Origin of the sequence: Flavobacterium sp. (assembly GCF_004295795.1) — a bacterium.
Classification (GTDB): domain Bacteria; phylum Bacteroidota; class Bacteroidia; order Flavobacteriales; family Flavobacteriaceae; genus Flavobacterium.
This window is the reverse complement of record NZ_SEBR01000025.1, coordinates 1-48,035: the sequence shown is the minus strand read 5'-3', so window position 1 is coordinate 48,035 and position 48,035 is coordinate 1. Positions and strand designations below refer to the sequence as shown.

The following is a 48,035-nucleotide window of genomic DNA, read 5'->3' as shown; positions in this document are numbered from 1 at the left end:
GCGGTTGTCTCTATTTAAAACCTACAAGGTTGTAAAAACCTTGCAGGTTACCTCGAACCGAAAAATTCGTGAATTCGGTGGCTTAAAAAAATCAGGACACGACCCGAGCAACGCGAACTGGCCAAAGGCAATCTGTGGGAAAAACAAGAGCGACACGAAATGAAATCCTATCGCTACAAATGATTAAACCGCGAATTCGCGAATTCAAAATTCGGCCGCTGGATGAATTCGCGAATTCGCGGTTGTCTTAACTTAAACCTACAAGGTTGTAAAAACCTTGCAGGTTACCTCGAAACGAAAAATTCGTGAATTCGTGGCTTAAAAAAATCAGGACACGACCCGAGCAACGCGAACTAGCCAAGGGCAATCTGTGGCAAAAAAAAGAGCGACACGAAATGAAATCCTATCGCTACAAATGATTTGCGGTTGTCTCTATTTAAAACCTACAAGGTTGTAAAAACCTTGCAGGTTACCTCGAACCGAAAAATTCGTGAATTCGGTGGCTTAAAAAAATCAGGACACGACCCGAGCAACGCGAACTAGCCAAGGGCAATCTGTGGCAAAAACAAAAGCGACACGAAATGAAATTTTATCGCTACAAATGATTAAACCGCGAATTCGCGAATTTAAAATCCGGCCGCTGGGTAAATTCGCGAATTCGCGGTTTTTACCAATTTTGTAAAATTAAAAGGTTGCAAAAACCTGCAAGTTAGCGGCGACGGAAAAAACGAAACAAAAATTCAGGCAATACTCTTCTAAAAGCGGCCTAAAAAAATCGGAGGCAAAAAACACCCAAATTGACAATAAAAAACCCAGCAATTGTCAAATCCCGAAAAATTTAACCTCATCCCGAAAAATTCCAAAATACAACGTTATAGTATATCATTTTTGCAACCAAAAGCGACCCGTTTCCCTATATTTGTAGCCGTGCCTTTTCTGGCCGTATTACAAACCAACAAAACCTAAAATGTCACATAACGCAAAAATCCTCTACACCATCACGGACGAGGCTCCGATGCTCGCCACCCATTCCCTTCTTCCCATTATCCAGGCCTTCACGGCACCCGCAGGAATTTCGGTCGAAACGCGCGACATCTCACTCGCCGGACGAATCATCGCCAACCTCGCAGACTATCTCAAGCCGGAACAGCGAATCAGCGACGATTTGCAGGAATTAGGGCAGTTGGCCACGACACCCGAAGCCAACATCATCAAATTGCCAAATATCTCGGCTTCCGTTCCGCAACTCAAGGAAGTCATCAAGGAACTTCAAAAACTAGGATACGCACTACCTGATTATCCCGAAGATCCAAAAACCGACGAAGAAAAAACCATCAAGTCCAAATATGCCAAAGTGCTTGGATCGGCAGTAAATCCGGTGCTTCGCGAAGGAAATTCCGATCGCCGCGCTCCAAAGGCCGTCAAGAATTATGCAAAAAGCCATCCGCATTCCATGGGCGCTTGGTCATCTGACTCCAAAACGCATGTCGCCAGCATGAGCCAGGGTGATTTCTATGCCAGCGAGAAATCGGTTACGGTAAAAGCAGATGACACTTTCACGATCAAATTCTTCGGAAACGACCAATCTGAAAAAGAACTGAAAGCCGCTTCGAAAGTTCAGGCTGGCGAGATCATCGATTCTTCGGTGTTGAGCCTTTCCGCCTTGAAGGAATTCGTGTCCAAGGAAATTGAGGACGCGAAAGCCAAAGGCGTGTTGTTCTCGGTTCACCTCAAAGCGACGATGATGAAGGTTTCCGACCCGATCATTTTTGGAGCGATCGTCGATGTTTTCTTTGCGGATGTTTTCGCCAAATACAAAGACCTTTTCACCAAACTCGGAGTCGATACGAAAAACGGTCTTGGCGACGTGTACGCCAAAATCGCGGGTCAGCCCGAACAAGCCGAAGTCGAAGCAGCTTTGACAGCAGCGTTCGAAAACGGACCGGCGATCGCCATGGTGAATTCCGACAAGGGAATCACGAACCTGCACGTGCCGTCTGACGTGATCGTCGACGCTTCAATGCCGGCGATGATCAGGACTTCGGGACAAATGTGGAACAAGGACAACAAGCAACAAGATACCAAAGCGATCATTCCGGACCGTTGTTACGCAGGCGTTTACGTGGCCACGATCGACGACTGCAAAAAACACGGCGCTTTCGATCCAAAGACAATGGGATCGGTGCCAAACGTAGGATTGATGGCGCAAAAAGCCGAAGAATACGGATCGCACGACAAAACGTTCCAGGCCGATGCCGACGGAACGGTAAAAGTGCTCGATTCCAAAGGCGAAGTCTATTTCGAGCAAAAAGTCGAAAAAGGCGACATCTTCAGAATGTGCCAAACCAAGGATGCGCCAATCAAGGATTGGGTAAAATTGGCGGTGAACCGCGCGAGATTGTCAGAGACGCCGGCCATTTTCTGGCTCGATGAAAACCGTGCGCACGACCGCGAAATCATCAAAAAAGTAAACGAATATCTCAAAGATTTCGACACGAATGGTTTGGACATCCAGATTCTCGATCCGGTCGCCGCCACGAAATTCTCTCTTGACAGAATCCGCAAAGGCGAAGACACGATTTCGGTTACAGGAAACGTGTTGCGCGATTATCTGACAGATTTGTTCCCGATTCTCGAACTCGGCACATCGGCCAAAATGCTTTCGATCGTCCCACTTATGAACGGCGGCGGATTGTTCGAAACTGGAGCAGGCGGATCGGCACCGAAACACGTCGAGCAATTCGTGGAAGAAGGCTACCTGCGTTGGGATTCACTGGGCGAATTCCTCGCGCTTGGCGTTTCTCTTGAGCATTTGGGTCAGACGCAAAACAACTCGAAAGCTCTTGTGCTATCGGAAGCTTTGGACAACGCGAACGAGAAATTCCTTGAAAACGACAAATCTCCGGCAAGAAAAGTAGGCCAGATCGACAACCGCGGTTCGCATTTCTACCTCGCGCTTTATTGGGCACAAGCATTGGCCGCCCAAAACAAAGACGCCGATTTGAAGAAAATTTTCGAACCGATCGCAAAAGCGTTGACCGAGAACGAATCGAAAATCGACGCGGAGTTGATCGCATCACAAGGCCAACCGCAAAAAATCGGTGGTTATTACAAACCGGATTACGATTTGACCGACAAGGCGATGCGTCCGAGTGAGACTTTTAACACGATTTTGGCGCAAGTCAGGTAAGCGTTCAAAAACGGATATCAAAAGGCTGTCTTCGGATGGCCTTTTTTGTTAATGTCCAGGCCTTGAAATTCCAGAAATGCTATGAAAATTGCTTTTATTCCAACAATAACTTTAACAATTTTTACAGATTTTCTGTACCGGATCCAAATTTTAATTTGTTGGGATGTACCAGCCCCTCCCCGTAAAAGCAAAGTTCGGATTCTGCAGAATACCCCAATTACAGAAATTCTGTAATTTTTGTTAAAAGGCGTGAATAGTTGCCCGCGTCATACGATTTTGCAAAATCGAAAGTTTAAGAATAACCAACTGAACAACCAAATGGATTTCAATCTTCTGATCTCGACCCTAATTGGCGGCGGCCTCGCGCTTTTGGCGTTCCTAAAGATGAGCAACGTGTTGCAGGTAAACCGCAAAGCCAATTTTTTCTTCGGATTGTTCTGCCTTTTGTGGTCGAGTTTCTGGTTGGACAATATGGTAGACCGAAGTTTTCTCGATCGGAATTATGGCTTTTCGTTCGCTTTGAAAGTCGCCCAATTCCTTACGGGCGTCGTTTTCCTGATGAGCATTCGGTTTTACGCCAATCCGCGACTGAAATTGTCTTTACGCGATTTGTTGATGTTGCTTGTTCCGATTGTCTTCGTCGGATTTTTGATGTTTCGCAAGACTTCGGACGACTGCGACCTTTTCTACACCATTTTTTCGCAGAGCCACTCGTTCGTTTATATCGTCCTGTCTTATCTCACCATAAAGCGCCACGGGAAAAACATCGAGCAATTCGCTTCTGAAGTCGAGTCTATCGATTTGCGCTGGATCAAATACATCATCTATTCGCTGGCGATTTCGCTGATCGTCGTACTGACTTACAAAATCCTCAAGATGCGACAGCCGTTGAATGTGTACATCAATCTGCACATGCTGACAGTCGTGTATTTCGTGGCTTTCTACGGCGTGCGCCAAAAGGAGATTTTCCCGCGTGGCTTGCCGATTTCCGATGCGTTGGCTACCTCATCCGGAAACGAACTTTCGCGCAAGACCAAATTGATGGAAGACGACGAATTGCTCTCGGTCAAAAAACAGCTTATCCGAAAAGTCGAATCCGAATCGCTTTACCTCGACTGCGAACTCAATCTGGTGAAACTGGCCGAAATCATGCAACTTTCCACGCATCAGCTATCGTACGTGATCAACAACGGAACAGGCGAGAACTTCTTCAATTTCATCAACAGATTCCGGGTCAAAAAGGCTGAAACTTTGCTGACCGACGCGAATTTCGACCAACTTACGATCGTGACCATCGGTTTTGAATCGGGCTTCAATTCCAAGACTGCTTTCAACACGGCTTTCAAGAAAATAACGGGCTTCACGCCGACCGAGTTTCGAAAATCGAACGAATTCGCAAAGCAAAATACTGTACTAAACTGACCAACAACAACTTAAAACCAAATCCAAATAGGTTCGGCTTTATAATCCAAGCCGATTTTGTGCAAACACCGCACTATTTTTGTCATCAATCAATCTAATTCGCTATGAAGAACTGCTTTTTATGGATCGTTTGCCTGCTCGCCACGCATGCTGTCCAGGCACAAAATTTTACGCTTTCGGGAACCGTCGCTGACCAAAACACGAATGAAACCCTTATCGGCGCAAGCGTTTACGTGGTCGAGACCAAGACCGGCGCTGTTACGAACGAGTACGGTTTTTACTCGATTTCGCTTCCGGCCGGCACTTACACGCTAAAGATCAGCTACTACGGTTTCGCCGATTTCACCCAAACCGTCACGCTCGACAAGAACATGCGACAGAACGTGTCGATGTCGGCTTCGACCCAGGAACTCAAAGAAGTTGTCGTTGACGGAAACGTTCCTCGTGCCAACATCCGAAAACCCGAAATGAGCGTCAACAAACTCACCGTGGGCGAAATCAAGAAAATGCCAGTCGTTTTGGGTGAAGTCGATGTGCTCAAGTCGATTTTGCAACTTCCCGGAGTGACCAACGCGGGCGAAGGCGCTTCCGGATTCAACGTGCGAGGCGGCGCGGCAGACCAAAACCTGATCCTTTTGGACGAAGCCACTGTCTACAATTCGTCTCACCTTTTCGGATTTTTCTCGGTTTTCAATTCCGATGTGATCAAAGACCTCAAATTGTACAAGGGCGGAATTCCGGCGCGCTACGGCGGACGCGTTTCCTCTGTTCTCGACATCTACCAGAAAGAAGGAAACAATCGCGAATTCCACGCCAGCGGCGGAATCGGGCTTATTTCGAGCCGACTTCTGGCCGAAGGTCCGATCAAAAAGGAGAAAGGTTCGTTCCTCGTGGCCGGACGCGCCTCTTACGCCCATTTGTTCCTGAAACTTGCCGACAACGACAACTCGGCTAACTTTTACGATCTGAATACCAAACTGAGTTACTCGATCGACGACAACAACAAGCTTTTCCTTTCGGGTTATTTTGGACGCGACAACTTCCGCATCAGCGACAATTTCAAGAATTCTTACGGAAATTCGGTCCTGAACCTGCGTTGGAATCATCTGTTTTCCGAAAAGCTGTTCACGAACCTTTCGATGATCTATTCGGATTATTACTACGGCTTGCAACTCGATTACATCGGATTCAAATGGGATTCCGGAATCAAGAACTTCAATCTCAAGTATGATTTCAAGCACTATCTCTCGAGCGATTTCCGACTTTTCTACGGACTCAACGCGATTTATTACGATTTCAATCCCGGGGAAATCACGCCTTCGGGCCGCGATTCGGCAATCAACGCAAGACAATTGGAACAGAAATATGCTGTCGAGCCCGCGCTTTACATCGAAGCCGAACAATCTTTGGGCAAGCGAGTCACTATAAATTATGGGCTTCGCTACAGTTTGTTCTACCGAATGGGCGCGCAGACAATGAATTTGTATGCAAACAACCAACCTGTCGTTTTCGACCAAGCCTTGCAGATTTACGAAAAGGCCGACGCCATCGGAACAAGATCGTACGGACGTGGTGAAACCATCGCCGATTTCAACAACCTCGAACCTCGCGCCTCGATCGCTTTCCAGATCAACGACGATCAGTCGGTCAAGGCGAGTTACAACCGCATGGCGCAGTACCTGCACCTGATCTCGAACACTTCCTCGCCTACTCCGCTTGACGTTTGGGCGCCCGCCGACGATTATCTGAAACCGCAATTGCTCGACCAATTCGCTGTGGGTTATTTCCGGAATTTCAAGGACGACGCCTATTCGCTTGAAGCCGAAATGTTTTACAAAACCCTCAAAAACCGCGTCGATTACATTGACGGAGCCGACCTGATCGCCAACGAGGCCATCGAACAGATCGTGCTTCCCGGAAAAGCCAGAGCTTACGGATTCGAATTGCTCGTGCGCAAGAACAAGGGCAAGTTGAACGGCTGGATTTCCTACACATTGTCGCGTTCCGAACAGCAAACGCCGGGCAGAAATGCCTCCGAACCCGGAATCAACAACGGCCAATGGTACAAAACCGGCTACGACAAATTGCACAATCTGGCCGTCACGGCTTCTTACGATCTGGCCAAGAAATGGACATTAGGCGCGAATTTCGCTTTGCAGTCGGGCCAGCCTGTGACGTATCCGAACGGTTATTACGAATACCAAGGCATCCAGATCCCGAGTTACGGACTCAGAAACGAAAACCGACTTCCGGCCTATCACCACTTGGATGTTTCGGCGACTTACACGCCAAGACCCGAGAAGAAAAAAGGCTGGCAAAGCGAGTGGGTTTTCAGCGTCTACAATTTGTATAACCGCATGAATTCGGCGTCAATCTCTTTTCGACAAAATGAGGATACCGGACAAAATGAAGCCGTGAGACTGTCAATTTTCGGGATAATCCCAAGTGTTACCTACAACTTTAAATTCTAAGCCATGCGATATATAACCGCACTTTTATTGCTGCTTTCATTTTTGTTTTACGGATGCGAGGAAGTCGTCGACGTCGACCTTGACACCCAAACGCCAAAATTGGTCGTCGACGCTTCTATCGACTGGATCAAAGGAACTTCCGGAGCGGAACAGACCATAAGACTAACCACGACCGCAGCCTATTACGATCAAAACGTCCCGAACGTCTCGGGCGCGATCGTTTTCATCACCGATTCGAATTCGCAGGTTTTCGATTTCGTGGAAAATCCGGGCACGGGAAATTATGTGTGTACGAATTTCGTGGCGCAAATCGGGATGAGTTACGTTTTGACTATCGTTCACGAAGGACAAACTTACACCGCTTCCGAGACGATGATCGCGACTTCCGAGATCGAAAACATCCAACAGGACAACGAAGGCGGCTTTCTGGGCGACGAGATCGAGGTCAAGTTTTTCTATCAGGACAGTCCGGTTCCGGGCGAACACTACCTCGTGCGTTTCGACGCTCCGGCCATTCCGTATCCTGATTTTGAGGTGATTTCGGACGAATTCATAAATGGCAATATGGCTTTCGAAAGTTTCAGCGAAGATCGCAACGCAGCCGGTGACAACGTGCGGATCCGCCTTTACGGAATCTCGGAGCGCTATTACGATTATATGTCGAAATTGCTGCTTATGACCGGCGGAAGCGGCGGCCCATTCGGAACGGCTCCGGCAACGGTTCGCGGCAATCTCGTAAACCAAACCGACGAAGGCAATTTTGCGTTGGGCTTCTTCCGATTGTCTGAAGTAGACCAAACCGACTACGTGATCCAATGACGAAAAGCTGTCTCTGGACAGCTTTTTTTTGCCACATTTCCAACCTTTCGCGCCAAATTCGCCTCTATCAAAGCACTAACTTTGCACCATGAGGAAATTCTTGCTTTTCCCGATTTTGCTCCTTTTCGGATTTATGGCTTTCGGACAAGCCGCGCCCGACCTAAAAAAGGCGCATCTGAAAAAGGTAAAATCGTTCGCTGTCGATTCCTGTGAAAAATTGCCAAACGGATTTTCGAAAGTCGCTTTTCGCACCGGATTGCTTGCATCCGAAGGCATTTTCGATCGGAAAACCAAAAAATATCTCGTCGACGCGATTTGCGATTCCATCAAGATCATCGGCGAAAACGAAAAGCTCTTTTACAGGATTTATGTCGATTCGCTTCAAAGTCTGGTTTCGGGTAAAGGAAAAACGATTGTTCCTTTCGACACGCATACTATCTATGAAAAACCGATTTATGGGAAATATTGGCTCGTCGATTCGCGCAAAAATCGCGACGCAAATTTTACTGCCGGAAACTTCGCGATTTATGACGAAAACGGAAAAATACTACTCGAAAATGCGCAAACCATCCGAGAAACGGAAATTCCTTGCAAAGTCGTTTCGGTCGATAAAAACAACCTATTTTGCCTTGTCGATCTGACCGACGGAAAAAAAGCACTCGAAGGTTACGACGCGATCTTCACGAGACTTTTGGGAGAAGAACAAGACGGCAGTTCTTCGGTTTACCTTGTCGCATCCAAAAACGGGAAATACGAACTCTTTACTTCCGGAAATGCGAAAATCCAGCGCATTCGCGACTTCGATTACCTTTTGTCGGACTTGAATGTGATTCCGAACGAGATCAACGTGATCGCGAACCTCAAGCGCAATCTCGGCGATTGGGAACGCGAACGCAGCTATAATTTCGCGGTCGTGACCAAAAACCGCCGGTTTGGGATTTACGATTTCGCGCACCGGAGTTTCGTCTCCGAAGCCGTTCACGACTCGATTTCGCCTTGGGGAAACACAACAATCGATGGAAAACGCACGAATCTCATCTACGGAAAACCGATTTCCGAACCCGAAATGTATTTTCCGAAAGGCGTCGTATTCGAACAAAACGGCAAATTCGGCGTGATGGACGCATCGGGAAAAATCAAGCTCGATGCGACTTACGACGGCATTCAAGAAATCAACCAAGGCATTTTCAAACTTCGAAACAACCGGAAATTCGGGCTTTATTTTATGTCCGAAAACAAAATCGTGGCGCCAAAATTCGACCACATCGACCGCAATCTCAGTGCTTATCGCAAAAGAACGAAAACAAATTTCAATCGCGACGGCACGATTTACGAAATGCGAAAACCCGACCGGACAAGATTCGAATCGCTCGACGACCGAGATGAAACCGCGTTTCCGAAATGGTTGAAGTATACCGAAAATGGCCGCCTTTTCGGACTTGCCGACAGTTTGTCCAATAAAATCACACCACCGATTTACAGGAATATTTACGCCATCGACAGCAATCATTTTGGTATCGTTTCTGACTCTTATGGCATGATCGATACAAACGGAAAACTTGTGCTGAAACAGGAATTCGAGGAAATCCGGAGACTGACTCCCGAAAAAAATCCGGCGTTTTACGAAGCTTCCCAAAACGGAAAATTCGGGATTTTTGACGCATCCGGAAAACAGGTTTTCCCGTTTTCGTATCAATTCCACGACTATTTCTTCCAAACCGAGTCGGAAATTTACACCTTGATTTCCGACAGCGAAAATCCGTACAAAAAACTACTGCGACTCGACAAAAACGGCGTTTCGGTTTTGAGTGAAGACGTTTACAGCGCAAGCGAAAACCCGAACACGATCGTCGTTTTCACCACGAAAAACTTCAAACACGGCTTTATCGACCTGAAATCTGGCAAGGTCGTGCCACCCGAATTCGACAATTTCGTGTTTGGGACGAATTACATCATCGTGCAAAAAAACGGGAAATTCGACGCTTATCTCGATTCCGATTTCGAGCTGAAACCGCTTGGGCAATCGTTCGACAAAGTGATCTCGAACCATTGGAACTTTATTTTCACCCAAAACGGGAAATGCGGAATTTTAGGGAAAGACCTCAAAATCGGGAACTTCAGACACGACAAAATCGAAGCTGCGACGACATTTTCAGCCAAAAATTATTTTACCGAACGCGATTTCGAAATCGGGTCGCGCTATTTGCGTTTTTGGGACAAACCGAATGGCGGGAACGTCGGGATAGTCGATTCCGATAGCAAAATCCTGATTAAAAACGATTTTTACGACATAATCGAATTCCCTGTTTTCGCCGAAAAATCGCAATTACCACCTTACCTCGAAAAGTATCGCAACGCTTTTTTTATCGGAATCCGGAATTTGGACAAGGACAGGATTTTGGTCGATCTGATTCCGCTTGACGGAAAGAACACAATCGGTTTTGAAGCGCCGGTCGGTTGGAAATTCTCGCTGACGGACATTTCAGAAAACGGACGAATTTTGGTGCGCGACAAAGGTTGGAGTATTTTTTACGATCTCAGGTCCGGAAAAATCAAGAGGGCGATTCCGGAAGCTTTTCTCAAGATTGACGCGTCTGGCGGATTTTCGACTGTTCCGACCGACGAAAACAGTTATCGCAACACAACCCAAAAGTTCAGCAAATATGCTATTGACGGACTGCTGCTTTCAGACACGATCACGACCGTTTACACGGCGCGAAGATTATTCTCACTCCAAAATTTCATCGTGTCCAAAAATGGCAAATATGGAATCGCGAATGTGCGCAAAGGTTTGGTCGTTCCGGAAATTTACGACGGAATTCAACCGCTTGACGACCGATTTTTCGTCTGCAGAAAAGCCGCTTTTTTGGGACTGATCAACGAAAACGGAATTGTGCAGATTGATTTTGCTTACGACTCGATCTCACGAATTTCAGACAGCGCCAATTCCTCCAAAAACAGTTATTTCCTGACTTCGAAAAATGGAAAATACGGACTTTCGAGCCAAAACCTCAAACCGATTTTGCGTGAGGAATTCGACGAGATACTTGTCGGACGCAAATTTATCGCAGCTTTCAAAAACCGGCAACTTTACGCGTTCGAACCTTCGGGAAAGCTTTATTGGAAAGGAGATGCGGGAAATGCGCGGCAAGACAAAAGTTCGCTTCAAGGCTTTATCGACTATAATAACAACAGCGCTTTTTGGCCAAAATCTGGCAATCGGATCGCGATTGAAACTGCAGGCGAACGCCATCGCTATCCGCAACAATTCCAGTCGTTCGAAATTACCGGCGAAAAACTTCCGGATAACGTAAAATACATCTCGCGCACTTACGAATCCGGCGGTTATACCAAAATGTTTTATATCACGTCCGACGGCGTCAAATCTGGGCTTTCGGACAAGAACCTCGAAACCATACTCGCGCCAAAATTCGATCAGGTCGGGCAAATAGTCGAGTCGCGAATGGTGATCGTCGCGAACAACAAGTTCGAAGGCGTGGTTGATTTCTGTGGTAAAACGGTGATTCCGATGATTTACGAGTCGGTTTACTACGACGAAAACAGCGAACTTTTCGAATGCGTCAAAAACGGGAAAACCACTTATCGGACGGAATTTGATGTGGTTGTCAAAATGTAATTTTTTTTGCCGCGAATTCGCGAATTCAGTTCTCATCCGCTAAGAGGAAATTCGCGAATTCGCGGTTAAAAAATGTTTTGAATTGAGCAATCCGGATAAATTTTTGAACCATTAAGAACATTAAGTTCATTAAGGACGTTTTTCGGCTTGAAAATCTAACGATCCGTGTAATCCGAAGGCAATGCGAAAATGGGTGCTATCCGTGAAAATTTGTGCTTTCGTGGATAAAATTGGCCGCAAATCCCTGACATGTTTATCAGCAAGATTACTACATGGTGAATAATTTGGCCACGAATGCACGAATTACAGACATTCGTGCATTCGTGGCCAGATAGCAGTAATAAATCTGATCTAAAGCGATGCAAAATCCGTGTGATCTGTGAAAATCCGGGCATCCGCGGCATAAAATTGGCGGCAAATCCTCGACATATTAATCAGCAATATCGCTACATGATGAATAATTTGGCCACGAATGCACGAATTACTGGCATTCGTGCATTCGTGGCCAGATATGCGAAATAAATCTGATCTGAAAGCGACGTAAATATTGGTGTAATCCTGCATCCTTGGCAACAAAAAACTTCAAATTCTTGGCCGACTTTCGCGGATAAAATCTAAACCAAAATCGGCAACAAAAAAACCGAGGCAAAGCCCAAAAACGTTAAAACACTGCCCAAAACCCCCACGATTCGGATTTTTAGGACTATTTCTACAAAAATGGCAATCGGCTCACTGTTTTAACGGCCGCCAAATTGCGCAAACGTTGTAAATGCGCTAACTTTCCAGCTCTAAAAATCACGTATTGAAACCATTTGTTTTCATTGCCTTAACCTTATTGGTTTGCTCGGGCGTTCAGGCGCAGCTCGGATTTTGCAACGGAAGCAAAGGCGATCCCGTTTTCACCGAAGATTTCGGAACAGGAACCGGATTCGGGCCGGCACTTCCGGCAGGAACGACTTCGTACACTTTCGTGGCCACGACGCCAAGCGACGGCGAATACACGTTGAGCGACAACACCGGAATGAACGGAAACTGGATAAGTCGCCCAGATCATACGCCCGGAGACACAAACGGAAAAGCGTTCATCGTAAACGCGAGTTTCAATCCCGGCGAATTTTACAAACGACAGGTTACAGGACTTTGCGTGAACACGACTTTCGAGTTTTCGGCCTGGCTTCTCAACGCTTACAATCCGTCGAGTAATGCTTGCGGCGGCACCGGAATTCCCATCAACGTCAAGTTCCAGATTTGGGATCAATCCGAAACCACGCTTTTGAAAGAAGGCGATACGGGAAATATTCCGGGTTCTTCGAGTGCCGATTGGGTGCAATATGGCATGACGTTCACCGTTCCGCCGGGACAGACTTCGGTCGTACTCAAAATGCTCAACAACGGAGTCGGCGGCTGCGGAAACGATCTGGCCATAGACGACATTTCTTTCCGTTCATGCGGTGATCTGGCGTCTGTGACTTCGGGTGCGAACGCGGTTGTCGAGGAATGTTCGAACAATTTGCCGGTTTCCCTGAATCTGACGTTGAACATTACCGCCGGAACGCACGTTTTCCAATGGCAATCTTCGCCCGACGGAACGACCTGGACAGACATTCCGGGCGAAACTTCCCAGAATTACAACACGCTTCCACTCACGGCTTCTGGTTATTTTCGTGTAAAGATCGCCGAGGATATCGTCAATATGAACAACGCTTATTGTTATACCTTGTCGGATAGTTTCCACTTTTTCGTGTTGCCGCAACCGATGGCTCCTACCTCGAACGGAAACATCGGCGCTTGCGATAACGATGCGAACATTCCGGCTTTGTCCGTGACTTCGACGAACTCGGTTGATTGGTATGACGCTCCGAGCGGCGGAAATCTACTGCTTTCGGGCAACGCTAATTATCAGACGAACATTCCCGGAACATATTATGCCGAAGCGACGAATGGCCCATGCAAAAGTCCGGGTCGCACCCAGGTCACGCTGACGGTTTTTCCTTCGCCACAATTTCCTTCGGTTCCGGTTCCGGTCGACATCTGCCAAGGCAATTCGGCTGTTTTGGACGCCGGGATTTCGGGTGCGACTTATCTTTGGACGCCGACCAACGAAACGACTCAGACGATTTCCGTCGGTCAAGCCGGAGTTTACACCGTCACGGTCACTTCTGGAAATGGTTGTCAGGCGAGCCAGAATCACGGTGTGATCGTGCATCAGGCGCCACAGATCGCGACGATTACCAACCAAGGCGCGACAATTACGGTTACGACCGCAAATACCGGAATTTTCGAATATTCGCTGGACGGATTTTCGTGGCAATTGTCAAACGTTTTCACCGATGTCGAAGGCGGAATGCTGACGGTTTACGTGCGAGACACTTTCAACTGCGGATCGGATTCCCAACAATACCTACTTTTGCTTCCACCGCAATTCTTCACACCGAACGCCGACGGATTCAACGACAGATTCACGATAAAAGGCATAGAATTCACCACGGTTTCGAGAGTCGGGATTTTTGACCGATACGGAATGCTGATCAAGATGCTGACGCCGACCGACAAAGATTGGGACGGAACTTTCCACGGAAAGCCGCTTCCATCAACCGATTATTGGTACCGAGGCGTGTTCGACGACGGAAAAGAAATCCTCGGACATTTTTCGTTGATGCGATGATCCAATTAACAATTAACAATTAATAATTAATAATTAATAATTAAAAATGTCTTCCCACCACATTGTAAGAGACGATCAGGAACCGGCTTTGATCATCGCCAACGGTGAAGCGTGTTCGATGGAATTGCTGAACCAATTGCTCGAATGGTCACCGCTTGTGGTCGTGCTCGATTCGGCGATGGATCGCGTTGCGCCTCTTGGTATAAAGGTCGATGTTTTGCTGGGCGATTTTGACCGCGGATTCGATCCGACGACCCGCGACGATTATCAGTTTCCGATAGAGATCGTACACACGCCAAACCAGGACAAAACCGATCTCGAGAAGGCTTTCGATTATCTGATAGAAAGAAAAATCCCGTCCGCGAACGTGGTTTGGGCTACGGGAAAACGAGCCGATCACACGCTGGCCAACGTCACGAATATCGTGAGATACAAAAATCAACTCAAGATCGTGATCCTCGACGACTACTCGAAAATCTTCCGATTGCCCGAAAAATTCGAGAAATGGTACACGAAAGATTCGGTGATTTCTTTGATGCCCGTGGGAAAAGTCACGGGAATTTCTGCTCAGAATCTCGTCTGGCCGTTACAAAATGACGAACTGACTTTGGGCTACCGAATCGGAAGCAGCAATGCGGTCAAGGACGACGGCATCGTTTCGATCACTTATGAATCGGGCGATTTGTTGCTGATGGAATGCCATGATTGAAATCCAAATTCCAAATCCCATCCCGATAGCTATCGGGACCAAATCCCACGCCGATAACCATCGAACCAATAGCTTTCAAAAAACTGATTTCTGAAAATCCGCCGATCCAAAAATTATTAATTATTAACTATTAATTATTAATTGAAATGTCCGACCCGAAAATCACCATCCGAGACACGCAAATCCTATCCGACAAACGTTATTCACTAAAAAGCTATACACTCGATTTCGAACAGGACGGAAAAACCGAAATCCATTATCGCGAGGTGTTCGACAGAGGAAACGGCGCGTCCATACTGCTCTACAATCCGACGAAAAAAACGGTTATCCTTACGCGACAGTTCCGGCTTCCGGCCTATTTGACCGGCCACATGAACGGAATGCTGATCGAAACTTGCGCGGGAACGGTCGACAAATCCGACGAAAATCCAACCGAAACGATTAGGCGCGAAGTCATAGAGGAAACGGGTTACCACGTCGAAAACGTGAAGAAAGTGTTCTCCTGTTTCGTCACGCCGGGCGCGGTTACAGAAATGCTGCATTGCTTCGTGGCCGAGTGCTCGGATGAAATGAGAAAGAGCGACGGCGGCGGTCTGGAAGAAGAAAACGAACACATCGAAGTGCTGGAAATGCCGTTCGAAAAAGCGGTTTCGATGATCTATTCGGGTGAAATCATCGACGCCAAGACGATTTTGTTGCTGCAATATGCCCAAATCCACAACCTTTTGGAGGTCAAAGCCTGAGCAATTCCTGTCTTATCAGCTCGTAATGTTCCCACGGGATGAAATGGTTTGCGCCAGCAATCGGGACGAGCCGGAACGAGTTTGCGTTGGTGAGTTTTTTCCTGAGAAATTCCGAATTCCCGAAAGGCACAAGCGGATCTTCAGTGCCGTGAATCACAAGCACATCGGCGGAAATGCTTTGGATGCGCGGTTCCAAAAGCAGCAATTCATGTTTGAAAAGCCACACTTCGTCGTTCGAAGTACGGAACGCGCCGGGAATCAGATAGCGCAAAGGCGGTAGTTTAATGATCTTTCTCCACTTTTCGGGCGCTTCCTCGTTTGGATCGACCGAACCCGCAAGCACGACCATTTTGTCGACAAGTTCCGGATGATCGGCTGTCATTTGTACCACGATCGGTCCGCCAATCGAATGCCCGACCAAAATCAATTGTTGGCCGTTTCTCGTTTTTTTCACGACTTCGCTCAGCAATCTCGCGTTTTCTGCCAATGATTCGGCTTTCCCGAAATCGCTGAATCCGTAACCCGGACGATCGACTGCAATCATTCGGAATTTCCGGAGCAAAAGTGTGTCGGTGAGATAACGTCTGTATGCGTTCCAGCTTCCGGGCGAGCCGTGCACGAAGAAAAGTGTGGGTGATTTTGGGTTTCCGGTTGCTATGTAATGGATGATGTGTCCGTCAGATTTGAGTGCTTTTTCGGAATAAGCCGTTTTGGTCCCGGTGAAAAATTCGCGTGTTTCCTTATCGGAAAACCGCATCGTCATGCACGACTGGCAAACGACGACGTAACCTGCGAAAATCGCGAGCGCCAACTGTCTTTTCTTGATCCGATTCCAGATTTTTCGCATATTGAAAGGTACGATTCTTAACGAAACCAAAACGCCCGACGTTGCAAACATTGGATTGATTATCTTTGTTTTCCACATTTTCAGCGCTATGAAATTCCAAGTTGTTTCCGATTACAAACCTACAGGCGATCAGCCACAAGCCATTGAAAAACTCGCAGCGGGCATCAAGAACGGCGAACAGTTCCAGACGCTTTTGGGCGTGACCGGATCGGGCAAGACTTTTACGATGGCCAACGTCATCGAGAAGGTCGAGCGTCCCACTTTGGTTTTGGCGCACAACAAGACTTTGGCCGCTCAGTTGTATTCGGAATTCAAGCAGTTTTTTCCGAACAATTCCGTGCAATATTTCGTGTCGTATTACGACTATTATCAGCCGGAAGCCTTTATTCCCGTGACCGGAACGTATATCGAGAAAGATTTGGCGATCAACGAGGAACTCGAAAAAATGCGTTTGAGCACGACTTCGGCCTTGTTGTCCGGCAGACGTGACATTCTCGTGGTTTCATCGGTTTCCTGCCTTTATGGGATCGGGAATCCCGTGGAATTCCAGAAAAACGTGATTTCGGTGAAAAGAGGCGAAATGATCTCGCGCACGAAGTTGTTGCATCGGCTTGTCCAAAGTTTGTACGCAAGAACCGAAGCCGATTTCACGCCTGGAACGTTCCGAATCAAAGGCGATACTGTCGAAGTTTTCCCGAGTTATGGGGACGAACCTTTCCGCATCCATTTTTTCGGGGACGAAATCGAGGAAATCGAGGCTTTCGACGCCAAGACTTCGAAGGTGCTCGAAAAGTACACGCGACTCAATATCTATCCGGCCAATATGTTCGTGACCTCGCCCGATGTCTTGCACGGCGCTATTTGGGACATCCAACAGGATTTGGTCAAACAGGTCGATTATTTCAAATCGATCGGGAAACACCTCGAAGCCAAACGTCTTGAGGAACGTACTAATTTCGATCTCGAAATGATCCGCGAACTCGGGTATTGCTCGGGAATCGAGAATTATTCGCGCTATCTCGACAGGCGTTTGCCGGGAACGCGTCCGTTTTGTCTTTTGGACTATTTTCCGAACGATTTCCTGATGGTCGTCGACGAAAGTCACGTGACCATTTCACAGGTTTCGGCCATGTACGGAGGCGATCGCTCGCGAAAGGAAAATCTCGTCGAATATGGCTTCCGATTGCCCGCGGCCATGGACAACCGTCCGCTTAAATTCGAGGAATTCGAGTCCCTGCAGCATCAGGTCGTGTACGTTTCGGCAACGCCCGCCGATTACGAACTGCAGAAATCCGAAGGCATTTACGTCGAACAGATCATCCGTCCGACGGGACTTTTGGATCCGGTCATAGAAGTGCGTCCGAGCAAGAACCAAATCGACGACCTTATCGAGGAAATCCAGCAAAGGGTCGAATTGGACGAACGGACTTTGGTGACGACTCTGACCAAGAGAATGGCCGAGGAATTGACCAAATATCTCACGAAAGTTTCGATCCGTTGCCGCTATATCCACTCTGAAGTCGATACTTTGGAACGCGTCGAGATCATGCAGGATTTGCGAAAAGGGATTTTCGACGTGCTGATCGGTGTCAATCTTTTGAGAGAAGGCTTGGATTTGCCCGAAGTTTCGTTGGTCGCGATTTTGGATGCCGACAAGGAAGGTTTCCTGAGAAGCAACCGCTCGCTTACGCAGACTGTCGGTCGTGCTGCGAGAAACGTGAACGGAAAAGCGATCATGTATGCCGACGTCATCACCAAATCGATGCAATCCACGATCGACGAAACCAACTACAGACGCGAGAAACAAATGGCCTACAACAAGGAACACAACCTGGAACCGATGGCGCTCAAAAAGAACCTCGACAATGCGTTGGCGCGCAATTCCGTGTCGACGAAATACGTGGCGAACCAAGCCGCGAAAGCATCGGAACCCGAACCGAAATACTTGTCAAAAGCCGAATCGGACAAAAAAATCAAGGACTTGCGAAAAGCGATGGAAAAAGCGGCGAAAGAACTCGATTTCATGCAAGCGGCGAAATTGCGAGATGAAATCAAGACGTTGCAGGACGCGGCGATTTGATCGGGAATCGGCTTTTCATCTCTCCGAAAATCGGAAAGTCAAAAAATCACTTCGTTTTCAGTTTCTTGTATTCGCGCAACAAAGTCTTGAGTTGGCGATTCGAGCTGATGTCGATTTCCTTGTCGGATAAAAAATGTCCGAATTGAAATCCTTGGAAGTATTTCTTGGCCGCCGTTTCTTTGAGGATCGTGTCGAGTTCGCCTCTCAAAAACCGTTTTTCGTTTTCGATCTTGGCCAGATTCGCGAATTTGTCCTTGCTGACAATCCGGAAAGTGTTCGTGCTGAACGGAATCGAATTGAGAAGCTGGATTTGCTTTTTCGATTTGAGATCGAGTTTCTCGACAAGCTGCAAAGCAATGTGCTCGATTTCCTTTTTGGTCAGCGTGAGCAGATCTTCGGGAAGACTTGACTGTCGCTTCGAAGGTTTGTTTTCAGTGTTTTTTTTCTTGTCAGATGCGCCTTTTGTCTCGGCGACTTCGGCATAACCGCTTCCGAAACATTTCGGGCAATCCGGATTGAGACCTTCGCAGGAACAAACTTGCATGGGCATAATTTCTGGTGTTTTTTAGTTTTGTTGTTCGCGAAAAATCTCAAAAACGACGTTCGGATCGAGAATCTTGAACTCCGATTCTTTCATCAACGTTAGGATGCGTCGGGTCGCGCCCGGATTCAAGCCCATATCGATCGCGATTTGGTTGATCGCCGCCTGTTCGCGTTCGTGCACTTCACCGTCGATGTGCATCAAAAGCGCTAAACGATAGAATTGGTGGATTCTTTGCACTTCCGATTTGATGGCGTGCGGTTTCGATTCGCGATGGAACAAATCGTCGAAAGCAGTCTTTTCTATGCGAAGCTCGCCCGCGATCAAAGAAAGCAATTTGTATTCGCGCGGATCGAGCTTGCCGTCGACCACCGAAAATTGGATCATGTCAAGCAGCAAAGCCAGTTTTTCTTCGTAGTTGTCCATCGAAATCGTAATTTGCGCAAAAATACCGTTTTAGGACGAAATTCCGCTCGTGATGCGCTTACAACTTTTACTCTTTTTATTGGTTCCGATTTTTGCCGCGGCTCAAACTACGGCATCTTCCCAAGTTTCCACTTTTGATTTGGAGGCGCCGCAATTGGGTGTGAACAAAAAAATCTGGATCTGGCTTCCGAAAGACTATTCGCAAAATTCCAAAAAGTATCCGGTTCTGTACATGCACGATGCCCAAAATCTGTTCGATGCAAAAACATCTTTCGTTGGCGAATGGAACGTCGACGAAGCACTTGAGTCGAAAAACGCACAGGTGATCGTCGTCGGGATCGAGCATGGGAACGACAAAAGAATCGACGAACTCACGCCTTTTCCGAACGAAAAATATGGGGGCGGAAAAGCCGATGCCTATCTCGAATTCGTCGTAAAAACGCTCAAGCCCGAGATCGACAAGCGCTTCCGAACCAAATCTGACGTAAAGAATACGGCTATAATGGGAAGTTCTCTCGGCGGACTTGTCTCGTTTTATGCCGTTCTGAAATATCCGCAAACATTCGGGAAAGCCGGTGTTTTCTCGCCTTCGTTCTGGTTTTCAAATGAGATTTACGCTTTCGCGGACAAGACGAAATCGCTCAAAGACAGGAAGTTCTATTTTCTTTGCGGCGACAAGGAAGACGACAAAATGGTTCCGGATATGCAGCGGATGATTTCCATCGTAAAATCCAGGAAAGCCGATACTCGGCAAAAAGTCGTTCCGGCCGGAGAACACAACGAAAAACTTTGGCGCGAAAATTTCCTCGAGGCTTTTGACTGGCTTTTTGACTGAGCAAATGCCGTCGCGACTGTGTTCGGCCGCTTAAATTCGCTTATCTTTGGCCAAAATCCGCCGCGACGGAAATCCTAAAAAAACACCTATGAACAATAACGATATTTTCAAGAAACTACGCGTAGCACTGCAATTGCGCGATGACCAGATCGTAGAAATCCTCGAGTTGGTCGATTTCAGGATCTCGAAAGGCGAGGTCGGGAATTTCTTCAGAAACGAAGACCACGAGAAATTCGTGTCCTGCGGCGACCAGGTTTTAAGAAATTTCCTCAACGCACTCGTGATTCATTTGCGAGGCACAAAGGAAAATCCAAAAAATCCAACCGAAGTCCTCGGACAGATCAAGGCGCAAGTCAAAGCTCCGGCCAAGAATTTCACGGCAAAAGACGCGCCGGCCAAGAACGCATCGGCAAAAAGACCGGCCAAGAATTTTACGGGCGCAAAACCTTTTGCAGCCAAGAAAACGACCAAAAGTCCGGTTGAAAACGTGAAATACACGATCAAGAAGAAAAAATAGACGATCTCAAAAATCCGAAAACTGACGACCGATGCAATTTTGTGTCGGTCGTTCTGTTTTACGGATTTCGGTCACAATGGAATTTGGACGCGAATCCAATTGGTGCCTGTCGGCTGGAAAACGCTCGGAAAAAAGTCGGGTTTGCGCTATCTTTGGGTTTCTCCTTCACAAAAACGACATGACAAAATTCCTCCATTCCGCTTTCTTTTTTCTGACGATCCTTTCTCTACAGGCGCAAAAAGTCGAGTACGCGTTCGAAAAGGACATCCCTTATTACGAAAAACCGACGGATGCTTACATCAAGGAGCGCTGCGTGCTCGATTTCTATTATCCGAAAAATACCAAAGATTTTGCGACCATAATTTGGTTTCACGGCGGCGGATTGACCGGCGGACAAAAGGAAATCCCATCGGCTTTAAAGGAAAAAGGCTACGCGGTGATTGGCGTGAATTATCGCTTGAGCCCAAAAGCCAAAGTCGAGGATTGTATTGCCGATGCGGCCGCTTCGATTGCATGGACGTTCAAGAATATCTCGAAATATGGCGGAAGTGACGCGAAGATTTTCGTGTCGGGACATTCGGCTGGCGGCTATTTGGGCGCGATGGCCATTCTCGACAAGAAACGTCTGGAGAAATATGCGATCGATCCCGACAAAATCGCGGGATTGATCCCATTCAGCGGACAAATGGTCTCGCACTTTACCTATCGCAAAGAAAAGGGAATCGACGAGAAACAACCCACGATAGACGAATATGCGCCTTTGTTCTTCGTTCGCGCCGATGCGCCGCCGATGCTTTTGATCACAGGAGATCGCGAGCTCGAACTCCTCGGACGTTATGAGGAAAATGCCTACATGGCACGAATGATGAAAATCGCCGGGCACAAAGAGACGAAACTGCTCGAGATTGGCGGCTACGGACACGACATGGCGTATCCGGCTTTCCCGCTTCTGGACAATGAAATCAAGCGCGCGCTTGCCAAAAACAATCCGAAACAAACCAATTAAAACCAAAATATGTCATCACTTATCCCTTATCTGTACTTCGATGGAAATTGCGAGCAAGCCCTGAATTTCTATCATGCGGTTCTTGGCGGACGGATTCCTTACGTTGGACGCTATTCCGATATGCCACCTTCTGACGATCAAAAATCAAATCCGGAAGACGCAAATCGCATCATGCACATGTCTTTGGAACTCGAAGACGGAGCGACGATCCTGGCTTCTGATGTTCCGACCTCGGAAATGCCGGGTTACAAATTCACGCCCGGAAACAATATCGCATTATCGCTGAACGCCTCAAGCCGCGAGCACGCCGACAAAATCTTCAACGGCCTCTCGCAGGACGGAATCGTAACAATGCCATTGGCCGATACTTTCTGGGGCGCATACTTTGGAATGTGGGTGGACAAATTCGGGATAAGTTGGATGGTCAACTATGACGATCCGGCGAATATGCCGAAGTGAGAAGTTTCAAAAAATCCCGGGTTTAGGCTCGGGATTTCTTTTTTCGCCGAAGTGTAACATTTCCAACGAAGTAATCGCTTATTTCCTACAAACGAAATCGATTTCGACGGTAGATTCTGACAAGAGGATGCATTTCAACGAAAATTTGTGCATTTTGCGACTTTTTTGAAAAACCATTCTTAACTTTAAGTTAAACGCTCAATCCCTAAATCTATGAACAAGACACATTTTGATGTGGTTGAAGACGCAGACATGCGCCTCAGCGACGCCTTGGTAAGCCAGGATGTGGGAGCTTTACTCCATCTGTTGCACCCTGACGCAATTTACACCAGCCCACACGGTGAGGTTTTTGTCGGATCAAGAAATTGTCCGGCGAGCAATCCCCAACTTTACCGGATTACAAGACTGGAAACGTTGGAACGAACCATCAATTTTTTCAACAGCGTGGCCGTAGTCACTGCCATCGAGAAACGTGAAGGTTTGTATATGGATATTCCATTCAAGGACTTGTACAGCACGACGCGAATGTGGCGATTTAACCGAAACTGGCAAATGATTGCCGCAACTTCAGTAATCATCTGAAAACACAGGTAATTGGTGCCATTTCCCTACTTGACTAGTCATGACCCTATCGCATATTCAGGTTATCGAAGAAGCCGAAAACAGACTTTTGAAAGCAGTAATAGCCAACGACAAGCGCACGTTGGCCAAAATGCTGCATCCCGAAATCGTCTTTACGGACGAAAACGGACAGACTTTTGTCGGATTCGACAGCATCCCATATTTGAACACTGAAATCCTTTTGCTCGAAAGCAGCGAAATATGCACGCGTAATATCACATTCTTCACCAACATCGCAATAGTGAACAGTGTCGAGAACCGACGCGGCAAATACAGGGGAATTTGTTTCGAAAGAAAACTTCGCATCAATCGATCGTGGAAGTTTTCCGGACGAGGCTGGCAACTCATTTCGGCGAATCTCGTGTTGCTGCTCGAGACTCCTTTTAAAATCGACCCATAAAAAAATCCCGACAGAAGCCGGGATTCAATTAGTATTTAATAACTATTAATTATTAATTGGCCAAAGCTGTTTTCACTTGGTCAGCCGCTTCCTGGAACAGTGTTGCAGACAAGATCGGCATTCCTGAGTTGTCGATCAATTCTTTTGCCAATTCGGCGTTTGTTCCTTGCAGACGAACGATGATAGGCACTTTGATCGAGTCGCCCATATTCTTGTAAGCGTCGACAACGCCCTGAGCCACGCGGTCGCAACGCACGATTCCACCAAAGATGTTGATAAGGATCGCTTTTACGTTCGGGTCTTTCAGAATGATTCGAAAAGCCGTTTCCACGCGTTTTGCATCGGCAGTTCCACCTACGTCAAGGAAGTTCGCCGGCTCGAAACCTGCGTATTTGATCAAATCCATCGTTGCCATCGCGAGACCTGCACCGTTTACCATACAACCGACGGTTCCGTCAAGATCGACATAGTTCAAACCTGCAGCTTTCGCCTCGACTTCGATTGGGTTTTCTTCACGTACGTCGCGCATTTCCGCATAAATCGGGTGACGGTACAAAGCATTGTCATCAAGGTTCACTTTTGCGTCTACCGCGATGATTTTATTGTCTGATGTTTTCAAGACCGGATTGATCTCGAACATCGTAGCGTCAGAACCGACGTAAGCTGCATACAAAGCCGTGACGAAACTCACCATTTCCTTGAAAGCCTGTCCTGAAGTTCCGAGGTTAAACGCGATTCTTCTGGCTTGGAAAGCTTGAAGTCCGACAGCTGGATCAACTTCTTCGGTAAAGATCAAGTGAGGCGTTTTTTCGGCAACTTCTTCGATATCCATTCCGCCTTCGGTAGAATACATGATCATGTTACGTCCTTTTCCGCGGTTCAAAAGTACCGACATATAGAACTCTTTCGTCTCGCTTTCGCCCGGATAATACACGTCTTCGGCGATAAGCACTTTGTTTACTTTCTTTCCTTCCGGCGGAGTTTGAGGCGTAATCAACTGCATCCCGATGATCTGTTCTGCGATTTCCTCGACTTGCTGAAGGTTCTTTGCCAATTTTACACCGCCGCCTTTTCCGCGTCCACCGGCGTGAACCTGGGCTTTGATTACGTGCCATCCCGTTCCGGTTTCGGCGGTTAGCTGCTTGGCGGCCGCAACGGCTTCCTGAGCATTATTGGCAACGTGACCGCGTTGGACTTTGACTCCGTAGCTGGCCAGGATTTCTTTTCCCTGATATTCGTGTATATCCATGATTGGTTATTTTGTAAGGTGACGCAAAAATAGGGAATATTGTTGATTTGCCGATTCCTATTTCGGTTTTTTGATTGGTGGATTTTTGGATTGTCGGATTGTCGGATTGTCGGATTTTGAATCTTTCGCCCTTTTAAATCCTGACAGGTTAGATCACTTTTTAACTTTCGGGTTTCTTCCGACCAAATTTGCGATACTGACTTTTTCACTTTACGTCGAGTTTGCCACGCAACCAATCGGCTTTTGTAGCATCTATTTGCTAACCATATAAAAAACAACTATGAAAACGATCAAACTATTTGTGTTTTTGCTCGCTTTGGGCTTGGCTACGGGCTGCAAAAGCGATGACGACAACAATTCCCAAGGCACATTGTTCGGAACCTGGACGCTCAAAAGCGTAACCGGCGGATTTGGAGGCGCGAACCAGCAATACGAGCCAGGCGTGATCACCTGGACTTTCAACGACGACGGAACGGTCGATGTCGTGAACGGACAAATTCCCGACACCGGATACGAATTCTTCGAAACCGGAACTTATGATTATCAAGTGCTGAGCGTAAACGGTACGGCCGATTGCGACGGAGCGATGATCATCGATGCTACGGGCTTCGGCTGCATGGACGTTGGCACGAACACGTTGAAATTCGACCAAAGAGACGCCGACGGTTTTCTGGTCACGCTCAGGAAACTGTAAATTTTTCTCATTTTTCCATCCGCGATTCTACCGATAATGCAGAAATGCCAAACCGTTTGGCAATAAGCGTTTTCATTGGTAAATTCGCGGATATTTTATTCCTATATGAAACCTACAGCACTACTTCAGCTCGCCGAGGAATTCGGTTGCCCGCTTTACGTTTACGATGCCGCGAAAATCGAGGCGCAGTACAAACGCTTGACGGACGCGTTCAGTAAGGTCGACGACTTGCGGATCAACTACGCGGTCAAAGCCTTGAGCAACGTCACGATCCTGAAGTTGCTCAAGAAGTTGGGATCAGGGCTCGACACGGTTTCGATACAGGAAGTGCAAACTGGCCTTCACGCTGGTTTTCCGGCAGACAAAATCATCTACACACCAAACGGCGTTTCATTCGAGGAGATTGAAATGGCCGCCCAACTTGGCGTGCAGATCAACATCGACAATCTTTCCGTTTTGGAACACTTTGGCGCCAAACACCCCAAGGTTCCGGTTTGTATCCGCATCAATCCTCACGTAATGGCTGGCGGAAACTCAAATATCTCCGTGGGTCACATTGACAGTAAGTTTGGTATTTCGATCCATCAGATGCCGCACATTCTGCGCATTGTGGAGAATACTGGGATGCATATCAACGGCATTCACATGCACACGGGTTCGGATATTCTCGATGTGGAAGTTTTTCTCTACGCAGCCGAAATCTTGTTCGAGGCCGCTACACATTTCAAGGAACTCGATTTTCTCGATTTCGGATCGGGATTCAAAGTGCCTTACAAAAAGGACGATATCGAGACAAATGTGGAGGAATTCGGGAAAAAGCTTTCCAAAAGATTCAACGAGTTCCGCAAAGAATACGGACGTCCGTTGGCTTTGGCTTTCGAACCCGGAAAATTTCTTGTGTCGGAATCGGGGTTCTTCCTGGCTAAGGTGAATGTCGTAAAACAGACGACTTCTACGGTCTTCGCCGGAATCGACAGCGGTTTCAACCATTTGATAAGACCTATGTTCTACGGAAGCCAGCACGCGATCGAGAACGTTTCGAACCCAAAGGGAAAAGAGCGTTTTTACACCGTAGTCGGCTACATTTGTGAAACCGATACTTTCGCGACCAATCGCCGCATTGCCGAAATCCACGAAGGAGACATTCTCGCTTTCAGGAACGCAGGCGCTTATTGCTTCTCTATGTCTTCCAACTACAATTCGCGATTCAAACCGGCCGAAGTTTTGTGGAAAGACGGAAAAGGAATCCTGATACGCGAACGCGAAACGATGGAAGATCTTCTCAAAAACCAGATCCTGGTCGAACTATAAAACAAGCGCCCCGGATAGGGCGTTTTTTTTACGGGAAGTTGTCGCGAGTTGCAAACTCGCCAACACGCCTTGGCGAAGTCACAGACTTCGCCGCAAAAAAACCACCCAAAAAGCCAAAACCCGCAGCCCGGATGTCGCGGCTAGCTTTCACACGCCAACGCGTATTTTTTGCCGAAGCGGGCTGGCTTTTTGCAAAAAAAGACCCGCCCGCGAGTTGCAAAAAAACGTGTTGGCGTGTGAAACTAATAGCGAACAGCCGGATTTGCTGCCCAAAAATCAATCCTTGATGAACTTGATTTCCTGAGTTGAATTCCCGTTGTCGATTTTCAGGATATATTCGCCTTTCGCAAGCTTCGAAACATCGATTTTGGAATTCGCCTGTTGCTGCTTTTTCACCAGTTTTCCGTTGAGATCGAAAATGGCGATGTTGGCTTTTTGGGAATCAAGACCGGAAATAAACAGCGTTTCAGCGGTCGGATTCGGGTAAACGATTACCGCTTTTTGATTGGGATCGTTCACGGACAACTCGCAATTTCCATCGGCTAAAAAAGGAGCGAACCAGCGCAAAACGTCCTGTCTCACTGACAACGCCTCGCTCGAGGAAGCGTCGCGGCACAAGAATGCGCTTCCCGTCAAATCGCCGCATTTCGGCATCAGGGCGAAACCTTCGACGTTGGTGTTTGATCCCGTCGGATTCGCTATGAAATATTCGTTCAACGTTGAAAATGTAGGTTCTGATCCGGGCGCTGGCGCAAGCGACATATTGGTTACTTGCAGGTAATTGCTGCCGACGTTGTGCAAAATGTAGAGCAATCCCGTAGAACGATCGAACGCCAGATCGCAGCTTTCACTTCTCGAAGTCTTGTATTTCCCGACGTAGGCAAAGTCATTGTTCACGTCCGGATTCAGGTCGAAAACCCAGATGTAGCCGCCGTCCTGGTGCGCGACAAACATAAGTCCGCCCATGCCTTTTGTCGAGACGTAAGGTTGGCCGGTGACCGAACTCGTGAAATTACTGTCGGCCAAAAACGAATCGGGAACGAACGCGATGCCTTCGGGGCCGGTGTTTCCGGTGTCTGGCATGGGCGATGGCGCTTGTAGCAAATTCCAATGGCGCGATTCGGTCAGCGTCGAAAAACTGGCATTGTGTGTATATTTCCTGATTTCGTATTCGTTTTCGTCGATGGTGTAGACTTCGTTCGCCGAAAGATCGACCTGCGTGATGCCTTCCGGTCCGCCGTCGAACGATTTGTTGGCGATCTGGCTAAAAGTTCCGCCCGACGCATCGTATTGCAGCACGCGAAGCCGACCGTCATTCTGTACGGCATAAAGTCGATTGTTGACCGAATTCCAGTGCAAGCCCGAAAGTTCGATTGCCGCCGACGGACTCATGACCGAAGTGATGTTGGTCGCATCTGACCAAGTCTCCGAAGGCCAAACCGATTGGGCCGAAGCGCCAAAAAAAGCAGCGAAAGCCGATAGCGAAAAAAGTAGTTTTGTTTTCAATGGCGAAAGTTTACGCGGCCAAAGATAGAAAAGTGTGTGGTAGGTTTTGGGATTATCGGAATTTCAGATTGGCGGATTTGAGACTATCGGAATTTCGAACCTGTCACAAAAATCAGCCGAAGACCGAAAATCCAGACAACGAATAATTTTCCTGAGTCGATCTGGAATCCGACGGTCCGAAATCCAGAAAAAACAGAAAAGTCGCTTCCCACAGCGACTTTTCCTCTTTAAACTACTATAATTTAACAACAACTTTCTTTGTTCGGGTTCCTTATCTAAGGATGATGAATTCGCAACGTCTGTTTATGGAATGTTCCTGTTCGGTGCACGGACGATCTGTTCCGCAGTTTACCAACGGCACTTCTTCCCCATAACCTTTTGGCTTCATTCGCTTGCGGTCGATGCCTTTGCCCGCGAGATAATCGACAGCGGCTTGGGCACGACGGTTCGATAAAACAAGGTTGTAAGTGTTAGTGGCGCGTGAATCTGTATGCGCACCAAGTTCGACTTCCATCGCCGGATATTTCGACAAAAGCTCAAACAACGTATTCAACGCGCCCGCGGCTTCCGGCTTGATTTCCCACTTGTTCAGGTCGAAATAGATGTTCTCCATCTGGATCTGGATTTTTCCGTCGTCGCGACGCGTGATGATTTCCTCGGCATCGTCGTAGCATTCCACGAAAAGCTCGATGGTGTAACGCATTTTGCCTTCCTCGTTGGTCACGAATTCCTCGCTGTGCGGAATATAGAAATCCTTGACGGCTTCAATCCTGTATTTCGTGTTCGGTTTGGTCTTGAAAACGTAATCGGCTTTTTGCCCCACGACCATCGTTCCCACAAGGTTATTGGCTTCATCATACAGTGAAACCGTCGTTCCCGGAAGCAGGTTTTTGGTGTTCTTGTCGCGCACTTCGCCTTCTACCATGTAACTCGCCTCGTTCTCGAAACGCGTGAATCCGTAGAGATTGTCCGTGCCTTTGTTTCGGTTGGACGACAGATAACCTTTGTCGTTTTTCTCGTTTACGGCGTATGCGAAATCGTCGGCGCTGGAGTTTATGGTTTCCCCGAGGTTTACCGGTTTGTCCCATCCGCCTTCGTATTGTCTCGTGTAAAAAATGTCCAGTCCGCCAAGGCCTTGATGTCCGTCAGAGGCGAAATACAGTACTTTTCCGTCATCGGACAAATACGGGAATTGCTCGCGGTGTTTGGTGTTGACGATGTTTCCGAGGTTTTGCGGCTGGCCGAATGTTCCGTCGGCGCTGACTTCGACGTAATACAGATCGAAAGAACCTTGTCCGCCTTCGCGATCGCTCGAGAAATACAGGCGTTTTCCGTCTTTTGTCAAAACCGGATGCTGGTTCGAGAATGCTTCGGCATTGAAAGGCAAATCAGTCACATTCGCCCATTTGCCGTTGACGAATTCGGCGCGCATGATACGGATCGTCGCATATTTATCGTCTCCGACATTGACTTTCTTTTTTCCAGTCCGGTTGAAATACATAAAGCGTCCGTCTGCCGAAAAGGTGGCCGAACTCTCGTGCGTCTTCGAATTGATTTCCTTCGGGAACGGCATGATTTTCTTCAACTGTTCCTTGTCGTCGATAACGGCTTCGAACAGGTCGAGATACGGTTTTTCGTTCCATCCGTAATTGCCTTGAGCCGAACGATACGAAGCGAAAACGACTTTGTCGCCAAAGAAAGACATCCCGAAATCACCGTTGTTCGTGCTGCGCGTCATCGGTTGGATCACGTAATCATAAGGTACGTTGAACTGTTGGTTCGAGCGGAAACTCGGCGTGTCTACCGGATATCCGACGTAAATCGCCATGATCGAATCGGCTCTTTGGTAGCTTTCGATTCCCATCAACGATTGGGCATATTTGAACAGATATTCCTTGTCGATGCTGTCGGTTTCCTTTTTCGTCAGATACAACTGTGCGTAAGCCCGCACGGCGTCTTTCATCAGATAATTGTTGTAATAGCAATCGCCCAGATTCTGCAAAATGTCCTTTTCGGGTTTCAGTTGCTCGTACATGGCCGCGGCCTTGAGGTAATTGCGTTTTTTGAACAAAGCGTCGGCCTTGCTCTTGCTCGCCTTGGTTTGGGCGAAGGAGCAAAATCCGATCAAAAGTGTCAATATGGCTAAAAGTGTCTTCTTCATTGGTTTAAAAGAATCGGGGCGATTTATCAAAACCTTTTCCTCCAAAAATATTGTTCAGGTTGAGTTCCCAAATCAGGAAAATCTCGTGTGTGCCCGAGTTGAAATTCCCCAAGTTGGTCAATGTGTAATCATACGAATAACCGATGCGCAAATCTGGTGTGACATAAAATCCGGCCAAACCGCTGATCGAATCGTCGAGGCGATAGCCGGCTCCGAGTTCGAACCGATTGAACAAAAGCGTGTTCAGCGTGATATCGAACGCCATCGGAGCGCCTTTTACACCGCGAACCATCGTCGCAGGTTTCAATTTCCAGTTGTCCGACAAGGTAAAAACATAACCGCCGGTCAAAAAGTAATGGATTTCCTCCACGCCAATCGTCGAGATCGCGTCCTGATGTTCCAAATGTTTCGTGCGAAGCAAGTTCGGAACCGAAGCACCCACGTAATAATTCTCTCCAAAGAAATAGGTTCCGACGCCAACGTTAGGGAAAGTCCTGCTGATGTTGTTGGCAAAAGCCGGATCAGGATCGGTGTCGGAATATTGGAATCCGTTGAAATTCGCGCTGAAAAACGTCGCTCCGGCTTTGAGTCCGAACGACAATTTTGTGGTTTCTCCCGTCGGAATCACGTAAGCCACATCGGCATAAACGTTGTTCTCTTTTACGACATCGCCAATCTCGTCACTCACGATCGAAACGCCCGCCTCTACCCGATTTGCCACGGACGAGTGCAAGAACGCCGTAACAGTTTTGGGCGCGCCAACAGCTCCAACCCATTGCGTGCGGTACAAACCGCCCAAAGTCATCGTGCCTGCATTGTCGGTCGCATAAGCCGGATTTATCACGCTCATGTTGTACATATAATGCGTGAACTGCGGATCTTGCTGGGCCAATCCGGTCATTCCGCAAAGCGCGGCCAAAAGGAAAATAATATGTCTGAATCTTGGACTCATCTAATTTTTATCTGTTAAGGTAAACCCTGCCCTGAAGCGGTTTACGTGCGCCGTCATTGAAATTCAGTATCCAGAAATAAACGCCTGTCGGTACGACGCCGCTTCCAATCATGACGCCGCCTTCCTTGGCTGTTCCGTCCCAGTTTGGCTTGGCCGTGTTTCCTTTGTAAAGGATATTTCCGTTTCGGTTATAAATCTCAAGGGTAAAGTTCGGATACAATTCGCGGATGTTGACGATGTCGAAATCGTCGTTGATGCCGTCTCCGTTCGGAGAGAATCCGTCGGGAATGATCAAGTCTGTACAAACCGTGAGGTCGACAGTTACTTGCAGACGAACCGTTCCCGTACAGGTCGTTCCGGCAAATTCGGCGTAATAAGTCGTTCCGTGAACCAGCAAATCTGTCGGCGCGTAAGCATTTCCGCCCGTTGGCGCGTCGTACCAAACCACGGTTTGTCCGCCAACGATGTTCGCACTCAAATCGGCGATTGTCGGGTTGTCGCGTCCGCAGAATTCATTGCCTTTGTCGATCAATTGCGGTGTATTGTCCTGAGTGACTTCAAAAGTTGTCGAAGCATTCGGATTCGTCGTTCCCGGACAAGTCGATCCCACTTGGATGATATCGGAAATGGAGAAATTGCTGATGCCCAAATTCGGGAGCAAAGTCGCGTCGATCGCGAAAGTCGCCTGACCGTTCACGGCTGTGATGTCGAGGGTTTGGGTTGTCGGATTCACTCCCGTGATCGTATAAGTTATCGTGTAAGTTCCGTCTGGCGCGTCGATGTTCGTGATCGTTGCGGTCGAGCCGGATCCGAGACAAGTATTCGCCACCGAAATCGTCGCTGCGGTCAGATTCGCCACTGGTTCAACCGTGAAATTGGCCGACAACGAAGTCGTGCTGTTTCCGCAAAGATTGCCTTGGCCGACAATTCCCGTGATCGTGATCGTGAAGCTTCCGCCGATATTGATTGCCGAAGCCGGAATCGTGAAAGTCGCATTTCCGCCAGAAACCGCAACGACACCAGAGTTGCCGGTTGATGGAGTCAAACCCGGAATGCTGTAGTTGAAAATATAGTTTCCGTCAGGAATTCCTGTCGCGTTCGAGAGTGTGACCTGAACCGCGTTTCCGAAACAAACCGAAGTCGCCGCAAGGTTCGCACTGTCGAAAACCGGAGTCGGATTCACGGTGAAAGTCGCCGAAACGCCCGAAAGCGTCACATCGCAACCAGAAGCGTTGTTTCTTATGCTGTTGAACGTGATCGTGGTCTGGCCTGTGTTCGGAATGCTCGTTCCGTCGATTGAAATACTTCCGTTTCCGGACGCGATCGTCAAAAGAACCGTTTGATTCGTCAACACGTTCGCTCCCGACAAATCGTAGTTCAACGTGTAAGTGCCGTTGTCCATTCCGGTGAAATTCACCGTTGTGCTTTGTCCGACGCAAACTGGTGTTACTACCTGAATGTTCGCGTTGGTCAACGTCGGATTCGGGGTGATAGTCAATTGGACGTTTTCCGAATCGGTGCCACAAGAATTCGCAATGCTGTAAATGAAAGTATAAGTGCCCGGAATGATCGTGCTCACGTCAAGCGGATTCACGATCGCGATGCCATTTTGGTCTGTCCACGTGCCGCCTGTCACCTCGTTGTCAAGCAAGTTGAACAAATCGAAAGTTCCGAAAGACGGACAAACCGTTTGGATGCCGGAGAAAGTGCCCGCGTTCGCCGCCGGATCGACCACGACCGTGACCAAAGCCGTATCTGTTTCGCAAGGAGCGACGCCGCCTGTAACCGTATAAGTGAAGTGATAAGTGCCCGCACCAACCGTCGACGGATTGAAAATCGTTCCGTTCAACGCGCCTGTGTTGTCGTCGTCAGAGAATGTTCCTGCGCCTTGTGTTCCGTCGAGCGCCGTTGTCAAATCTACCGAAGTCGAGGTGACACACAGCGTGAGGTTTCCGTCCGCGCCGGCATTTGGAGCCGGGAAAACCTGGATTGTCAAAGTGGCCGTATCTGTCGAGCAGAAACCACCGCCAACCGTGTAAGTATAAGTTCCGGAAGGATCGACCGCAGGATCGAAGATATTCGTGCCGCTGGCCAAAGCCGGAGTCCAGGTTCCGCCCGCTTGAGGTGTTCCGCCAAGTAAAGTCGTCAAATCAACCGGATCGTAACTCGAACAAAGCACTGCGTTCGCGCTCTCACCTGCATCCGGAATCGGGTTTACCGTAACAGTAACCGTCGCCGAATCGTTATCGCAAGGCTGTGATCCGATAAAAGTATAAGTATAGACGCCCGCAGCATCTACCGCCGGATTGAAAACGCCCGTTCCACTAGCCAAGGCCGGCGACCACGTTCCTCCTACCTGGGGTGTTCCGTTGAGTGAGTTGATCAAATCCTGAGGCGCACTGTCTATGCAAAGTGTAAGCGTTCCGTCTTCGCCCGCATTCGGACCTGGCGTAACGGTTACTATTACGGTCGCGCTATCGTTTCCGCAAGTGAAATTCCCTGCGATCGTGTAAGTATATGTTCCTGACGGATCGACCGCAGGATTGAAAATTCCCGTGCCGCTTGCCAATGCCGGAGTCCACGTGCCGCCTGTTTGGGCGTTCGGACCCAGCAATAGGAAAAGATCTTGCGGATTGCTGTTCGAACAAACGTCCAAAGTGTTGTCGTCGCCCGCATTTACCGGCGGAATAAAGCTCACCGTCACCGTTGCCGTATCTGGCGGGCAAGGCGCATTCGCGTTCAAAGTGTAAGTATACGTTCCGGCAGGATCGACTGCAGGATTGAAGATTCCCGTTCCGCTGGCCAAAGTTGGCGTCCAGACACCGCCTGGTTCTGCGTCAGGTCCGAGGAAATTGATAAGGTCGAAAGGTGTCGCGTCGGTACAAACCTGCGCATTTCCGTTGTCGCTGCCCGCATTCGGTCCATCCAAAACGGTAACCACGACACTTCCCGTAAGATTTTGCACGCACGTTCCCAAAGCCGCGCTTATGAGTTCGAAAGTCGATGTTCCGGTTAAAGTTGGAGTTACAGTTGCCGTTCCCGAAGCGTCGAGTGTCACGGTCAGAGCCGGAGTTCCGCCGTTGACAGTATAAGTTACGACCGCGCCCGGCGTTCCCGTGAAAATCACGGTTGCGCTTGTTCCCGAACAGATCGTCTCGTTTCCGTCCGCAGAAATCGTCGCCGTGGGAAGTGGTACAACAGTGATTGTCGCCGTTCCGCTTACCGTTACCGGACAAGTCGTCGTTCCGCCAGTGCTTACCGAAAGCAATGTGAAAACGGTCGTTTCGTTGAAAATCTGACCGATTGTTGCTACACCCAAAGCATCGAGCGTTACAGTCAGGTTCGTTCCCGGAGGATTTACGGAGTAAGTAACGACCGCGTTGGGTGTTCCCGTAAAAGTCACAGACGCGAATTCGCCCGCGCAAATCGTTTGGTCGGCTGCGATCGTGACAGTTGGCAACTGTTGCACTGTAATTGTTACCGTTCCCGAAACAGGTTGGCTGCAACCCGGAGTTCCCGTTGTGGCCGCGCTTACCAAAGTAAAGACGGTCGTGGCCGAAAATGCCTGGGTGATCGTGGCGATTCCGTTCGCGTCAAGCGTGATGGTTTGCGTTCCGCCCGGCGTAACCGTATAAGTGATGATCGCGCCTGGCGTTCCCGTAAATGTGATTGTCGCAGTATCGCCCGGACACACTGTCGCGTCGGCTGCGATTGTAGCCGTCGGAGCCGGAACAACCGTGATCGTGACAGTTCCCGATAGTGGCTGCGTACAAGCTGGCGTTCCCGAAGTCGTCGCACTTACCAAAGTGTAGACTGTCGTTTCGGTGTAGACTTGTGTGATGCTCGCGTTTCCGGAGGCGTCAAGCGTAATTTGTTGGTTCGGACCGCCATTGACCGTGTAGGTCACGACAGTGTTTGGCGTTCCGGTAAACGTGATTGTTGCGCTTTCTCCCGGACAGATCGTTTCATCCGAAGCAATCGTAACAGTCGGTGGTGGCACGACTGTAATCGTGACCGTTCCCGAAATCGGCTGTGTACAAGAAGGAGTTCCGCCAGAAGTGATATCCACCAAAGCGAAAACTGTCGTTACGGTGTAAGTGTTCGTAATCGATGCCGTTCCGGATGCGTTAAAAGTTATCGTTTGGGGCGCGCCTGCGTTGATCGTGTAAGTCACCGTTGCATTCGGAGTTCCGGTAAAAGTTACTGTTGCGCTTCCGCCAGGACAAATCGTGGCATCTGCAGCAATCGTTACCGTTGGTGGCGGTACTACCGTAATGGTGACCGTTCCCGTTGCCGTTTGGAAACACGATGGTGTTCCGCCTGTTGAGACACTGACCAAGGTGTAAATCGTTGTCGCAGTATAAGTTTGGGTGGTTGTCGCCGTCCCGGTTGCGTCAAGCGTGATTGTCTGGCTTACTCCGCCGTTTACCGCGTAAGCGACAATGGCGTTTGGAGTTCCCGTAAATGTGACCGTCGCTTGCTGGCCTGAACAGATCGTTTGGTCGGATGCGATTGTCGCAGTCGGAAGCGGTACGACAGTAATGGTGACCGTGCCCGAAATTGGTTGGACGCAAGAAGTTGGCCCGTTTGCCGAAATGCTCACCAAAGTGAAAACCGTGGTGGCTGTGTAAGTTCCCGTGATCGAAGCCGTTCCTGCCGCGTTGAGGACAATCGTCAAATTCGGACCGCCGTTGATCGTATAAGTTACCGTCGCGTTAGGCGTTCCCGTAAATGTCACCGTCGCTTGTTGTCCGGAGCAAATCGTTTGGTCGGATGCGATTGTTACCGTTGGCGGTTGAATCACCGTAATGGTGATCGAGCCCGTTTGCGGTTGGCTGCAACTTGGAGTTCCGCCAGTAGAGGCGCTCACCAACGTGAAAGTCGTTGTTGCGTTGAATGTCTGCGTAAGTTGGAAAAGTCCCGAACCGTCCAAAGTAACGGTTTGAGGCGCGCCTCCGTTTACGGTATAAGTCACGACAGCGAAAGGCGTTCCACTGAAAGTGACCGTTGCTTGTTGTCCGGCGCAGACCGTCTGATTCGAGAAAATATTCACCGTTGGAGGCGGAACAACCGTGATCACGACCGAGCCCGAAGCCGGACCGGTACAACTCGGAGTGCCACCGGACGCTACGCTGACAAGTGAAAACGTCGTCGTGGCGGTGTAAGTATTCGTGATGGACGCCGTTCCCGACGCGTTCAAGGTAATCGTCTGGTTCGGTCCGCCGTTGATCGTATAAGTCACCGTCGCGTTTGCCGTTCCCGTAAAATTCACCGTGGCACTTTGCCCGGGACAAATCGTCTGGCTTGCCGTGATCGCCACAGAGGGAAGCGGAAGCACAGTGATGACGACCGTTCCGAAGACGTTTTGCGTACAAGAAGTAGTGCCGCCCGTAGTCACGCTGACCAACGAATAAGTTGTCGTGGCCGTATAAGTTTGTGTGAAAGAAGCTGTTCCGGATGCGTTCAGCACGATGCTCGCCGGCGTACCTCCGTTGATCGTGTAATTCACCGTCGCATTTGGCGTTCCCGTAAAAGTTACCGTCGCACTTCCGCCAGGACAAACACTTTGGGAAGTTGCGATCGTAGCGGTAGGAGCCGGAACAATGGTAATCGTGACCGAACCCGTCAAAGGTTGCGAACAGCCCGGAGTTCCCGAAGATGTGATGCTGACAAGGTTGATGACGGTCGTAGCCGAATAAGTTCCGGTGATAACTGCCGTGCCCGATGCATTCAGCGTAATAGTCTGACTCGGCCCGCCGTTTACAGTATAAGTTACGGTCGAATTCGGAGTTCCCGTTATCGTGACCGTTGCTGATTGTCCCAAACAAACGCTTTGGTTGGATGCGATTGTCGCGGTCGGCAAAGGCAAAACCGTGATCGTGATCGAACTGTTGAGCGTTTGCGTACAAGTATTTGTGCCATTTGACGTTACGCTCACCAAGTTGTAAACAGTCGTGGCGATGTAAGTTTGCGTGATTGTCGCCGTTCCGGACGCGTTCAGCGTAATGGTCTGGTTCGCGCCTCCATTTACGTTATAGGTCACGACAGCATTCGGCGTTCCCGTAAAAGTCACCGTCGCCGATTGACCCGAACAAATCGTGGTATTGGCAGCAATCGCAGCAGTCGGCAAAGGCAAAACCGTAATCGTGACGGTAGCATCATCTTGCGGACACTGCGTCGCGCCGACATTATAGGTAAACACGTAAGGACTTCCCGCGAGCGTAAGTCCTGAAAGGTTCAAAGTTCCCAAATAGCCGCCGGTCGTAGGAAACGGCCCGGTCCAGGTTCCGCCCGTATTCGGGGAATTGCCCAAAAATGAGAAAAGGTTTACAGGTGGCGAAGTTGCCGTTTCGTTTTGACAGATTTGGAAAGTGCCGTCGGTTCCGGCGTTGTTCGGATTGATCAGATTTACCGTGACTTCCAGTCTGTTCGCGCTCTCGCAAGGCGGATCGACCGACGTCGCATAGTACGTTCCGCCGTTCACCAAAGGCGTATTCGGAGGCAAGACCAAAACCGAAGTGGGAGTCGCATACCAGTTGTAACTTGATCCGCCGGGCGTAAGATTCGCCACGGTTGGAGGATTTCCGGAAAGGTTACAGAAAGTCTGGATCGCCGGACCGATAGGAACCGGAACCACACCAATATTGACCAAAACCGAAAAACGAGAAGTCTCGCAGCCCGTGTTCGGATTCGTCTGGCTCGCGTAATAAAAAGTATTGTCGTTTAGGACGGTTGTCGGCGCAAGTGGCGCACCGCCTGTTGGAGTCGTGTACCATTGGATGTTATTCCCCGTCGCCTGAAGGTTCGCGATAGTGGCGTTCACCGGATTGTCGACGCAAACGCCCTGGAAGTTCAGTCCGGTAGGTTTGGTGTAGATCACGACGTTCACGCTTGGGCGAGGTGTACACGTATTGGCAGTGTTGCTCGCGTAATAAGTTTGTCCGTTTACAAGGTCAGATCCTGCGGGAAGCGCCGTTCCGCCAGAAGCCGAAGTGTACCAAACGACGCCGCCGCCAGTGTTGGTAGCAGCAAGACTTTCGATTGTTGGCGACTGCAAATCACAGAACGATTGGTTTGGATTGGAAATCGTCGGGCATTGTGAAAACGCCGATTCTGTCCCTGCCACCAAAAGGATCCAAAAAAAGAAAAAGTATGTTAGTTTAGCGATAGTAGTCTTCCTCATAAGCAAAAGGACGGCTGTAAAATCCCGAAATTCCTACAGCAATTTCGCACAAAAGTACAAAATACCGCAAGCCGTTGACGCGTTTTCCGAACAAACCTGAAAACATTCACATTCGCTCGCAAAACACTTGTTAATATTAGTTAAAATAAACAATTGACTCTGTCCAAAAAACCAATGTTATGAACAAAATCATTAACAGAAAACACTTGGGGATTTTTCGGCAATGGGTCGATTTGGGGCAACGCAGGTACCGGTTTTCACCGCTGGCAAATTACACAAAAAATGGATTCAATCGACTTTGATATTCTTATCGGGAAAATTTTCGATGTTGTAGACGATTACCACATTTTTCTGGTTGATATACAACTGTTTGCGACTTCCCTGTTTCTTGCGTTCGATCAGGGAAACCGTGAAAGGCATGCCATCGTCGTCGGTACAGGTGAACGGATACACGATGTCGTTTTCGGTTTCCTGTATCTGTTCGTAGCTGATGATGTCATAAAGTTGCACTTCCTGTGAATACACGACGATGCGGCCTTTCTTGGTGTCAAGCGAAATGACGATGTTGGACGGCTTGAGCGCAGACCACTTTCCCCAATTCCCTTTTTCGTCCTTTTCCATCACGCTGAAACCCGTCGACAGAAACTTGAAAACCTTGCCGACATCTTCTTTCCTTTTGGTGTTGAGATCTTGGGCTTTCGCCGAAAAACATCCGAACAAAACCACGAAAAACAACGCCACTCCTAATTTTTTCATTTACTGCAGATTTATCATTTCACTTTTCGCCGATTCGAACTCGGCCATCATATCGGCAACGATCTTCGCCGCCGGCTTAATGTCGTCGATCAAACCCGAAATCTGTCCGATCTCGAGCTCGCCTTCGTTCAAATCGCCTTCAAACATACCTTTTTTGGCGCGCGCACGGCCAAGCAATGTCTTTAAATCGTCAACCGATGGTGTTTTAGTATACAGATCGACGATATCTTCGAAAAATTTATTCTTGATCAGCCGCACGGGCGCCAATTCCTTAAGCGTGACGTGGGTTTGTCCTTCGTCGAGCGCAACTATCGCGTTCTTGAAATTATCATGTGCCGACGATTCTTCGGAGGCACAAAAACGACTTCCCACCTGAACGCCATCGGCACCCAAAACCATTGCCGCCAACATGCCTTTTCCCGTTGCGATTCCGCCCGCCGCAATGATCGGGATCGTCACTTTTTGCTTCACCATCGGAAGTAGCGTAAACGTGGTTGTTTCCTCTCGACCGTTGTGTCCGCCGGCTTCAAAACCTTCGGCCACGACCGCATCTACTCCGGCTTCCTGAGATTTCAATGCGAATTTGGAACTGCTCACGACATGAACCACCGTGATGCCTTTTTCCTTGAGAAACGAAGTATAGGTTTTTGGATTTCCGGCAGATGTAAAAACGATTTTGACATCTTCTTCCACGATGATGTCGATGATTTCGTCGAGATTCGGATACAGCATCGGAACATTCACGCCAAACGGCTTGTCAGTCGCCGCTTTGCATTTTTGGATGTGTTGGCGAAGTACGTCGGGATACATCGAGCCAGCGCCTATGATTCCGAGTCCGCCGGCATTGCTTACCGCACTGGCCAAGCGCCAACCGCTGTTCCAGATCATTCCGGCCTGGACGATCGGATACTGGATTTTGAAAAGTTGGGTAATCCTGTTCATCGACTTTTGATGAATTTTCCCGATTGTCTCGCACCCGAGGTCACGAAACTGTAGACGTAAATTCCCGAAGCGAGTTCGCTGCAATCGAGATCGGACTGTTGCGCTTCTATATTTTTGCTCAAAACGAGTTGTCCGAGTTGGTTGTAAACCTCAAGCTTAGCCGTTTCGGAATGGTTCGGAAGTTCGAAGTGGATCGTATTTTTGACAGGATTTGGCCAGATCGTGAATTTTTGCTGCAGATTTTGGTCGACCGACAAAGCATTTTGTAGCGCCAGATTGAAATCGGGAACGCCATAACCCTTGAAAGCTGTCGGATTAGCGAACAAATCGGCGGACTGTTTTACGAAATCGACAACCTGCTGATTCGTCAAACTCGGGACCGCCGACCAAAAAGTGGCGATCATTCCGGCCATGATCGGGCTTGAAAACGAGGTTCCGTTTGCGGTCGTGATCGTTCCGGCCGCACTCGAAACCGTTGCGCCTTGTCCGCGTGCGCAGACATCGGGTTTCACGCGACCGTCGGTTGTCGGTCCGATCGAACTGAAGCTTGCGTAATTTTCTGTGGCTGTTACCGCGCCTATCGTCAAGACGTTGATCGCATCTGCGGGAACGCTCACAAAATTGTCCGTATCGGAATTACCGTCGTTCCCGGCCGAGACCACGACGACCATTCCTTTGGAAAAAGCCGCGTCGGCACCGCGGGAAATGAAAGCTTTCGTGCCGTTTCTTTCGGCATACGTATAACTGTAAGCCGGATTGTCGTAAATCTTGTAGCCCAAAGACGTATTGATCACGTCAACGCCAAGACTGTCAGCCATTTCAGCGGCTTCGACCCAATACGATTCCTCGACCGGATTTTCGTATTCGATCGCTTCGGTGATAAATAGATAATATTGGGAATCCGGAGCCGTCCCGACCAGTTGGTTGTCGACAAAGCCGCCCATCGTGGAAAGCACGAGCGTTCCGTGGTTGTTTCTTGTAAAAATATCCTCGTTTCCGTCAGGGAAATTGTATCCGCCCAGGATCAGATTGTTGTCCCAAAGTCGTTGGAAAGGCGCGGCCGTGTTGACTCCGGGAAAACCGGCATCGAGAACGGCGATCATTTTGCCCGTGCCCGTGAAATCCTGTTGGTGCAGCAAATGTCCGTTGAGCATCTGGATTTGGTTGGCCGAATTTCCATAGTTGAAACTGACCAGTGCTTCCAATGTCTTTCCCGTTTGATGATTCGGGTTCGAAACCGTCGGAATTTCTTTTTTGGCCAATTTTTTGTCGGCTGTGGTGTCCAGCGAATCATCTGCAAAATCAATCGAGGAAACGAACGAAAGGGCCAGCAAACCATTGATGTTCGCCTGCGTTCCTCTCACATGCACCGCATTGAGCCACTTGGATTTCGCCAACACCGAAACGCCTGTGGCAGCCTCGACCTGATCGATATAGGATTGCGTTACGGGAACATCTGTCGAATTGAGGGAAATATTTTGGGCTGTTCGCCTGTCGAGCGCGCGTTGCGTCAACATTTCGAGCGGATTGTCGAGGTAGAACTGGGCGTTTTGCTTATCGGAAAAATAAACCCACGCGTCCTGTTGTGAAAAACACGTGAAACCCGAAAACAAAGCGACTATAAAAAGTAGCTTTTTCATGTAGTTGCAAGCCGTTTCTTGGCCGATTCAAATATACGAATTGGATTGACTTTTGGTCGTAAATGTTGGAAAATAGCAAATCCGAAAGAAAAATAAATGTTAAAATTTACAACATAAACCAATGATAATCAGATGATTTCAGATTTCAAAAAAATTAAATCCCAAAATTGGCTTGCATAGTTCATTTTTCCGCCCCTATCTTTGCACTGCGTTCTAAGAAATTATTCTTATCCAGAAAGACCGAGGGATTTGACCCTGTGACGTCTTGGCAACCTGTCTCACGATAAGGTGCCACATTCAACCCGGAAACGGGACAGATAAGTAAGAAAAAGCTATTTATATCTCACCATATACGTGCTCTTCTGACTTATCGGAGGAGCACTTTTTTTTTGCTCTTTCCGATAGACTGTGTAAGAAAGTTTTTTAAGCCGAAACAACTATTTCAAACTTAAAAAAACAAGATCATGCAAGAGCAAACTTCCATCCTGAACTACATTCCCGTTGACGAGCAAACCGGATCGATCTCGGTTCCGATTTACCAGACTTCGACTTTCGTGCAAGACGCTCCGGGCGTTCACAAAGGTTTCGACTACGCCAGAAGCAACAATCCGACGCGAAAAGTGCTCGAGGACATCATCGCCAAACTTGAGAATGGCACCAACGGATACGCTTTCGCCTCAGGACTTGCCGCAATCGACGCCGTGGTAAAACTGTTGAAAGCCGGCGACGAGATCATTGCCGTCGACGACATTTACGGAGGTGCTTTCAGACTGTTCACCCACGTTTACGAAAAATTCGGTATTACCGTAAAATACACCGATTCGACCGACGCCGCCAACGTAGCGGCGGCAGTGACGGACAAAACCGCCCTCATCTGGATCGAATCGCCAACCAACCCAACTTTGAAAATTTCTGACATTCGGGCGATTGCGAAGACCGCTAAACAACACGGCATTCTTCTTTGCGTCGACAACACGTTCGCTTCGCCCGTTGCTCAGAAACCGATCGATTTTGGAGCCGACATCGTGGTTCACAGCGCCACAAAATACATTTCGGGCCACTCCGACCTGATCGCCGGATTGGTTGTAACCGCTACACAGGAACTCGGTGACAAGATCAAATTCATCCAAAATGCATCGGGAGCGATTCTTGGGCCATTCGATTCTTGGCTCGTGATCCGCGGGATCGAGACTTTGACGCTCCGGATTCGCCAACACGCCGAAAACGCACAGAAAATCGCTGAATTTTTGGTGGATGAAAAACTCGTCAAGAACGTTTATTATCCGGGACTGAAAACCCACAAGAACCACGAGATCGCAAAATCGCAGCAAAAATACTTCGGTGGCGTCGTGACTTTCGACTTGGTAGTGGACGACAAAGACCTCGCGATCAAAATCGTGACAGCGACGAAATTGTTCAAACTGGCAGAATCGCTTGGAGGCGTGAAATCGCTTTTGTGTCTGCCGTGCGAAATGACCCACAAATCGATCCCGAGCGAAAAGCGCTACCAAAGTGGTGTTACGGACAGCTTGATTCGCTTGTCGGTTGGTTTGGAAGATGCCGATGATCTGATCGCCGATCTGAAACAGGCTTTTGCGGTTGCGACCGGATCTGTTCCGACGGAAAAAGTGAACGTGGAATTCACTTCGGAAGTCATCTAAACACAACCACATTTACTTCAGGGGCGACCTACAAGGTTTCCAAAACCTTGTAGGTCTAAAACCTGTCACCAAAATTTACTTTTATCGAGTTACCGTAACAAACCTACAAGGTTTTGAAAACCTTGCAGGTTACCCAATTCCTTATCAAAGTGTCAAGAAAAACCCTAAATATCGGCTTGTTCGGTTTCGGCTGCGTAGGCTTCGGATTGTACGAAGTGCTTCAAAAAACGCCCGGACTCAAAGCCAACATCAAGAACATCTGCGTCAAAAATCCGGATAAACAACGCGAGATCGGCTCGGAAAACTTCACTTTCAATCCCGACGATTTGCTCAACGATCCCGAAATCAACGTGATCGTGGAATTGATCGACGATGCCGACGCCGCTTTCGAGATTACCAAAAAAGCTTTGAAATCTGGCAAAGCCGTGGTTTCGGCCAACAAGAAAATGGTCGCCGAACACTTCGAGGAATTGTTGCAATTGCAACGCGAAAATAACGTTCCGCTTTTGTATGAAGCCGCTTGTTGCGCGAGTATGCCGATTATCCGCAACCTGGAGGAATATTACGACAACGACCTTTTGGAATCGATCCAGGGAATCGTCAACGGTTCGACGAATTATATACTGACGAAAACATCTCGCGATAAATTATCGTATGAAGACGCTTTGAAAGAAGCGCAGGAAAAAGGATTTGCCGAAAGCAACCCGATTCTCGACACGGGCGGATTCGATGCCAAATACAAATTGCTCATCCTGCTCGCCCACTCTTTCGGCCATATTGCCAAACCGGACGACATCCTGAACATCGGGATCGACAATTTGGGAGCGCTTGAACTCAAGTATGCGGCTGAAAAAGGTTGGAAAATCAAGCTCGTGGCTCAGGCTTTCAAGCATTCTGACGGAAATGTGGGCGCGTTCGTATTGCCCAAGTTCGTCTCTCCCGAAGACCGACTTTTCAACGTGGACGATGTATTCAACGGAGTCGTGACCAAAACGAGTTTCGCCGACGAGCAGTTTTTCGTGGGACGAGGCGCCGGAGCGCATCCGACCGCAAGCGCCGTTTTGAGCGACATATCAGCTTTGACCTACGACTATAAATACGAGTACAAGAAAATCGCCAGAGGCGAGGAAATCGCTTTGGCCGAAAACATAGACCTGAACGTTTTCCTGCGCCACGAGAAACACGAAGCCGAAAACCTAAAGCCGTTTTTCAAGAAAGTATCGGAATCTTATTTGAACGGTGAAGCCGGATATATCACGGGCACGATCTCGTTCGAGAATCTCAGGAAAGTCCACCGGGACGAAACGCTTGTGAAGTCATTTGTGCTTTTGGATGTGGTTGGATAGCTATGAGTTATGAGGTGTGAGTTATAAGATGTAGTAACAAGAACCACAGACTCATTACTCAAGACTCAAGACTAATTTTTGTTTTTGTTTGGTAAGCTTCTGCTCAAGAAGTGACAAACCCCGCTTGTGAGAATGGCGGGGTTTAGTTTTTTAGTAGATCTATCGATATTTCACCATCAATTGCTCGCGTTCTTCTTGACGTCGAAAGTACATTCGATGTACTTCTCGACCGTTCCGTCGGATAGATTTCCAGAGAAAACGCCTTTGAGTCGCGTATCGGAATTCACCGAGACATTCGAGTAGAAAACGTCGTTGATCTGGTAAACCGTGCCTTCGGACACATTCGGGATAAACTCGACGTGCTCGACTACATTATCGCCCGTTGCGCCAACCACGACATCGAAGTTGAGCTGTTCGCCAGTGCGATCGGCGTACACAAGAATGGCATTTTCGCCGTCGGCGTTCACATCTTGCGTGGTTTCGGCAAAAAACGGACGCTGTGCGCCATCTGAAGTCAGGTATAATTCGACTTTGGCAGCGTCGTCCGAACTCGAACAACCCGCGAAAACGGCAACTGCCAAAAACAAAACGATCTTTTTCATATCAAAATTTTAGGAAATGACGCCAGATCCGACCAATTCATCATCGATGTACCAAGCCGCGAACTGACCTTCTGTAATCGCCGATTGCGCGTCCTTAAACGAAATGTACATTCCGGTCTCGAATTGGTGCAAAGTGGCTTTCTGCAAAGGCTGACGATACCGGATTCTCACCATCACGTCCTTGGTTTGGTTGTCTTCCAGACGCAAATCTTCGCGAACCCAATGTACTTCTTCCTTTCGGATAAATAACGCTTTTCTGAACAAGCCCGGATGCGATTGACCCATTCCGGTGTAAATCGCATTCGATTCGACGTCAGTGGCGATGATGAACAACGGTTCTTTCGTGCCTCCTACATTCAGGCCTTTTCTTTGTCCGATGGTATAAAAATGTGCCCCGACGTGTTTGCCGACAGCTTTTCCCATTTCGGGTCTGTACGAAATATTGTGGGACGAAAATTCCAATTGTTGTTCAACCGACGCGAATTCAGTTTTTTCATCCGAATAAATTGTCGCCGATTCGTCAATCTGGTAAATCACGCCGTCTTTGGGTTGCAATTGCTGCTGAAGGAATTCGGGCAGGCGCACTTTTCCGATGAAACACAAACCTTGTGAATCTTTCTTTTCGGCCGTGACCAATTCCATTTCGGAAGCGATTTTGCGCACTTCGGATTTTTGCAGTTCGCCTATCGGAAACAAAGCTTTCGAAAGCTGCTCTTGCGTAAGTTGGCACAAAAAGTACGATTGATCCTTGTTATTGTCTTCGCCCGAAAGCAGGCTGTAAACGGTTTTCCCGTCGATTTCCTGTTCTGATTTGCGGCAATAATGACCGGTGGCGACATAATCGGCACCGAGTTCGAGCGCGATTTTCATGAACACGTCGAATTTGATCTCGCGGTTGCACAAAACATCCGGATTCGGCGTTCGGCCTTTTTCGTATTCGGCAAACATATAGTCGACGATGCGCTCCTTGTATTGTTCCGACAGATCGATCGTCTGAAACGGAATCCCGAGTTTTTCAGCCACCAAAAGCGCGTCGTTGCTGTCCTCGAGCCAAGGACATTCGTTCGAGATCGTCACGCCTTCATCGTGCCAGTTTTTCATGAAAAGCCCGATGACTTCGTACCCTTGCTGCTGCAAAAGATAAGCGGCCACGCTCGAATCGACTCCGCCGGACAATCCTACTACTACTCTCTTCATTTTAATTAATAATGAATAATGAACAATTAATAATGAATAATTGCCTCGACGAAGATTACGCAAGGTCAATTATTACTTGTTATTAATTGATCCGCAAAATTACTAAAAATCTTTCCTCGGTGGCAATTTTTGGAACTTGCGTTGCAGCGGATATTTCTCCTTCTTCTCCAACTTGCCGTTCTTGTAGAATTCCCAAGTGCCTTTCTTCTCGCCGTTTTCGTATCGGCCTTTCGAGGCGATTGTGCCGTCAGGATTGCGATAGACGGCGTCACCTTGCTCCTTTCCGTTTGCGAAAGTGACTTCCTCGAGCAAGATATTGTCTTTGTTTTCGGCATATTTATTATAAATGCCGTTCCTGATTCCGTCAGTGTAATTGGTGACGTTGGCCAATTGCCCGTTTTTGTAGAAAACCTTTCGTTCACCGACGAGTTTTCCGTTCCTGTAGTTCTCAAGCGTCATCAGCGCCGGGGAATTCTCGTGGTAATATTTCCATTCGCCTTCATATTGCTTGTTGACGAGTTTGCCTTCGCTTACCTTATTGCCTTTTTGGTTGAAGAAAGTATTGTAGACAGTGCCGTCTGCGCGGAATTCACGCGTGGCGATGACCGTTCCGGCTTTGGTGTCGTCGAAGAACTTGAAGGTTCCGGTTTCTTTCCCGTGGTCGAACGTTCCTTCATATCTGGGACGCTTGGATTCTTCGTAGACGCCTTTCCAAAGCCCGTGTTTCTTTCCGCCGGAATCGTTTTTATTGACGTCTTGCGCAAAAACGGAAAGACTCGCAAAAAGGGTAAAAAGCAGAAAAGAACGGAATACTTTCATGATATCGGTTTTGGATTTACCTAAATAACTTAAATGAAGCGATTTTATTTTGTGGATGCGTGCAAAGGTACGAAGTCTCGGAGTTGAAATCCCAAATCACAAATTCCAAATTCCAAACTCCCATAGCTCTCGCGCAGATTGCAATTTCGAAATTCATTCAGGTCACGACTTTATCGACAAAAAATCCGTGCGATCTAAATTGCGAAGAGGTAAAATCCGTGTAAATCAGTGAATTGTCTTCGGCCAGTTCGCGTCGCTCGGGTCGCGGCAAAAAACTGAACGAAGTCCGCCAAAACGATTGGCGACGGAGCAGATAAATTAGTGAATTAGTGGCCAAAAAAACTGGACGAAGTCCGCGGCAACGATTGGCGACAACGCAGATAAATTCTTGAATTTGTGGCCAAAAAAAACTGGACGAAGTCCGTGGCAACGATTGGCGACAAAGCGCATGTGAATTGGAAATGGAATTTGAATTGATTACGCAGCGAAAAAGAAAACCTACAAGGTTGAAAAAAACCTTGCAGGTTTGGTCGAGAATAGAAATCTCGATTCACAGGAATCGCGTTAGGGATTTTATCGACAAAAATCCGTGCGATCCAAAATGCGAAGCATCAAAATCCGTGCAATC

At 48.3% G+C, this 48,035-nt stretch carries 33 protein-coding genes and 1 riboswitch; of the genes, 19 read left to right on the top strand and 14 right to left on the bottom strand.

Features of this window, described 5'->3' with window-relative positions:
* Positions 1–967: 967 nt before the first annotated feature.
* From EOO49_RS16800 to EOO49_RS16765, 8 genes are all read left to right on the top strand, one after another.
* Positions 968–3,190, top strand: a complete 2,223-nt coding sequence (locus tag EOO49_RS16800) for an NADP-dependent isocitrate dehydrogenase (protein ID WP_290847808.1) — start codon at positions 968–970, stop codon at positions 3,188–3,190.
* A 318-nt stretch (positions 3,191–3,508) separates the two neighbouring features.
* Positions 3,509–4,612 (top strand): AraC family transcriptional regulator, encoded by a 1,104-nt coding sequence (locus tag EOO49_RS16795; RefSeq protein WP_290847806.1) that lies wholly within the window; start codon positions 3,509–3,511, stop codon positions 4,610–4,612.
* A 104-nt stretch (positions 4,613–4,716) separates the two neighbouring features.
* Entirely contained in the window at positions 4,717–7,083 is a 2,367-nt protein-coding gene (locus EOO49_RS16790; protein ID WP_290847804.1) for a TonB-dependent receptor, read from the top strand.
* Between the two features lie 3 nt (positions 7,084–7,086).
* Complete coding sequence (locus tag EOO49_RS16785; RefSeq protein WP_290847802.1) at positions 7,087–7,902, top strand: DUF4249 domain-containing protein; 816 nt, start codon at positions 7,087–7,089, stop codon at positions 7,900–7,902.
* Positions 7,903–7,990: 88 nt separating this feature from the next.
* Positions 7,991–11,539 (top strand): WG repeat-containing protein, encoded by a 3,549-nt coding sequence (locus EOO49_RS16780; protein ID WP_290847800.1) that lies wholly within the window; start codon positions 7,991–7,993, stop codon positions 11,537–11,539.
* A gap of 802 nt (positions 11,540–12,341) precedes the next feature.
* Entirely contained in the window at positions 12,342–14,204 is a 1,863-nt protein-coding gene (locus EOO49_RS16775) for a T9SS type B sorting domain-containing protein (protein ID WP_290847798.1), read from the top strand.
* A 46-nt stretch (positions 14,205–14,250) separates the two neighbouring features.
* A complete protein-coding gene (locus EOO49_RS16770; RefSeq protein ID WP_290847796.1) occupies positions 14,251–14,913 on the top strand; it encodes a thiamine diphosphokinase in 663 nt (220 codons plus the stop codon).
* Positions 14,914–15,059: 146 nt separating this feature from the next.
* Positions 15,060–15,656, top strand: a complete 597-nt coding sequence (locus EOO49_RS16765) for an NUDIX domain-containing protein (protein WP_290847794.1) — start codon at positions 15,060–15,062, stop codon at positions 15,654–15,656.
* Here EOO49_RS16765 and EOO49_RS16760 read toward each other — a convergent pair.
* Positions 15,646–16,554, bottom strand: a complete 909-nt coding sequence (locus tag EOO49_RS16760; RefSeq protein WP_290847792.1) for an alpha/beta hydrolase — start codon at positions 16,552–16,554, stop codon at positions 15,646–15,648. The two genes, EOO49_RS16765 and EOO49_RS16760, sit on opposite strands and share 11 nt — an antisense overlap.
* Before the next feature lie 37 nt (positions 16,555–16,591).
* On the opposite strand from EOO49_RS16760, the gene uvrB reads away from it, so the two are divergent.
* Positions 16,592–18,583, top strand: a complete 1,992-nt coding sequence (gene uvrB, locus EOO49_RS16755) for an excinuclease ABC subunit UvrB (RefSeq protein WP_290847790.1) — start codon at positions 16,592–16,594, stop codon at positions 18,581–18,583.
* Between the two features lie 46 nt (positions 18,584–18,629).
* On the opposite strand, the gene EOO49_RS16750 is transcribed toward uvrB, so the two are convergent.
* Positions 18,630–19,133, bottom strand: coding sequence for a hypothetical protein (locus tag EOO49_RS16750; RefSeq protein ID WP_290847788.1), 504 nt, complete (start codon positions 19,131–19,133; stop codon positions 18,630–18,632).
* Between the two features lie 15 nt (positions 19,134–19,148).
* A complete protein-coding gene (locus tag EOO49_RS16745; RefSeq protein ID WP_290847786.1) occupies positions 19,149–19,550 on the bottom strand; it encodes an excinuclease ABC subunit B in 402 nt (133 codons plus the stop codon).
* Positions 19,551–19,602: 52 nt separating this feature from the next.
* On the opposite strand from EOO49_RS16745, the gene EOO49_RS16740 reads away from it, so the two are divergent.
* From EOO49_RS16740 to EOO49_RS16715, 6 genes are all read left to right on the top strand, one after another.
* Complete coding sequence (locus tag EOO49_RS16740) at positions 19,603–20,385, top strand: alpha/beta hydrolase-fold protein (RefSeq protein ID WP_290847784.1); 783 nt, start codon at positions 19,603–19,605, stop codon at positions 20,383–20,385.
* A gap of 88 nt (positions 20,386–20,473) precedes the next feature.
* Positions 20,474–20,902, top strand: a complete 429-nt coding sequence (locus EOO49_RS16735; protein ID WP_290847782.1) for a DUF1456 family protein — start codon at positions 20,474–20,476, stop codon at positions 20,900–20,902.
* Positions 20,903–21,080: 178 nt separating this feature from the next.
* Positions 21,081–21,908 carry an alpha/beta hydrolase gene (locus EOO49_RS16730; protein WP_290847780.1) on the top strand — a complete coding sequence of 276 codons (828 nt, stop codon included), beginning with the start codon at positions 21,081–21,083 and terminating at the stop codon, positions 21,906–21,908.
* Positions 21,909–21,917: 9 nt separating this feature from the next.
* Positions 21,918–22,367, top strand: a complete 450-nt coding sequence (locus tag EOO49_RS16725) for a VOC family protein (RefSeq protein WP_290847778.1) — start codon at positions 21,918–21,920, stop codon at positions 22,365–22,367.
* Positions 22,368–22,580: 213 nt separating this feature from the next.
* On the top strand, positions 22,581–22,949 hold the full coding sequence (locus EOO49_RS16720) for a nuclear transport factor 2 family protein (protein WP_290847777.1): 369 nt from the start codon (positions 22,581–22,583) through the stop codon (positions 22,947–22,949).
* A 40-nt stretch (positions 22,950–22,989) separates the two neighbouring features.
* A complete protein-coding gene (locus EOO49_RS16715; RefSeq protein ID WP_290847775.1) occupies positions 22,990–23,388 on the top strand; it encodes a nuclear transport factor 2 family protein in 399 nt (132 codons plus the stop codon).
* A gap of 52 nt (positions 23,389–23,440) precedes the next feature.
* Here the strand turns inward: EOO49_RS16715 and sucC are convergent, their stop codons facing one another.
* A complete protein-coding gene (gene sucC / locus EOO49_RS16710) occupies positions 23,441–24,637 on the bottom strand; it encodes an ADP-forming succinate--CoA ligase subunit beta (protein WP_290847773.1) in 1,197 nt (398 codons plus the stop codon).
* A gap of 280 nt (positions 24,638–24,917) precedes the next feature.
* Here sucC and EOO49_RS16705 point away from each other — a divergent pair, with 280 nt between their 5' ends.
* Entirely contained in the window at positions 24,918–25,331 is a 414-nt protein-coding gene (locus EOO49_RS16705; RefSeq protein WP_290847771.1) for a hypothetical protein, read from the top strand.
* A 105-nt stretch (positions 25,332–25,436) separates the two neighbouring features.
* The gene (gene lysA, locus EOO49_RS16700) at positions 25,437–26,642 is read left to right on the top strand and encodes a diaminopimelate decarboxylase (RefSeq protein WP_290847769.1); all 1,206 of its coding nucleotides are present in this window, start codon (positions 25,437–25,439) and stop codon (positions 26,640–26,642) included.
* A 276-nt stretch (positions 26,643–26,918) separates the two neighbouring features.
* Here lysA and EOO49_RS16695 read toward each other — a convergent pair whose 3' ends face one another.
* From EOO49_RS16695 to EOO49_RS16665, 7 genes are all read right to left on the bottom strand, one after another.
* Positions 26,919–28,148, bottom strand: a complete 1,230-nt coding sequence (locus tag EOO49_RS16695; protein ID WP_290847766.1) for a T9SS type A sorting domain-containing protein — start codon at positions 28,146–28,148, stop codon at positions 26,919–26,921.
* Positions 28,149–28,419: 271 nt separating this feature from the next.
* On the bottom strand, positions 28,420–30,309 hold the full coding sequence (locus EOO49_RS16690) for an OmpA family protein (RefSeq protein ID WP_290847765.1): 1,890 nt from the start codon (positions 30,307–30,309) through the stop codon (positions 28,420–28,422).
* 4 nt (positions 30,310–30,313) lie between these two features.
* Positions 30,314–31,261: a type IX secretion system membrane protein PorP/SprF gene (locus EOO49_RS16685; RefSeq protein ID WP_290847763.1), complete on the bottom strand. Its 948-nt coding sequence runs from the start codon at positions 31,259–31,261 to the stop codon at positions 30,314–30,316.
* Positions 31,262–31,268: 7 nt separating this feature from the next.
* Positions 31,269–38,318 (bottom strand): gliding motility-associated C-terminal domain-containing protein, encoded by a 7,050-nt coding sequence (locus EOO49_RS16680; protein ID WP_366927245.1) that lies wholly within the window; start codon positions 38,316–38,318, stop codon positions 31,269–31,271.
* Positions 38,319–38,732: 414 nt separating this feature from the next.
* Positions 38,733–39,200 (bottom strand): hypothetical protein, encoded by a 468-nt coding sequence (locus tag EOO49_RS16675; RefSeq protein ID WP_290847758.1) that lies wholly within the window; start codon positions 39,198–39,200, stop codon positions 38,733–38,735.
* The gene (locus EOO49_RS16670) at positions 39,201–40,142 is read right to left on the bottom strand and encodes a nitronate monooxygenase (RefSeq protein ID WP_290847756.1); all 942 of its coding nucleotides are present in this window, start codon (positions 40,140–40,142) and stop codon (positions 39,201–39,203) included.
* The gene (locus tag EOO49_RS16665) at positions 40,139–41,782 is read right to left on the bottom strand and encodes a S8 family serine peptidase (RefSeq protein ID WP_290847754.1); all 1,644 of its coding nucleotides are present in this window, start codon (positions 41,780–41,782) and stop codon (positions 40,139–40,141) included. Before EOO49_RS16665 ends, EOO49_RS16670 begins: the two co-directional genes overlap by 4 nt.
* A gap of 224 nt (positions 41,783–42,006) precedes the next feature.
* Positions 42,007–42,106: riboswitch (SAM riboswitch) on the top strand.
* Positions 42,107–42,246: 140 nt separating this feature from the next.
* Between EOO49_RS16665 and EOO49_RS16660 the strand changes: the two genes are divergently transcribed.
* Together EOO49_RS16660 and EOO49_RS16655 are read left to right on the top strand one after the other, a co-directional pair.
* Entirely contained in the window at positions 42,247–43,443 is a 1,197-nt protein-coding gene (locus EOO49_RS16660; RefSeq protein ID WP_290847752.1) for a PLP-dependent aspartate aminotransferase family protein, read from the top strand.
* 113 nt (positions 43,444–43,556) lie between these two features.
* Complete coding sequence (locus EOO49_RS16655; RefSeq protein ID WP_290847750.1) at positions 43,557–44,789, top strand: homoserine dehydrogenase; 1,233 nt, start codon at positions 43,557–43,559, stop codon at positions 44,787–44,789.
* A 176-nt stretch (positions 44,790–44,965) separates the two neighbouring features.
* Here the strand turns inward: EOO49_RS16655 and EOO49_RS16650 are convergent, their stop codons facing one another.
* The 3 genes from EOO49_RS16650 to EOO49_RS16640 form a co-directional block, all read right to left on the bottom strand.
* Entirely contained in the window at positions 44,966–45,391 is a 426-nt protein-coding gene (locus tag EOO49_RS16650; protein WP_290847748.1) for a hypothetical protein, read from the bottom strand.
* Positions 45,392–45,400: 9 nt separating this feature from the next.
* Complete coding sequence (gene mnmA, locus EOO49_RS16645; RefSeq protein ID WP_290847746.1) at positions 45,401–46,588, bottom strand: tRNA 2-thiouridine(34) synthase MnmA; 1,188 nt, start codon at positions 46,586–46,588, stop codon at positions 45,401–45,403.
* Positions 46,589–46,690: 102 nt separating this feature from the next.
* On the bottom strand, positions 46,691–47,407 hold the full coding sequence (locus EOO49_RS16640; RefSeq protein WP_290847744.1) for a hypothetical protein: 717 nt from the start codon (positions 47,405–47,407) through the stop codon (positions 46,691–46,693).
* Positions 47,408–48,035: the final 628 nt, after the last annotated feature.

What these genes read in the sequence shown, in the direction of transcription:
- EOO49_RS16800 (WP_290847808.1), top strand. Translation starts at nt 968, where the DNA reads ATGTCACATAACGCAAAAATCCTCTACACCATCACGGACGAGGCTCCG.
- EOO49_RS16795 (WP_290847806.1), top strand. Translation starts at nt 3,509, where the DNA reads ATGGATTTCAATCTTCTGATCTCGACCCTAATTGGCGGCGGCCTCGCG.
- EOO49_RS16790 (WP_290847804.1), top strand. Translation starts at nt 4,717, where the DNA reads ATGAAGAACTGCTTTTTATGGATCGTTTGCCTGCTCGCCACGCATGCT.
- EOO49_RS16785 (WP_290847802.1), top strand. Translation starts at nt 7,087, where the DNA reads ATGCGATATATAACCGCACTTTTATTGCTGCTTTCATTTTTGTTTTAC.
- EOO49_RS16780 (WP_290847800.1), top strand. Translation starts at nt 7,991, where the DNA reads ATGAGGAAATTCTTGCTTTTCCCGATTTTGCTCCTTTTCGGATTTATG.
- EOO49_RS16770 (WP_290847796.1), top strand. Translation starts at nt 14,251, where the DNA reads ATGTCTTCCCACCACATTGTAAGAGACGATCAGGAACCGGCTTTGATC.
- EOO49_RS16765 (WP_290847794.1), top strand. Translation starts at nt 15,060, where the DNA reads ATGTCCGACCCGAAAATCACCATCCGAGACACGCAAATCCTATCCGAC.
- EOO49_RS16760 (WP_290847792.1), bottom strand. Translation starts at nt 16,554, where the DNA reads ATGTTTGCAACGTCGGGCGTTTTGGTTTCGTTAAGAATCGTACCTTTC.
- uvrB (WP_290847790.1), top strand. Translation starts at nt 16,592, where the DNA reads ATGAAATTCCAAGTTGTTTCCGATTACAAACCTACAGGCGATCAGCCA.
- EOO49_RS16750 (WP_290847788.1), bottom strand. Translation starts at nt 19,133, where the DNA reads ATGCCCATGCAAGTTTGTTCCTGCGAAGGTCTCAATCCGGATTGCCCG.
- EOO49_RS16745 (WP_290847786.1), bottom strand. Translation starts at nt 19,550, where the DNA reads ATGGACAACTACGAAGAAAAACTGGCTTTGCTGCTTGACATGATCCAA.
- EOO49_RS16740 (WP_290847784.1), top strand. Translation starts at nt 19,603, where the DNA reads ATGCGCTTACAACTTTTACTCTTTTTATTGGTTCCGATTTTTGCCGCG.
- EOO49_RS16735 (WP_290847782.1), top strand. Translation starts at nt 20,474, where the DNA reads ATGAACAATAACGATATTTTCAAGAAACTACGCGTAGCACTGCAATTG.
- EOO49_RS16730 (WP_290847780.1), top strand. Translation starts at nt 21,081, where the DNA reads ATGACAAAATTCCTCCATTCCGCTTTCTTTTTTCTGACGATCCTTTCT.
- EOO49_RS16725 (WP_290847778.1), top strand. Translation starts at nt 21,918, where the DNA reads ATGTCATCACTTATCCCTTATCTGTACTTCGATGGAAATTGCGAGCAA.
- EOO49_RS16720 (WP_290847777.1), top strand. Translation starts at nt 22,581, where the DNA reads ATGAACAAGACACATTTTGATGTGGTTGAAGACGCAGACATGCGCCTC.
- EOO49_RS16715 (WP_290847775.1), top strand. Translation starts at nt 22,990, where the DNA reads ATGACCCTATCGCATATTCAGGTTATCGAAGAAGCCGAAAACAGACTT.
- sucC (WP_290847773.1), bottom strand. Translation starts at nt 24,637, where the DNA reads ATGGATATACACGAATATCAGGGAAAAGAAATCCTGGCCAGCTACGGA.
- EOO49_RS16705 (WP_290847771.1), top strand. Translation starts at nt 24,918, where the DNA reads ATGAAAACGATCAAACTATTTGTGTTTTTGCTCGCTTTGGGCTTGGCT.
- lysA (WP_290847769.1), top strand. Translation starts at nt 25,437, where the DNA reads ATGAAACCTACAGCACTACTTCAGCTCGCCGAGGAATTCGGTTGCCCG.
- EOO49_RS16690 (WP_290847765.1), bottom strand. Translation starts at nt 30,309, where the DNA reads ATGAAGAAGACACTTTTAGCCATATTGACACTTTTGATCGGATTTTGC.
- EOO49_RS16685 (WP_290847763.1), bottom strand. Translation starts at nt 31,261, where the DNA reads ATGAGTCCAAGATTCAGACATATTATTTTCCTTTTGGCCGCGCTTTGC.
- EOO49_RS16675 (WP_290847758.1), bottom strand. Translation starts at nt 39,200, where the DNA reads ATGAAAAAATTAGGAGTGGCGTTGTTTTTCGTGGTTTTGTTCGGATGT.
- EOO49_RS16670 (WP_290847756.1), bottom strand. Translation starts at nt 40,142, where the DNA reads ATGAACAGGATTACCCAACTTTTCAAAATCCAGTATCCGATCGTCCAG.
- EOO49_RS16665 (WP_290847754.1), bottom strand. Translation starts at nt 41,782, where the DNA reads ATGAAAAAGCTACTTTTTATAGTCGCTTTGTTTTCGGGTTTCACGTGT.
- EOO49_RS16660 (WP_290847752.1), top strand. Translation starts at nt 42,247, where the DNA reads ATGCAAGAGCAAACTTCCATCCTGAACTACATTCCCGTTGACGAGCAA.
- EOO49_RS16650 (WP_290847748.1), bottom strand. Translation starts at nt 45,391, where the DNA reads ATGAAAAAGATCGTTTTGTTTTTGGCAGTTGCCGTTTTCGCGGGTTGT.
- mnmA (WP_290847746.1), bottom strand. Translation starts at nt 46,588, where the DNA reads ATGAAGAGAGTAGTAGTAGGATTGTCCGGCGGAGTCGATTCGAGCGTG.
- EOO49_RS16640 (WP_290847744.1), bottom strand. Translation starts at nt 47,407, where the DNA reads ATGAAAGTATTCCGTTCTTTTCTGCTTTTTACCCTTTTTGCGAGTCTT.